This is a genomic window from Afipia sp. 1NLS2 (genome assembly GCF_000178995.1).
Lineage (GTDB): Bacteria > Pseudomonadota > Alphaproteobacteria > Rhizobiales > Xanthobacteraceae > Afipia.
The window spans coordinates 1,364,942-1,422,612 of the sequence record NZ_ADVZ01000001.1; the positions used below are offsets into that span (position 1 = coordinate 1,364,942).

The window sequence follows — 57,671 nt, forward strand, 5'->3', positions numbered from 1 at the left end:
TGGCGGAGAGTTCAGGCGTTAGGGGTGGACGAAGATTTTCGAGTAGGTGTGTCCCCCCTCGGTCGCGCCGCTGCGCATGTGAGCGCAGCGCGTGGTGTGCGTAGCGCGGGCGGGCGTAGGACTAGGGTGTGTTCTGGAGGGATCGGTGCGTGTGTTAGCCGCCGCGCAGAAGTTTGAGGTAGCCGCGCTCGACCAGCGCAATCGAGTCGTGAATGAGACGGTTGGCGGTGCGTCGGGCGTGTGAATCCTTCCACTCGACTGATGGAAATCGTGCGTGCTCGGAGCGGAGGATTATTTCGGCGACCTCGCGTGGGCCGCCCCCAAGTTCGCGGACGTCGAAGGCGTGTAGAAGCTGGACGAGCCGGCGCTTCTGCTGAGGCGTCAGGCGAAGGGCGGCGGGAAGAAGTTTGACGCGCTGGCCACGAAGACGGCGCACGAAGCGCAGTGCGACATCAAGCCGGAGTTCAAAAGAGATGTCGGGCGGCAGCAGAATGGCAGGCCGCGTGCTGATCTGATCGCCGTGCAAACGAACGTGGAGTTCGCCCGAGCCGTCGACAACAACAAGCTCACGGCCTTCGTCGTCCGCGTCATCAGCAACGACTGATCCCAGCTGCGCGGGATCAAGCGACGTGAGTTGGTCGAATCCGCCCGGCGCTGTTTCAAGGATCAGCGTACCGGGCGATAGTTCGGGCAGCCAGGTGACCGGGGCGGGCCCAACGGGAAGGCTTGGGTCATGGGCGAAAACGCAACCCCCATCGCCGAGCGAGACCGACACGGGCGGTTTCGGCATCGACGGAGGCGCGTGTGATCTGGCGCTGTGTGCGGACGAAGTCGCGGCGGTAATCGTGGTTGCGGCGCAGGAATTCGACGGCGAAGCCGGGGCGTTCGAGGCGGTTCAGGCGATCAATCGTCTCCGGCGAGCGCCAATATTCCGTGGGCATGGCGTTTCCTCTCATTTTGTCCTCTCTCAAGGGAGGGACACCACGATCCGGAAAAATCGCCGGCAAAGTAGTCCTTAAGGTTGCATCGCGTGTGGCTGCGAGCCGTGGGAGTATGGTGTTGTTCACTGCATCCGCGGCTCAAGCAGATGCCGATAACCCGTCTCCGTCATCCAGCGCGCCCGCGCCAGATGGCTGTCATGAACCGTTTTGGCACGGGCGGGCTCCCGGGTGGGGTTGAGGCCGAAGATTACCTGGACGACTTCGTGCCAGTCGGCGCCTTCTTCGTCGGCCATCAGCAACCGAAGATAGATCGCGAGATGTTGCTCGTCATAGGCGCTCAAGCGGTCGGTGTGCGGCGGCCGGTCCTGAAAGGGCACCTGAGTCATTGCGATCTACCCCATAGAGATCAAAGCGATGTGTTAGGCATTCATTTACCGCGAATTTTTGCAAGATTTGGGCCGCGTGACACTTACTCCGTGATGCCTGGGACGCATCGCGTTGCTCGGGAAATTGGCAAACTGGGACCTCCGCAGCCCGATGAATAGCACCGGCATGTACGAATCGGAACGATCATTCCTGGAACGATAGTTCCTATATCGGCTCCATCATCGCCATGGATCTCAAGGAGGTCATGGCGGTCAATCTGCGTCGGTTGCGTCATGCGAAAGGGATGACGCAGGAGGAATTGGCCGAAAGGGCTGGGTTGAGTGCCCGGTACGTCGGAGGGATCGAACGCGCCGACGTTTCGGCCAGCGTCACCGTTCTCGGCCGGATCGCGGAGGCGCTCGACGTGGAAGCGACTGAACTTGTGCGAGCGGTGTCTTCGAAGGCTCGGAGAAAAGCGCCGATCGAGCCTCAGGCCCCTTGATAACGGCGGTTCACGTCTCGCGTCGGAAGAATTCGACAGGGTCCGCTTCAAGAACCTCGGCGAGCTTCTCCAGCATGTCGACGGTCGCGGAGTGCTGTTCGCGCTCCAGCATGCCAACATAGTTGCGATTGGTGCCCGCACGGTCGGCAAGCTCCTCCTGCGACATGCTTTTGGCATGTCTCAGTCTTCGCAGATTCGTGGCGACGATCTCCCGCAAGCTCATGCGGTGAGATCGCCGTGCCACCTAATATACTGCCACCTAGTAAACTAGGTATTCCGCCCATTCAAGGTCGGCGGTCGCCCTTGGATCATAAGGCGATGCCCCGCCCGGACCAGCCGGACGGGGCATTTGTAGCGGGGTTTAGTCGCTCCGACGGCCGTTGGGGCGGGACCAGATCAGGCTGTAGCCCTCACCGTCCTCGTCGTCGAAGAGGTTTGCGAAGATCGGGGCGGTGAAGCTCGGATCGTCGAGCTTGAGGCCCAGATAGTCGCGGCCCTCGTTGGAGCGCTTGGCCCAGGCGGCGCCGATCTCGACCCGGCCGACATAGACGCGGTGGGTGGGGCTGTTCTCGCCGGAACGGTTGGTTTCGGGAACGATCCGGACGTTCTTGGCCTGGACCGAGAGGGTGACGATTGCGCCGGTGAATTCGTTCGAGCCGGTCTTCTTGAAGGTGCCGATGGTCGCCATGGTAGTTCTCCTTGATCTCTGTTTCCGAGCCCGCACCATTGCGGCCTCGATGGTGATCGAGGGGCCGGAGGCGATCGACGGCGCACCCCGAAGGGGCTCGACAGCAAAGGAGGGACTTTCTTGTCTCGCGAGGAATGACGGCGCAGCCGGCAGGGGAAGAAAGTTTTGACGCCGCTGTTGCGCCATAGGCGGTCGAGGCTTCAGCCGGCCTTCGGCCAGATCAATCCATCGAAGAGGCCGTTCGGTGCGCTCGGCCTGACAGAGCTGACATCAAGGGGAACGTGGCGACTTTCGAGTCACCGCGGAGGCTGGCCAGTGAATTCGACGGTAATCCGGGCCCCGTCCTGGCCACCAACGGATATCCTGCTTCGGAGGCCAAGCTCCGGCTGCACGCCCCGTCACGCGCTTCGTTGGCCATATCCGTAAGACGTCGCCACCTCGGCCATGTCGCCTCAACAACCCGCCACGACGCCCGGTACTCTGCGATGATCGGGTGAGCTTCGACGCCAGTCGGCCCTCACTCCGTGTTCGACGACGAGGATCGCGAGCATACGGAATGCGTGATCTGGCCCCGCCCCAACGGTCGTCGACGTGATGACGTCAGCCCCGCGCTAAGCCCTGTCCGGCTGGTCCGGGCGCGGCCATTCCGGTGAAGCGGACAAACGCCGTGACGGCGACCGCGCCGATGACGGCGAAGATCGTCTGCCAGGTGGGTGAAGGCATCGCCATCTGGGCGATTCCATGCGTGGCGCTGTAGCCAGCGACGGTGGCGGGCGCGACATAGAGAAGGATGATCAGGAGCCGAGCCCACGCCCATGGCACAACGGCGAGCGCAAGCTGGCCAAGGCCAAAGGTGACGCCGCCGGCTACAAGACCCACGGCAATGCCGCCGAGCACGCCGGGCCCCGTGTGAAAGGCCCAGATGCCGATCGTCAGACCGGCGAAAAACGGCAGCGCAAAGATAGCGAGGGTGAACAGCAGCCAGCAGATAAAGCCGATGCCGACTATGACGAGGAGTGGTCCGAAGAGGATCATGGCGGTGTACTCCGTGAGATAAAGGTCTGACGGTCGCGCCTTCCACCACCACCACGGCGCGACCGTGAGTATAACCGCAAACAGGCGCCCGCGGGAGGGGAAATCCCACTGGTCTTCCTCGGTCGAGCTTGTGTGCCGATGCGTCCCTTCATGGCTGGAATGAGTCGAATTCGTGCTTATGCTCTCCAGCGCATAATCGTGGGAAGCTGGATAGAGATGGCCGTGAGCTGATTCGACGCGATGTCGCGTCTGCGTGAGAACGCTCGGATGAAGCCAGCTGGGCGCACGCTCGTTCGTGGCGAGGCAACTATTCCTGAATCGCATTAAAGGATGCGAGTGGTCATGGCCGCATGCGCTGACGAGAAAGTGAACAAGCCGGCGCTTCTCTTGCGGTGCACTATGTGAGATGCATGACCCGTGAAGCCTTGGTCGCTTGTCCCCCGCCTGCTCTCGATCTTTGCGGTCTTGAGCCTTTTGATTGCGCCGATGGTTGGTCCGTCGTCTGCGAGGGCGATGGGGGCTGCCCAGATGGCGGCGACATCCGAAATGGCGTCTATGTCGGACAGCATGCCTTGTTGTTCGGGTGAGAAACCTGCGCAGCCGGATTGTTCGAAATCCTGCCCGCTGGCCGTTCTATGCACGGCCAATTGTCTTCCCGGTTCTCTTCCGGCATCGGCTTTCATTCCCGCTCGGTTCGCCGTGACGAGCGTGAAGGAGCCGAGTGATCATCTGTGGCGCGACGGCCTGATCGACCCGCCACCACCCCGACCTCCCCGAGCCTGAATTCATCGGCGGCTCCTTGTGAGCCGTATCATGCCGCATGACCGAGTTCATGCGGCGAAGCCACGTGATCCGGCCATAGGCCTGATCACGAGCCGGCCGCGCGTCCGCGTGGCTGAACGAGATGAATTTGGGAATCTTTGACGATGAACTTTCTGAATGTGAAATCCGCTGCGGTCGCGGCGACGGTCGGTGCTGCTTGCATCGGAACCCTCTCGCAGGCCTGGGCCGGGATCGGCGACTATGAGTTCCAGCTCGTCCAGAGCGAAGTGAAGAAGGGTGACGGTGCCGTCGTGACCGTTCGCCTGGTCGACAAGCGTTCCGGCAAGCCCGTGCCGGACGCGGTGATCATCGCCAAACGTGTCGATATGGCGCCAGACAGCATGGCCGAGATGGCCGAGCCGATCGAGCAACTGCCGTCAACGGAGCCCGGCGTCTATCGCTTTAAAGCGGCTCTCGTGATGGCCGGGGGCTGGCGGCTCTCGCTCGGCGCCAAGCTGCAGGGCGAGACCGGCACGGTCGAGAACAAGCTCGAGTTCAAGGCGGTACCATGACGCGCATCGGCCGTACGGGCCTCACCCTCGCCGCCATACTGGCGGCGGGGGCTGGAGGCTACTGGGCTGGGCATCGCGATCTTGCGCTGCCACCCATGAACCCAACCGTGGTAGCGTGGCTCCTCCGGGCGGTCCCCTGGCTGGAGGGCGCCACGACACCTCGGGCGAGCGCCAGGCCGACGCCCTCGGGACCGGTGATCTATTATCGGGATCCTGACAGCCGTCCGGCCTATTCGGCGCTGCCGAAGACGACCGCGGATGGGCGGGACTTCCTGCCGGTTCACGCGAGCGAGGACATCAGCTTCGACGACAAGCCGGCCAGCGTTGCCGAAGCTCCTGCCGCCGGCGACCCGAAGAAGATCCTCTACTATCGCAACCCCATGGGCCTGCCCGACACCTCGCCGGTGCAAAAAAAGGATTCGATGGGGATGGATTATCTCCCCGTCTACGCCGGCGACGACGAGGACGGTTCGACCATCAAGGTCGCGCCGGGCAAGCTGCAGCGAACGGGCGTTCGTTCTGAGATTGCCGCCGATCGTGTCATCGTCCAAGCGGTGCGGGTTCCGGGCGCCATCCAGCCGGACGAGCGGAATGTCTCGGTCGTGACCGTCGCGGCTGACTCCTATGTCGGCAAGGTCGAGAACGTCACGACCGGAGACCGGGTGCGGAAGGGACAGCCTCTCCTGCAACTACGCTCGCAGGAGATCGCGACTGCTGCCGTACAAGTCCAGATCAATCCAGGGCTCAATGTAGCGCGTCGGCGTCTCGAGAACTACGCGGTGCCGAAGGAAGTCATCGACGAGATCGACCGGACTCATCAGGTTCCGCCGGCCTTTACCTGGTACGCCCCTCGCGACGGCATCGTCCTCGTGCGTAATGCGACCGAGGGAATGAAAATGACGGCCGGCGAGGTTCTGTTCCGTATCGCCGATCTATCGACTGTCTGGGTACTTGCCGACGTGCCTGAATATGCACTCGCGAGCGTCGAACTTGGTCAACTCGCTAAGGTTCGCGTGCGCAGCTTGCCCGGTAGGACTTTTGAGGGTCGCGTCGCGCTGATCTATCCGCAGGTCAACGAGGCGACGCGCACGACGAAGGTGCGGATCGAGATCCCAAACCCGGACGGCGTTCTTCGCCCTGACATGTATGCTGATGTCGAGATCGAAGTGGGTGGCGGAAGATCGGTGGTCGCGGTGCCCGATAGCGCGGTGATCGACACTGGCACGCGTCAGGTGGTGATCCTCGACAAAGGCGATGGCCGTTTCGAACCGCGTCAGGTCAAGCTCGGCACCCAGGGCGGCGGCTTCACCGAAATCCGTAGCGGCGTCGCATCCGGCGATCGGGTTGTCGTCTCGGCAAACTTCCTCATCGACGCCGAGAGCAATCTGAAGGCTGCACTCAGCGGCATGACAGCGACAGGAGATACGCCATGATCGCCCGCCTCATCGCGTGGTCCGCACGCAACCTCGTTCTGATCCTGGTCGGCACCGCGTTCGCTGTCGCGGCCGGTGTCTATGCCGTCAAGACCTTACCGCTGGACGCCATTCCCGATCTCTCGGATGTGCAGGTCATCGTCTACACCGATTATCCCGGCCAGGCGCCGCAGGTGGTTGAGGATCAGGTCACCTATCCTCTGACAACAGCCATGCTGACCGTACCAAGGTCCAAAGTCGTGCGCGGCTTCTCCTTTTTCGGCGTCTCCTTCGTCTACGTGATCTTCGAGGACGGCACGGATCCCTATTGGGCGCGTAGCCGCGTGCTCGAATATCTGAACGCCGCGGCCAAGCGCCTGCCGGCCGGCGTCACGCCGGGGCTCGGGCCGGACGCGACCGGTGTCGGATGGGTTTACCAATATGCCGTTATCGCCAAGGACATGACACTGGCTGAGTTACGCTCGCTGCAGGACTGGGTCATCCGTTTTGCTGCCTCGAAGGCCGAGGGGGTCTCGGAGGTCGCGAGCGTCGGTGGCTTCGTCAAGCAATATAACATCGTCGTCGATCCGCTGCGGCTGCGCGCCCAGGGAATATCACTCGCTGCCGTGCGTGACGCCGTGCGCAACAGCAACCAGGATGTCGGCGGTCGTACGCTTGAGCTGTCAGAGTTCGAGTTTATGGTGCGCGGCCGGGGCTACATCAAATCGCCCGCCGATATCGAGAACATCGTGCTGAAGACCGATCGGGGCGTGCCGCTGCGTCTCAAGGACGTGGCGCGCGTGGAGATCGGTCCGGACGAGCGACGCGGCATCACCGAGCTCAACGGCGAAGGGGAAGTGGCAAGTGGCATCGTGCTACAGCGCTTCGGCGCCAACGCGCTCAGCGTGATCGAGAACGTCAAACAGAAGCTTGCCGACATCGCGGGCAGCCTGCCCAAAGGCGCTGAAATCGTGCCGGTCTATGATCGCTCGCATCTCATCGAGGCCGCGATCGAAACGTTGCGGCACACACTGACAGAGGAGAGCATCATTGTCGCCTTTGTCTGCGTGGTGTTCCTGCTGCATCTCAGAAGCGCACTCGTCGCCATCCTTATGCTGCCGGTTGGCATCCTGATCGCCTTCACCGGGATGAAGCTGATCGGGCTCGGCTCCAACATCATGAGTCTCGGCGGCATCGCCATCGCGGTCGGCGCCATGATCGACGCCGCCATCGTCATGATCGAGAACGCCCATAAGCATCTGGAGCGCGCGCCGCCGGATAAGCCCCGCGTGCAAATCCTGATCGATGCGGCGAGCGAGGTCGGTCCGGCACTGTTCTTCAGCCTGCTCGTCATCACCGTGTCCTTTCTGCCGATCTTCACGCTGGAATCGCAGGAGGGACGGCTGTTCGGCCCGCTCGCCTTCACCAAGACCTTCTCGATGGCGGCGGCCGCGATTCTGTCGGTGACATTGGTGCCGGCGCTGATGGTGATCTTCGTGCGCGGCAAGATCATTCCGGAGCATAAGAACCCGATCAACAAATTTCTGATCTGGACTTATCGACCGATCATTCGCGCGGTCCTGAAGGCGAAGACCTTTACCATCATCGTTGCTCTTGTTGCACTTGCCGTCAGCATCTGGCCCGCGCGCCAGCTCGGCTCGGAGTTCATGCCAAATCTCGATGAAGGCACGCTGCTCTATATGCCGACCACCCTGCCGGGAATTTCCGTGACGAAGGCGGCTGAGTTACTACAAGTGCAGGACCGCATCATCAAATCGTTCCCGGAGGTGGATTCCGTGTACGGCAAGGCCGGCCGTGCAGCGACGGCGACCGACCCGGCGCCGACCGAAATGTTCGAGACCATCATCAATCTGAAGCCGAAGGAGCAGTGGCGGCCCGGCGTGAATATCGACAGCCTCAAGGCCGAGATGGACAAGGCGCTACAGTTCCCCGGCGTCTCGAATGCCTGGACCATGCCGATTCGTGCTCGCATCGACATGCTCTCGACCGGCATCCGCACGCCAGTCGGCGTCAAAGTGTTCGGCGCGGACCTTGGTGAGATGGAGAAGGTCGCCCGTCAGATCGAAACAGTCCTCAGGGCGGTGCCCGGCACGTCGAGCGCCTATGCCGAACGAGTCATCGGCGGTTACTATCTCGACATCATCCCCGACCGGGAGGCGCTAGGCCGCTACGGTCTTAAGATCGGCGATGCGCAGGACGTTATCGCAACCGCACTCGGCGGCGAGACGGTGACGACAACAGTCGAGGGTCGCGAGCGCTACGGCGTGAATATCCGCTACCCCCGCGACCTACGTTCGAATCCACGGGCGATCGCGACCGATGTCGAAGTGCCGCTGTCCGGTGGCGGCGCCATTCCCCTTGGCGAGGTGGCGAAGGTTCAGCTCACACGGGGCGCGACCTCAATCCGCACCGAGAACGGGCAGCTCGCGACCTATATTTATGTCGACATCAACGGCCGCGATCTTGGCGGCTATGTTGCCGAGGCGCAGAAGGCGGTCGCCGCATCGGTGAAGCTGCCGCCGGGCTATTCGGTCGGCTGGAGCGGACAGTACGAATATCTGGAGCGGGCCGAAGCGCGGATGAAGATCGTGGTGCCGGTGACGCTCCTGATCATCTTCCTGCTGCTCTACCTCAACTTCCGGGCGCTCACGGAGACGCTGATCGTCATGCTGTCGCTGCCCTTCGCTCTGGTCGGCGGGGTGTGGCTGATGTGGTGGCTCGGCTTCAACATGTCGGTCGCGGTGGCGGTAGGGTTCATCGCGCTCGCCGGCGTCGCTGCCGAGACAGGGGTCGTTATGCTGATCTATCTCGATCAGGCGATGGCCGAGGTGAAGACGGCGCGAGCCGGACAAGGCCGGAGCTTCACCCGTGCCGATCTCTACGAGGCGATCATGCTCGGCGCGGTCGAGCGGGTACGGCCGAAGATGATGACGGTCGTGGCCATCATGGCGGGCCTAGTGCCGATCCTGTGGAGCACCGGCGCTGGTTCGGAGGTCATGCAGCGCATCGCTGTCCCGATGATCGGCGGCATGATCTCATCGACGATCCTGACGCTCGTTGTGATCCCGGCGATCTATGGGCTGATCAAAGGATGGGGGCTTCCGGCGAAGGCCGTCCCGGCCTCCGTCGAGGAACTCGAACCCTTACCGCTACGCGAGGCGGCCGAATGACAGGAGAGCGCCAAGATGCACAATATGATGGGCGAAGGAATGATGTGGGGCATGGGCCTTTTCGGCGTCATCGGCATCGTCGTGCTGGTGCTGGTGATTGCCGCGCTCGTAAAATACGTCTTCTTCCGGTGAGACGAGAGCCGAGCCGACTTGTTTTTGGCGCAGTTCGGCGCGACGCTGGTGGCACCATGAAACGCTGGTCGGCCACACAGCTCGTCGCCCTGTTCCTCGCGGTCTTCGTGACCGTGGGGATGAGCCTGTCGGCAGTCCAGGCCAGCGACATGACTGCGAAGATGGCGATGGCGTCCGATATGGGCGCTCCCGGCCACAATGGCTGCGATTGTTGCCCGAGCGGCGGGAATGATAACGACATGAAGGCTATGCCGTGCGCGGCCTTCTGCGTTGCGCCGGTCTTGGCCGTGCTCCCGCAAGTCACCGGAATGGCCCTGGTCCAGAGGCCCGGGTCACCGATTGCAGCACGCGTGGCGCTGCTCAACGGCAGGGCTTCGCCGCCTGGCCCCCACCCGCCCAGACCCGCCAGCATCGGCTGACACCGCGGCCATCGCTTTAAGCGACTAAGGCCGAGGCCAACGAATGCGTGCGCGTGCTGTGCCTATCGCGGGCACCAGTCTGATCCCGCCAACGGGCGATCAAGACCGGCGCGTTCCCGTCATCTACGATGATTCGGAAGGGTCCAACGTGAATATAAGAACTGGTTCTGCCATCTCGCGCCGCGGCCTGTTGCTGGCTGGCACCGGACTGGCTTTGACAACATCGTCGCTCCCATGGCGGGCACGAGCGGCCGCCCCGGGCGACATCCGCATCACGGCTGGGCCGAGCCGTGCTTCACTCGCAGGAGCAGGCCATCCTCGGGCGGAGGTCTGGGCCTACAACGGCGCCGTGCCGGGGCCGGTCGTGCGCCTCCGGCAAGGCGAGCCGGCACGTATCCTCGTCGAGAACCGGCTCGATCAGGGCACGACCGTGCATTGGCACGGCATCCGGCTGCCGAACGCGATGGACGGCGTGCCAGGCCTGACGCAGCCACTGATCAAGCCTGGCGAGACCTTCACCTACACGTTCACGCCGCCGGATGCCGGCACCTTCTGGTATCACTCGCACGCCAACAGCCTCGAACAGCTTGGCCGTGGCCTCGCGGGCGCCGTGATCGTGAAAGAGCGCGAGCCCATCGCGGTCGACCGCGATCTCCTTTGGGTGCTCTCGGACTGGCGCCTCACCTCAGAGGCCCAGATTGCTGGCGGGTTCGGCAATGGCATGGAAGCGGCCATGTCTGGCCGGGTCGGAAACACGGTAACGCTCAACGGCGCGATATCGGACGAGCAGCCGGTCCGGGCCGGTGAGCGGCTCCGGCTCCGGCTCGTCAACGGAGCACTCGCCCGGATCATGGCTTTGCGTTTCGAGGGCCATCGGCCGGTGATCGTCGCGACCGACGGCCAACCCTGCGATCCGCATGAGCCGGACGGAGGTCGCGTCGTTGTCGGCCCGGCGATGCGAATCGATGTCGTTCTCGACATGCAGGGTGAGCCAGGCCGCCGCTACCGCGTGGTCGACGACTTCTATGACGACCTATCCTACACGCTCACCCAGCTTGCCTATGGCGAGAGGCCGCCGCTTCGCCCGCATCCCCTCGATGCCACGCTCAAGTTGCCGCGCAACCCCCTACCGGAGCCGGATCTCACCACCGCCGAGCGACACGAACTGGCGCTCCAGGGCGGCATGATGGGGGGCGGCGGCATGATGAGCGGCATGAGTGGGATGATGGGCGGCATGAAGGGCATGGGAATGATGGGTTTGGGTCGGGGCGCCGCCTGGGCCATCAATGGTATGTCGATGACCGGCGATGGCGACGCCGGTATGAAGCCCGTTCTTACATTCCAGCGGGGCCGCAGCGTCCTGCTAGCTCTCAAGAACGAAACCGCATGGTGGCATCCGATGCACCTGCATGGTCACAGCTTTCATGTGCTGACACGCAACGGAAAGCCTGTGCCGCACAATCTCTGGGGCGACACCGTCCTGGTCTCACCGAGAGAGACGGTGGAGGTCGCCTTCGTCGCCGACAATCCCGGCGAGTGGATGCTGCATTGCCACGTCATGGACCACCAGGTGGCCGGTCTGATGACCGTACTGCGCGTCGCTTGAACTCAACCCTATTCGAAACGGAGAACGGACATGCAAAGACGACACTTCCTCCTCGCCAGCGCCGCCCTTCTGTTCCTGTCGGCGCCCGTGGTCGCCGCGCCCATCCACGCGGTCCTCTACAAGAACCCGAACTGTAGTTGCTGCGAAGGCTATGCCGCCTATCTGCGCAACAACGGCTTCGACGTCGACGTCAAGCCGACCAATGATCTTGCCCACATCAGCAGCAAGGCCGGCGTACCCGAAGAGCTGGAAGGCTGTCACACCATGTTCGTTGGTGGCTATGTGATCGACGGGCACGTGCCTGTCGACATCATCCGCAAGCTCCTTGCGGAGAAGCCTGCCATCGCTGGCATTACCCTGCCAGGCATGCCGATGGGCTCGCCCGGCATGGTCGGCACGAAGACCGAGAAGTTCACGATCTATGCCGTCACGAAGGACGGCAAGGCGCCGTTTATCTACGCGACGGAATGATCGACCGCCGCATTTTGCATGGATGCCGCTCACGAGAAGGTGCGGCTCCGATACGAGCCCGCAAGAGATCGGCGGCTCCATAGCCGAGGAAAAACACTCATGGTCGATTTGAAATTCCTTATTCCAGCGCCGCCTCCCTGCCCTGACAATGCCTTCCAGATGATCGGCCGCTATTTTGGTAGCCGCCGCGGCCTTTTCGTGCTCGGCGCGGTGATCATCATCCTCGGCGTCGCGTTCAATTGGAGCTGGCTGCTTGCGCTCGGGATAGCACCGCTTCTCCTCAGCGCATTGCCATGCCTTGCGATGTGCGCGCTTGGCCTGTGCATGCACAAGATGACGGGCCGCTCGGACAATGGCGACTGAAAGGAAGTATGATGGGCTTCTATAGCGACACATCATCTTCCCAAGGTTGTGTCATCTCGCGATGCGCAACAAGCATTTGGTACTTTACTGTGGACGGGTCGTCGGGCTCGGCCGAGGGCCGGTTGTAGACAAAGCGTAAGGGAGTAGGCATGGGCGAGATCAACATCCCCCGCGATCAACAGAATGCCCTTCAGGCGATCGACACTAACGAGCTGGACAGGCTGGTCGATCAGGCTATCCGGGAAGAACGATCTGGCGATCTGCATCGTCTCCCTCTCACAAGTTGCGGTCCCTACATCTCGACAAAACTCCATCACTTCGAACAGGCGCTGGCGAAACACCACTTGGCCAAGGCGCCACGAAAGCGCGCAGAGACTGAAAGCACTCTTCGACGCGCGGGTAGTGATTTGTCCTTCGCCGTGGGAGCCATGAAGCGCCGGATGGAAACGGAGGAGAAGGAAGGGCAGCTCTTCTACGTCGATGACCAGATCATGCCGCCTCATCGCTTCGACGAACGCCTAAGTGTCAGAGTGAGCTATCGGTGGCGCCGGGCCGTCGATGGCGAGTGGACGTTCGGCAGCATCACGTTCGTCCATAACGCAGATATACGTCCCGATTATACGATCCCGGTCCCCAGTCGAAAGCCGAGCGCCGCCAAGCAGGAGCAGGATCGGCAGACTAAGCTGTATCAAACGTGGGAGCACCTGATGAGAGGAGCGCTCTACTCGATTAGGGACTATTTCAAAGAAGGCGGCGACGGAGACAAGATTCCGGAAACCTTCCAGGTGACAGTCGACGCGCATACCCGCGGACTGAACAATTACAGCACGCAGTTCTGGCGCCAGCAGCCTTGAACTCTTTCTCCTATCCGGAAGAATGATGTGGAAGATGGCGGCGCTCACGCGCCGCCGAACTTCCAGACCGGGATACCGAGCTTCTTCGCCTTGTCGGCGAGATTGTCCTGGATGCCGGTGCCCGGGAAATGAAGGAGACCAATCGGCAGCACGTCCAGCATGGCATCGTTGCGTCTAAAGGGAGCGGCCTTGGCGTGCTTCGTCCAGTCGGGTTTGAAGGCGATCTGCGGAACCTTGCGGTTGTCGGCCCATTTGGCGGCGATCAGTTCGGCGCCCTTCGGCGATCCGCCGTGCAGCAGCACCATGTCGGGGTGCTTGACGTGGACCTGGTCGAGCTTGGCCCAGATCAGCCGGTGATCGTTGAAATCGAGCCCGCCGGTGAGCGCCACCTTCGGCCCCGCCGGCAGGAGCACCTGGTTGTCGGCGCGCTTCTTCGCCGCCAGGAAGTCGCGGCTGTCGATCATCGCCGAGGTGAGGTTGCGATGGTTGACCTTCGACCCGTTGCGCGGCCGCCAGGCTGAATAGGCGTGGTGCTCGAACTGGTCGGCGGCCTGGTCGCGCATCAGCTCGAAGGCGTTGCGGCGTTCGATGAGCGTCTGACCTTCCGCCGTCAGTCGTTCCAGCTCGACGGATTTGACCTCGCTGCCATCCTGTTCACGTTGCGAACGCTGCTGGGCCAGTTCGTTGTCGTCGAGTTCGCGCTCGATCCGTTCGATGGCCCGATGGAAGACATTCACCGTCGACCACAGCAGGTCCTCGAGGTCGGGTTCGAGGCGAGTGTCAGCAAGCGCCACCACGAGGGCGTCAAAGATGTCGGAGATGCTGCCCGCGAGGATGTTCGCTTCTGGAAGCGGCCTGGGATCGGGCTCGTCGTTGAAGGGGCGGTAGCCATAGAGCTGGAGTTCGTGGAGGACCTGGTCGGTCGGGGATGAGCTGTGGTGCGGCTCGAATTCGTCGTCATGGTCGGTGGTCATCGCGGCTTTCCTCGTCGGATCGGCCGCGCCCATCGCGGCCTTCATGGCGACGAAGGCGGCGGGCGGAACGGACTTGCATCCGCAGCGCAGTGGAGGGCCGAAGCCTTGGCGGAGGACCGAAGGGGGCCGGCCATTTTGTTTCGCGATGTAAAGGCGGCTCCGCCGCCGACGGAAAATAGTCGGCCCACGAGGTTGCCGGTCCGGGCCGCTTGCTGCCCGATCGCCCTCTCAGAAGGCCGTGGGTGCGGTCCCCTCCGGCGCTGGGGAACGCATGATCGCCGGCCCTACGGTGACGGCGCTGCCGATCCGCCCCTCATCCCGGTTCCGACTATGCCGCCAGCTCCATGAAGCGGGCGACGTCCTGCGCCGCGATCTGCACCCGGCTCGCCGCCCGAAGCGCGTCGATCCCAAGCAGGCGGAGATCCTCGTTGAAGTCGCCGAGCCGTGGCGAGATCACGATCGCCTCGATCCCGGCCTCCCGCGCCCGGTCGATCAATGTCGCCATTGCGCCGTCGCCGGCCGGATCATCGTCGCGAGCAATGTAGAGTCGCCGCAGCGTGTCCGGGAACAGGATGGCGGAGAGATGCGCCGCCGAGAGGGCTGCAACCAGCGGCATGGTCGGCAAGACGCATCGGAGCGACAGCATCGTCTCGATGCCCTCGCCGGCCGCCATGACCTCGCCCGCCACGCCAAATCGAACGGCGTGACCGAGAAGGTCACCCATCGCCCGTCTCGGCGTGTCGATTGGCGCCTTGCCGAGTGTCGCCTCGGTGAAGTCGCCGGGATCGAGCCAGGTGCGGTGCGCCCCGGTCAAATGTCCTTCGAGATCGGTGACGGAAGCGATCATCGCCGGCCAGGTCTCGGTCGGGCTGTGTTCGTCCGGTCGATAGTAGCAGCGCGGGTGGAAACGCAGGCTTCCGGTTCCGTGCAAAAACGTAATGCCGCGATTACTGAGATACGTTTCTACGAGTGTACGGGAAATCGGCTGCGACATGGCGAACAGTCGTCGTGCCGCCTCCGGCGATCCGGTTGGAGCGGCGGGCGCTCGCGATCGATGCCGATCTGGCTCCGGCTCGGGATGCGGCAGGCTGAGGAACGAACGCGCCTCATCGGCGACGTCCTTGAAGTCGATCAGGCCGCAGCTTTCCTGGATTACGTCGAGCAGATCGCCATGCTCGCCGGTCGCGGCGTCGGTCCATTTGCCGGCCGGCCCTTTCACGGACTCCTTGAGCCGCACGAACATCGAGCGGCCCGGCGTGTTGCGCACATCGCCCACCAGCCAATAGCGGCCCTCCCGCCGTCCGGCCGAGAGGTAGTGGCGGCACACCGCCTCGGCGTCGCGCGCGAGTCGGTGTGCCAGTTCGGAGGCGTCGTGGCGACTCATCACGCGGCCTCCCGTTCGCTGATGCGCAGGGCCGGATAGTGGTCGAGGACTTTCGCCAGCACGCCGGCTCCGGCGGCGTCGGTCGGCACGAACATGCGCAGCTTCCACGAGATGATCTCGCTGAAGAGGCCGTAGGCGCGCAGGCGGTCCCGCATCGTGTCGGTGAAGCCCGACAGCTCGATGCGGTGGACGCCCATGACGCGCGCGCGGTGGAGCTGAAGGCCTTCGGCGAGGTCGAGAACGGTGCGGCCCTCGGTCAGCGCCGCGAAGGCCGCATCCGGCGTCAGGATGGTGGTCCCGGTCACTGACGCGTTCGCCGCCCAGGCCGGCGAGACCCTGCGGCCGATGATGCGCTCGCCCGCATCGGTCTGGAGCCGATAGACGCGGGTCGACTCGTTCGGCAGGCGCTTCCAGATCGGCAGCAGCAAGCCGGCGACGATATGGATCGTGTTGTCGGCGAACTCGGGGACCTCGGACACTTCACGATCCCACGCGGCCGCAAAGGCCTCCCGCTCCGCCGCCTGCCAGTGGCTGTCGTCCATCATCTTCAGCGACGCGTGATGGTGCTCCATCGGCCGGATCAGCCGAACGCGGCGTTCGATCTCGCCATCGTCGAGCATCAGGCTTGGCGCCGGAATCTGTACGGCGGCGCGGCCCGAGCGCTCGTTGAGCAGCAACGCGGCGCGGTGGTCGGCGAGATGGTCCAGCGCCTCATCGAGCGTGACGGGGCGATTGCGCCGGCGCTCGGTGATGGTCAGCAGCCGGGTTTCCGCGGTCGTCGCGGGATGGGTGTAGATCGTCCGGCGATCGATGACGACGAAGCTTTCGGCCCGCAGCGTCTCCAGGCCGACGTCATAGACACCGCTGGCGATGGCGCCTTCGATCTTGGCGTTCAGCAACTGCTCGAACGCCGTGAACAGCACGCCCTGCAGCTCGATGGTGAGCGCCAGTAGGCGGTTGAGGAAAGTCGTGATCGGCGGCAACTCGTCCTTGATGCCGTTGGCGTCCATCAGGTTGAGGCCGGTGGCGGCCTCGAACATCTGGAGCGAACAGCCTTCGATCTTGCCACGCACGAGCAGCATGTAGAGCTGGCGCAGCGCGTCACGGGCGTAGTGCGATTCCAGATTGTCCTCTGGCCTGAAGAGTCCCTGGCCCCCGGTCTGGCGCTGGCCTCGCGTGATGGCGCCTAGCGTGTCGAGGCGGCGTGCGATGGTCGAGAGGAAGCGCTTCTCGGCCTTCACGTCGGTGGCGATCGGCCGGAACAGCGGCGGCTGCGCCTGGTTGGTGCGGTTGGTCCGCCCCAGGCCCTGAATCGCGGCGTCGGCCTTCCAGCCGGGTTCGAGCAGATAGTGGACGCGCAGCCGGCGGTTCCGCGCCGACAGTTCGGCGTGGTAACTGCGGCCCGTCCCGCCCGCTTCCGAGAACACTAGGATGCGCTTCAGGTCATCCATGAAGGCGGCGGTCTCTGCGAGGTTGGCGGAGGCGGCGCGGTTCTCGACGACGAGGCGGTCGCCCTTGCGCACGACGCGGCGCGAGCGTCCGGTCACTTCGGCGACGAGGTCCGTGCCGAAGCGCTGGACGATCTGGTCGAGCGCGCCGGGGACGGGCGGCAGCGAAGCCAGCCGCTCGATCAGCTCATTGCGGCGCGCGACGGCCTCGCGGCTCTCGACGGGCTGGCCGTCCCGGAAGACGGGCCGCGACGAGAGGTTGCCCTCGCGGTCGGTGAACGGCTCGTAGAGCTGCACCGGGAAGGAATGAGCGAGGTAGTCGAGAACATACTCGCGCGGCGTGATGTCGACGCGGATGTCGTTCCATTCCTCGGTCGGAATCTCGGCGAGCCGGCGCTCCATCAGCGCTTCGCCGGTTGAGACGATCTGGATCACGGCGGCATGGCCGTCGGCCAGGTCCTGATCGATCCGGCGGATCAGGGTCGGCGTCTTCATCGAGGTCAGCAGATGGCCGAAGAAGCGCTGCTTGGCGCTCTCGAAGGCCGAGCGGGCCGCCGACTTCGCCTGCCGGTTCAACGTGCCGGTCTCGCCGGTGACGTTCGCCGCCTGCATCGCGGCATCGAGATGGTTGTGGATGATCGCGAACGCCCCGGCATAGGCGTCGTAGATGCGCCGCTGCTCGTCGGTGAGCGCGTGTTCGACCAGCTCGTATTCGACGCCGTCATAGGAGAGCGAACGGGCGGTGTAGAGCCCGAGCGACCGGAGATCGCGGGCCAACACCTCCATGGCGGCGACACCGCCATCCTCGATCGCCTCGACGAACTCGGCGCGTGTGGCGAAGGGGAAATCCTCGCCGCCCCAGAGGCCGAGCCGCTGGGCATAGGCGAGGTTGTGGACCGTAGTGGCGCCGGTCGCCGAGACATAGACGACGCGCGCGTCCGGCAGGGCGTGCTGCAGACGCAAGCCCGCACGGCCCTGCTGCGAGGCCGCAATATCGCCCCGCTCTCCTTTGCCGCCACCGGCGTTCTGCATGGCGTGGCTCTCGTCGAAAATGATCACTCCGTCGAAGTCGGAGCCCAACCATTCAACGATCTGCCGGACGCGGGAAAGCTTCTCGCCGCGGTCGTCGGACCGCAGCGTAGCGTAGGTTAAAAATAGGACGCCTTCGGACAGCCGGATCGGCTTGCCCTGCGCGAAGCGCGACAGCGGCGTGATGAGCAGGCGCTCCATGCCGAGGGCAGACCAATCGCGCTGGGCGTCCTCGAGCAGCTTGTCGGACTTCGAGATCCAGACCGCCTTGCGCCGGCCCTTCAGCCAGTTGTCCAGGATGATGCCGGCCGACTGGCGGCCCTTGCCGGCGCCGGTGCCGTCGCCGAGCATGAAGCCCCGGCGAAAGCGAACGGCGCTCGGCGCATCGTCATGGGCGGCGGTGACGAGATCGAAGGTCTCGTCCACGGTCCACGCGCCGGCGAGATAATCGCCATGCGCCTCGCCGGCATAGATCACCGTCTCGAGCTGGGCGTCGGACAGGAGCGCACCGCCGACGAGCTTGATCGGCAGGCATGGCCGATAGCTCGGCTTCGGCGGCGCCACCGAGGCCATCGCCGCCGATTGCACCAGTTTGGTGGGATGGACCTGGGCGCCTGGAATGCGGATCGATTGGAGGCGGTATTCCTCGTAGATCGCATCGCTGAGACGCGCGCCCTCGGGCGGCGCCCAGTCGATCGTCTCATAGCCGAGATCGACCGCCTCCGGGTCGGCGACAGAGGGCCTAGCGGTTTGCGCGGCAGCCGCGCGGGCAAGATAGCCGCGCACCGTCCGCGGTGCGGCGACAGCCGACATGGGAATTGCGAGGCTTGGCGCGAGAGCCAGACGCGCCGGAACATGCTCCGCAATCCAACCCAGCAAGGTCGTGACGTCGGGCGCAATGCCCCGCGATTCCGGCAGCGCGGCCGGGTTCTCGGTGGGCGCTTTGTCGATGACGATCAGCCGCGTGTCGATCGTGGTGCCGTGCTTGGCGTAGACTGCACCGTCGATCGCGGCCGTGAACACGATGCGGCCGCGCGCCTGCAGCCGGACGAAGGCGTCACGCCAGGCTGGGGTGTCCGGCCCGAAGTTCGCGCCGGTGATCGCCACCAGCCGCCCGCCGTCGGCGAGGCGCGCGAGCGCCGAAGCGATGTGGCGATAGGTGGTGTCGGCCATGCGGCCGGCGACGTTCGCCATCGCCGAGAAGGGCGGGTTCATCAACACGACGCTCGGAACGGCGGCCGGATCGAGATGGTCGTCGATCCGCGCGGCATCGAAGCGCGTGACGGGAATGGCCGGAAAGAGGGAAGTGAGCAGCGCCGACCGGGTCTCGGCCAGCTCGTTCAGCACGAGCGCGCCGCCGGCGATCTCGGCCAGGATGGCGAGGAGGCCGGTTCCTGCCGAAGGCTCCAACACGCGGTCCGCAGCCCCGACGGCGGCCGCGGTTAGGGCCGCGAAGCCGAGCGGGGTCGGCGTAGAGAATTGCTGGAAGGCCTCGCTCTCGGCGGAGCGGCGGGTGTGGGTCGGGAGAAGGCTAGCAATCTTGATCAAGGCGGAAAGCCGGGAAGCCTGAGAGTCGGCTTTGCGGAACAGCGCCTTTCCGTATTTGTGGAGGAAGAGGACGGTCGCCGCCTCGCAGGCGTCATAGGCCGTCTTCCAGTCCCATGCGCCGGAGGCGTCGGAGGCGCCGAAAGCCGCTTCCATGGCGGTGCGCAGGATCGCGGCATCGACGCGCTGGCCGCGCTCGAGATGTGGGAGGAGGTGCTGGGCGGCGGCGATGATCGCGCCGGGGGCATCGAGGCGATGGCCGGGCGACGGCTGCGCGGCCTGGTCGGCCGCGATCTGAGAAAGGTCGTTCATGAAGGGAGCCTCGGGAGAGCGGGAATGGGCGAGCCGGCCGGCGCTCTCTCTTGGACCGCACCGGCTCAAACCCGTTCCGGCCGCCCTCTTCCTCTCAGCGTCGCGGCCGTGGCCGGCATAAGAAAAGGCGCCCCACCGGGTGGCGGGGCGCCGAGCTATGGCGATCATCAGTAGCCGAAGGCCCAGGACGGCCAGGCCTGGCCGTCGTCCGCGGCGGCGATCGCTTCGGCGAGGTAGCCAGCGTCGCCTTCAACGACAGTAGGATCGGAGATCGGCGTTTCATCGATGACGGTGACGCGCGAGACCAGCCCGTCCTCGACCTCGACGTGGACTGGAACGCGGTAGGCGAAGACGACGCGGCGGGGGTGCATCTCCTTATCGGCGCGAGAGGGCGCGTCGTCCGGATGGATGTGATCGTTGTCGAACGCGATATCCTCGACCACAGGTTCGCGGCCGTCCGGGTTGACCCGGTCGATAAAGGCGATGACGCCCTCGCGTCGCTCGTCAAACTCGACATGTTCGGGGTGTGTGGTCAACGTCATGGCCGTCGTTGCAGCGATCTTGGCTTTCTCGATCGCTTCGGCGTCGGCATCCGCCTCGACCGTAACGCTGTCGTAGGCGCGCAGCCAGAAGCCGATCTTCACGACATACTCGGTCATGATGCGCCTCCTGCCGCTTGGGGATCAGATTCGTCCGCAAGAATTGCCTCGCCTTTGGCGATTGCCGCGTCCAGGCGCTGACGCCAGAACGGACCGTCGGCCGGTTCCGCGTCCGGCGCGTGCGCGAAGACGTTGAGCAGGCCGAGCAGCACCTCGAAGTGGTCGGCTTTGCGCTGGACCTGTTCGCCGAACTGCGACGGGATGATGAGCGCCCTGCCGCGATAGGCTGCGTCGCGCCCGTCCCAGACGCCGGTGACATAGGTGGCGCCGGAGGTCTCGACGTCGGATTTCTCGTCGTCCCAGCCCTTGTCGGCGATAGCGAGCGCACAGGCGGCGTCGAGGGTTTCCGCCTCATAGCTACGCTGCCGGTAGACCGGCAGGCGGTAGGTCGTTTCAATGGTGAATATGGACATGCGGCCCTCCTGAAATGCAACGAGCCCGGCGCGAAGGCCGGGCTGTCGGGTCGGTTGAAAGGGGAAAAGGGCGCGGGACGGCCGAAGCCGCCCCGCACGCAGGCTATTCGGCCGCGATCACCTGCGGCGCCTCCGCCTCCTCATCGTCGCCGGCGAGGAATTCGGGCAGCGCCTCGCCGCCGTCCTCGGCTGCGGTGGCTTCGACGGGCGCGTCGTCCGCGGCGGCGATCCGCAGCGGCTCCGGCAGCCAGCCGGTGTCGGCCAGGAGTCGTTCGGCCTCCTTGGCCATGTCGTCCTTCTTCAGGTGGTCGATGAGCTGCGCTGCCCGTTCGCCGGCGCCCTCCTGCACCGCCTCGAGGATGCGGCGCTTGGGCACCCGGCCGAGATAGTTCTCGACGGTCGGACGCCAGCCGGCCTGCACCATGTCGAGATCGACGGCCTGGGCTAGGCGATCGGCCTCGGCGATCCGCTGTTCGACGGTGTGGGACGAAACCCCGGCGCCATAGCGGTCGCCCTTCTCGTAAAGCGCATTGATGCCGAAGGAGGCGCAATGGGCGAAGAGCGTCGCCTGCTCGTCGCCGGTGAGGGTCGTGAGCCAGTCCCAGAGATCGGCCTTGTCCTTGGGCATGCGCTCTTCCCAAGCCTTGTGGCGCACGTCGATCGCCTTGGCTGCGGGCGTGTCCTTCAGCCCCGGGGCCTGCACCGGGAAGCTGGCGCTGCGCACCGACACCTCCATCGCCGTCCCGTAGGAGAAGTAACGGGAGAAGACGTCGAGGCAGAACTTGTGCAGCACGGCTTGGAACGCGACGGCGGGCGTGGACGCCAGCTTGTCGCGCAGCGCGAGCGTCCGCTCCGCGGTCAGCTCGGTCACGAGGCGGTCGGGGAGCGGCTTCAGGTCCTCGTCGTCCTCATCCTCCGGTCCGGCGATCTGTCCGCCGATGGTGATGACGGCGCGCTGAACCACGGGCGCGTCGGGATCGACGCCGTGCGCCCGAGCCGTTGCGGGATCGGTCTCGCCATCCTGCTCCGGGTCGCCAGCGGGAGCCTCGTCCTGCGGCCGGACGTAGCCACGGTCGACCGACAGCGCACCTTCGGCATCGATGCTGACGAAGACGCCGGCGCGGGCGATGTCGGCCGGATCATAGGTGACGGGCCGATCGTCGAAGGCGGCGAGTGCCGCCTCGATCTCGCCGAGGCGTTCGTCCACTTCGTCCGGCAGCTCGTCGGCGCCGTCATACTCCTCCTCCAGTTTGGTGTATTCGGCTTTCAGCGCGTCGATCGTCGCCTGCTCCTCGCTGGTGAGATCGATGGTGACGCCCTCCAGTTCGCGCAGGCCGTGGGTGTGCCCGTAGGGAAAGTCGATGGCGACCTCGATCCACTTCCAGCCCTCGGCGGCGATCGTCTCCGCCTCGGTCTTCTGCTTCTCGGCGACCAGGCCGTCCAGCAGCGCGATGTCTTCGAGCCAGCCGCCGTCATCGGACTGGAACAGGTCGCGCAGCACCACGCCGCCCGCGGCCTCATAGGCGTCGAGACCGACGAACACCGCTCGCCGGTCGGAGGCGCGCACCGTCTTCTCCGTCAGCATGCGGCGGATCTGATAGGGCTCCTTCTGCCAGGAGCCGGAGACCGCCTGCCAGACCTGTTCCTGGCGGGCATGGTCGGCCGTGACGGTGAAGGCGATGAGCTGCTCGAGCGACATGCCGTCCTCGGCATAGATGTCGAGCAGGGTCGGCGCGACCGACGCCAGGCGCAGGCGCTGCTTCACGACGTTCACACCGACAAAGAACGTCGCGGCGATGTCCTCCTCGGAACGCCCCTTCTCGCGCAGAGTAAGGAAGGCGCGGAACTGGTCGAGCGGATGCAGCGGCGCACGCTGGATGTTCTCGGCCAGCGAGTCGTCCTCGCCAAGAATGTCGGTCGCGGGATCGCGGACCACGCACGGAACCGGCGCGGTCTTGGCGAGACGCTTCTGCTTCACCAGCAACTCGAGCGCGCGGTAGCGCCGGCCGCCGGCCGGGATCTCGAACATGCCGGTCTCGGCGCCCTCGGCGTCGAGGACCGGCCGGACGTTCAAGCTCTGGAGCAGCGTGCGCCGGCCGATGTCTTGGGCCAGCTCCTCGATCGAGACGCCAGCCTTCACGCGTCTGACGTTCGACTGGGACAAAACGAGCTTGTTGAAGGGGATGTCGCGCGAGGACGATAGGGTGATCTTCTGAACTGCAGTAGCCATGGGAGTAGTCTCCGCGGCGGGCGGCCAAGAGACTCTCTCTCGACCTCCAACCCGCCGCGAAAACCGGCGCAGCCCTCTTCCTCTCGGAGGACTGCGCCGCAAAGCCGACGAACCAGAAAGACACGAAGCCGGAAGTCCGCATTGCCGCTTTTCCGGGTTTCAGGTCGAGCATCAAGCCGCCTCCTCCGCCGGTGCAGCGGCTAGGCCGCCCGACTTTCAGCGTCGGGCAAGAAGCCGAGAAGCCAGTCGGCGGCTTTGCTGGCCTGGGAGGCGGCGCGGACGACAGCGCGGTTGTCCTCCCGCAGCACTTCGAGCCAGGAGCCAATGTAATCGGCGTGCCGGACGGTTGGAACGATGCCGAGCGAAGCACAGCAGAAGGCGGCGTTCATCTCCGCCACCAGCTCCTCGAACGCATACTTCCTGCTGCCGAACGCGCCGCCGAGATCGCGGCCGAGACGGGAGGGATGGCCGCTGGCGTGCCCCCAGCTCGTGCAGGGCCGTGCGGTGCCAGTTGATCGGCTCGAAATAGGCCTGCGGCGGCGGGACCATGACGTAGTCCGGGCCCGGCGCGTAGAAGGCGCGGTTGCCGCCGATGCGGAGATCAACGCCGGTCGCCCGGATCAGCGCCTCGACCCTGGGCTCTATCAGGCCCGGTGGCGGCGGTGGCGCAACGGCCGCAACCTCGGCTGGGAGATTCTCGCACTGGGCGGCGTTGAAGACGGTGAACCGCTTCAGGAACGGGATCGCGGCGGCTTCTTCGCCGGTCTCTCGGGCGCGTCGCTTCTCGTCGTCCGGCACGAAGCGGTCGGCATAAACGACGGTGGTGCCGTGCTCGCCCTTGCGCACATTGCCGCCAAGCGAGAGCGCTTGGCGAAAGGTAAGCCAGCTCTGGGCGGGGAAACCGTGCTCGATCACGGCGCCCCAGAGGATCAGGACGTTGATCCCCGAATACTGCCGGCCGGTCGCGGCGTTCTTCGGCATGGCGAGCGGCGCCTTCGCCGCGGCCGTCCCCCAGGGCTGGACCCAGGGCACGCGGCCGGCCTCCAGCTCGGCGATGATCTTGCCGGTGATTTCGTCATAGAGGCTCGCCCGGTCGTGGCCGGGGCGAGCCGAAGCGGTCTTGCTGGACATCGCGGGTCTCCGCGACGGGCGCCGGAGGCCTCTCCTCCAGCCCTCAACCCGTCACGGCGAATCCGGTCCGCGCTCTCACTCTAGGGGGCGTTGCGGGGATCTCCCCGCAGAAGGGGGTGCGTCGGCGACCGCGGCGCCGACCAGGGGGAAGGCTTTCCCCTCTAGAGCTTCCAGATCGCGGTTCCGAAACTTCCAATCAGCGGACCATTGACTCCCAATCAGCCGGAACCGATAGTTCCAATCTTCCGGATTCGGAGATGGCATGTTCGAGCGGTTTGTGGAGCGACGGGCGGAGGAAGCCCTTTCTGATACGCCGGTGGTCCTGATCGTGGGCCCGCGTCGTGCCGGCAAGACCACGCTCGTCCGAAAAATGGGAGAAGCCGGGCGGACCTATATCACGCTCGATGATCAAACGGTCCTTGAGGCCGCCCAGTCCGATCCCGCCGGCTTCATCCGCGGCCTCGATCGGGCCATTATCGACGAAATCCAGCGCGCGCCCGACCTGCTGTTGGCCATCAAGAAGACGATTGATGAGGACTATCGGCCGGGTCGCTTCCTGCTCACCGGCTCGGCGAATGTCCTGACTTTGCCGCGAGTCGCCGACAGCCTGGCCGGCCGGATGGAGACCATACAGATGCTGCCGCTCGCAAGGGCGGAGATCGAAGGCCGGACGCCGACTTTCCTGGAGCATCTCTTCGCAGGGAAGCTCCGGAGCCAGCGCGATGCAATCCTCGGCGACGATCTCGTCCAACTTGTCTTGCTCGGCGGTTTTCCCGAAGCGATCAGCCGCGACAGCGAGCGGCGGCGGCAGGACTGGTCGAGGTCCTATCTCACCTCGATCCTCACGCGCGATCTGCGGGATATCGCTGACGTCGAGAAGCTGACGGAACTTCCGAAATTCGTAAGGCTGCTGGCCGAGCACTCCGGCCAGTTGGTCAACTATTCGCAGTTCGGCGCCGGCATCAACGTCAGCCATAAGACGGGGCAGCGCTATGTCGGGCTGCTTGAGCAGGTGTTCCTGATCGCGACGGTGCAACCTTGGTTCACCAATGCCCTCAAGCGCATCGTGAAGACGCCGAAGCTGCACTTCCTCGATTCTGGGCTGCTAGCGACTGTGCGCGGTCTTTCCTTCGACAGGGTCAAGGCAGATCGCAGCACGTTCGGCGCGCTGCTCGAAAGCTTCGTGTTCGCGGAGATTCTGAAGCTGATGACGGCCTCGGACCTGCGGCTGACGCCTCACCATTTTCGGGATCGGGACGGGCGCGAGGTCGACATCGTACTGGAACGCGATGACGGGATGATCGCAGGCATCGAAGTCAAGGCGAGCGCGACGGTTAAAGCCGGTGATTTCGGGGGCCTGCGGGCCTTGGCCGAGGCGTGCGGGGACCGCTTTGCTTTTGGCGTCGTCCTTTATGACAGCACGGACGTCGTGCCGTTCGGCGACAGGCTGGCGGCAGCGCCATTGTCAAGTCTTTGGAATGGAGCGCCGCGGACGAACAAGGCGGACAAATCAAGATAGCCGCCGAGAAAGGGGAAACGATGCTTAGCAGAGGGTCAGAATGGCGAAGATGGGAACCGCATATCCACGCGCCCGGCACGGTCATGAACAATCAGTTCAGCGGCCCGAACGCTTGGGGTGACTATCTGACCGCGCTTGAGCAGGCCGCGCCGGTCATCGAGGCGATCGCGGTCACGGACTACTACGTGACCGATACTTACGAGGAGGTGCTGCGGCACAGGGCGGCTGGCCGCCTGCCCAGCACCAAGCTGGTCTTCCCCAACGTGGAACTCCGGCTCGACGTTGCGACGGCGAAAGGCGGCTTCGTCAATCTCCACCTCTTCGTCAGCCCGGAGGATCCGCAACATCTCGACGAGCTGCGGCGTCTGCTATCGCGCCTGCAGTTCAACGTCATGCAGGATCGTTTCGATTGCACGCGGGCCGATCTCATCCGGCTCGGCAAGAAAGCCGATCCCAGCATTACGGACGAGTGGGCCGCGCTGGCCTATGGGGCCAACCAGTTCAAGGTCAGTTTCCAGAAGCTCCGCGAAGTGTTCTCCGAAAGCGGATGGGCGAAGACAAACATCCTGATCGCAGTGGCCGGCGGCGCGACGGACGGTACGTCGGGCGTGCGGGAAGCTGCGGATCAGACGATCCGGCGCGAAATCGAAGGCTTCGCCCATGTGATCTTCGCGGGTAGCCCGGCGCAGCGTGAGTTCTGGTTGGGCCAGAGAGATCTCGGCCCCGACGAAATCCGCACCCGCTACGGCGGCCTGAAGCCCTGTCTGCACGGGAGCGATGCGCACAAGCTCGACGACGTGGCGTCCCCATTTGGAAATCGCTTCTCGTGGATCAAGGGCGGGCTCGAATTCGATGCGCTCCGCCAAGCGTGCATCGATCCCGAGGGGCGCGCCTATGTCGGTGAGCAACCGCCGGGCTCGGCGATGCCGTCGCAAGTCATCTCCCACGTCCAGATCGGCGATGCAGATTGGGCCACCACGCCCGACATCCCCCTCAATCACGGCCTTGTCGCTATCATCGGCGCGCGCGGATCGGGAAAGACGGCCCTGGCCGACGTGATCGCGGCCGGCTGCGACGCGATTTCGCCGTCGGGCTGGAACGCCGATGAGAATATCAGCCCGTCGTTCCTGGCCCGGGCGCGCAGGTTGATCGGCAACGCATCGACGACGCTGACCTGGGGCGGGGGCGCGACGGTCACGCGCGCCTTGGATGGCAGCGACGCCAACGGCCATATGACCTTTCCGCGCGCCCGGTATCTCTCCCAGCAATTCGTCGAGGAGCTTTGCTCGGCCAAGGGCGTCTCCGACGGCCTGGTTGACGAAATTGAGCGCGTGATCTTCGAGTCGCATTCGCAGGACGATCGTGAATGGGCGCTCGATTTCGCCGAGCTGCGCGACCAGCAGACTTCGCGGTTCCAGCAGGCACGCGAGCGCGAGGCCGAGGCGATCGCCGACATCTCGGACCGCATCGCCACGGAGTTTGAGAAAGAAAGCCTTGTCGCGACGCTGACCACCCAGGTCGGGCAAAAGAAGAAGTTAATCGCGGATTACACAGCTGATCGTGCCAAGCTGGTCGTCAAGGGCACCGAGGCGCAGGTCACCCGCCACACGCGGCTCAGCGAGGCGGCCCAGACACTTCGCAACAAAATCCAATCCTTCGGGAATCAGCGCCGCACCTTCGTCGCCCTGCAGGACGAGGTCCGCAGCGTCCGCGCCACCGGCGCGCCGGAAATGTTGCGCCAAGCTCGGGCGCGACATGGCGCCAGCGGCATGAGCGACCAGCAATGGGACGATTTCCTGCTGATCTATAAGGGCGACGTCGACAAGAGCCTCACGGCCTATATCGCATGGGCCGATGGCGAGGTCCGCAAGCTCAACGGCGTTCCACCACCGCCCGGCGCCCCGAACGTCGCCCTGATCCCGGACACAGCCGATCTTTCGGCGCTTCCGCTCGCGCCGATCGCCGCCGAAATGACGCGCCTCGAGGCGCTGTTCAGCGCCGATAAGGTCGTCCGCGACCAATACGCGGCGCTGACCGGCCGCATCGCGCAGGAGAACTCCGCGCTCCAGACCCTCGAAATCCGGCTCACGGATGCGCAAGGCGCGGCGGTCCGTCGGAAAGACCTTCAGACCGTGCGCGACAACACCTACGGCCGGGTGTTCGAGGCGATCATCAACGAACAGAGTGCGCTGGCTAGTCTTTATGCCCCGCTGATGGCGCGGCTGGCGGCATCGTCGGGCACGCTGAAGAAGCTCAGCTTCGCGGTTCGCAGGATCGCCGACGTTCAAGCGTGGGGCTCGGTTGCGGAAGAGGAACTCCTCGATAGGCGCAAGACCGGCCCATTTTACGGACGGGGCTCCCTAATCGCGGCCGCCACTGAAGCGCTCAAGCCGGCCTGGGAGACGGGTTCGGCGGTCGAGGTTCAGGCGGCTATGACCGCGTTCATGGCAAGATACCTCAGAGATCTGCTGTCTCACGCACCTTTTGCGCCCACGCAGCAGGCCGAATTCCGGGCCTGGTCGAAACGGTTCGCGCATTGGCTTTTCGGCACCGATCACATCACGGTCCGGTACGAGATTTCCTACGACGGCGTCGACATCCGGAAGCTGTCGCCTGGCACGCGCGGCATTGTGCTGCTGCTGCTGTATCTGGCGTTGGACGATTCAGACGATCGACCATTGATCATCGATCAGCCTGAGGAAAACCTCGATCCCAAATCGGTTTTCGACGAGTTGGTGGCGCTGTTTGTCGCGGCCAAGGCGAAGCGCCAAGTGATCATGGTCACGCACAACGCCAACCTCGTCATCAACACCGATGCGGACCAGATCATCGTCGCATCGGCGGGTCCGCATCCTTCGGGCGGTCTTCCGCCGATCACCTATGTGTCGGGCGGTCTTGAGAGCGCGGAAATCCGCAAGGCGGTGTGTGACATCTTGGAAGGCGGCGAGGCCGCCTTCCGCGAGCGGGCCCGTAGACTGCGCGTGAGGCTGGAGCGATGAGCGCGGCCAACCTCATCAGTAAGCGTGCCAGGAAGACGCAGCAAATGGACGCCGAGATTTGACCGCGCTGCCTCCAGAATCTGTGGCAGGCGGCGCCAAGGCCGCACTGGACGGCTACGAGTATCAGCTCGGCGTCTCGGTGTTGGCCGCTCTGCGGTTGATGCTGATCACCAAGTCGGCGAGCCGGATCACGCTCGAACCCGCCAACGAGGAAGATCTGGAGTCGGACCTCGAACCTGCGACGCCTGGCCGTGTCCAACCTAGCGCGAACGTGGCAGACGGCTACAAGCTCGTTGTGCAGGTGAAGCTCCGCAACAGCGGCCCCTGGTCAATCACCGACTTCGAAGCGTTGCTCAAACGCGGCACGACCCGTCGACCGGCCAAACATCATCTCGACGATCCTGGCACGCGCTATCTTCTGATCACGAACGCCGACGCCAGCGGCGTGGCGCGCGACCTCTTGGTACAGGGCTTGGAGGAGTGGCCGGAAGAGCAAACTTTCCCGGCCAGCCTATCGGGGACGTTACCCCATGGGCCGGAAGGCCGGATAGCTATCTGGGGCGTTCTCACCGAGCGTCTCTTGGACTTGGAGATCAACGACATCCTCGGCTCTCTTTTGCGGGTGCCGCAAAGCCGACAAGCCGAGTGTCGCGCGCGGCTGCGCGACGAGGCTCGGCAACGAATGCGCGGGACGAGCCCAGGTGTGTGGACGCGCGAGGACTTGCTGAGCATCATCCGCGGCTGTGGCGGTTATCTGGCGAGCGCTCCCCAACTCGAGGCGTTCGTGCCGCCGGGAAACTACCAAGCCCTAAGCGATCTGCTCGAACGGCGGAACGCCCTTGTCATCACCGGACCTTCGGGTACGGGCAAGACTTGGACGGCGCTGGCGCTGGTTGATCAGGCGCGGCAGCGGCCTTCCGCGCCTGAAATCATCCAGGTCAACGTCAACAACGGTCCCTCAAGCATGCGGACGCTGACCGACACCGGCCCAAAGCTCTTCTATGTCGAGGATCCGTGGGGGCAGTATAGCTTGCGGGGTGGCACCGACGTCTGGACCGAACAACTGCCGAGGCTGCTGCGCGAGGCGCACGCTGGGCATCAGTACGTCATCACCTCGCGTACCGACATGCTCGGTCAGGCCAAGGCCGACGAGGGTCTCAAGCGTTGGACCGTGGTGCTAGACGCCGACCAATACCGGGATGGCGAACTCGCGGATATCTACGACAAACGCTTGGAACTCCTGGCGACGGAGCTGCAGGCCAAGGCCTTGGATTTCCGGACGGACGCCTTGGAAGCGCTTGAAACACCGTTCGAAATCGATCTGTTCTTTACTTACATGGCCGACGGCCCTGAGCCGGATGAAGTCGATCCTGCCTTCTTTCGGCGAATCCTCGCGCTGGCCCATCGCGATGCTGTGGAAGGCGTGGTCGTTTCTTATCTGAATGCCAGCGATCAGACCGGCTGGTCGGCAATCATCTGGGCGCTGCTGACGGCCAGATCGCAATTTGACCGCGGCCAGTTGATTGGGCTTAGCCGACAACTGCGGATCACCGTCCCGACTTTTTCCGATGGGCTGGAGAAGCTGGTGAATCGGCTCGTCGCGACGCGCCATCTGCGCCAGCCCGGCCTGACCGTCAGCTTCTCGCACCCGAGCGTCCGCGCTGGTTTCGAGATCTTCATCAAGGAGAATTGGGCGCGTAGCCAAACGGCATTGACGTCGATGATCTCCGCCTTAACCCAGCTCGGTGGTTCGCAGCGAGACTGGGCGTTCGAGACCGCGGCGCGTTCGCTCAAGGCGATCGCCGATCTCGTTGGCGCCGCTGACAATCTTGACATGGAGTTTGAGGCCGATAGCGCCAGTCGGGCTAGGATCGACGCTTGGCTGGAGGAGAGCTTGGTCGATCCGCGAGCCGATTTCCGGCCCGTGCTGCAACTGGCTTCTGACGTCGGCACGCAGAAGTCGATCCCGTCAGAACTCGCGCGCTGGTTCATCCAGGGTATACGGCGCGGCGGCCAGTTCTTCCTCGACAGATGGCAGCCGCCGAGCTTCGACGACGCTTGGTATGAGCGCGTCTCGGCCGATACTCGGTCGTTCGCGATCGCTGATCGCTTTGTCCGTGAGCAATTGCCTGAGGACCGGGACGGCTTCGGCGATACCTTTCCTAATAAGCTTGATCGGATCGCGACCGGCCTAACACCAGCCTTTCTTGCGGCAGCGCGCAAATTGGTCGCTTCCGGCTTCGACAGAAATGTCGGCGCGGTGGCCGCTGGCGCCGTGCGAGACCTTGACCGCTATGAAGAGGTGCTCGAGGCGGCGCTCGAAGAACTAGCGAGGCTTCGCCGCTCATATGAGCGCGAAGGTAAAGAACAATGGCGCGCGATCGAAGACGGTGAATGCGATGCGGCCGTCGAGGAAGGCTACCAATCCCAGCATGAGGAAGATGGCTATGCCGCCGGCACTCTCGTTGATGCCTATGTGAAGCAAGTCAGGGCACTCGGCCGCTGGCGGGCCTTGGCTGAACATCCCCGGATCGCTGAGCTGTGTCGCGCGTGGGCCGACGACGTCGCACGGGCGAGCGGACCGGTTCCGCTGGAGGAACTTCGGACCCTCATCGCTGTCGCGCGGTCCAGCAATGACGAAGACCGTGTCTGGGAGGCAGCGCGCGAGCATTGGCAAGCCTCGCTTTCCTCCGACCTTGAAGAGCGGATTCTCTCGAATCCGAGTGACGAGAGTTTGCGCGGTGCGCTCGCCTATTGCGCCTTGATCAAATCGCCGACCGCGCTCGCGCGGTGCTTCGAACGATTGGCCCACACACCCGCATCTTTCGTGCATCTGCTGGTGGACGCGCACGCGGCGCAGCGCCGCATTTCGAGCAAGACGCGGGCGCGGCGGATCCGATCTCTCATGGCGATGCTTCCGGGTGTGGCCGTCGAGATATTTCAGGCCCTATCCCTGAAAGATAAAGCCGCATCAGTTGTCGGCCGAGAGGCCCTGCACTTGCTGGACCAAGCGGCAGAAGCAGCGACGCCCTCGGTACTTGACGAGATTGTGCAGGTACTGATCGCCAGCGGCGGTGCCCCGTCAGCGGCCATCCGACGTTGGCTTATTGAGACCGCGGACCATCGACTGGCAAAGGCCGCTGCCCAAGCCGCAATTCTTATCGAGGACGATACGCTGGTGTGGCTCGCGCTTGATCACGGTCGAGCGGACGCCCGTGAGGTTGCCCTTCCGTATCTTGCAGCGCGATTGCCAGATCCGCTGCCGCCGCGCCTACTGAACTTCTCGTCCGATCCGGGTAGCCGGGTCCGGCGAGCCCTAGTCCGCATCCTTGCCACGCGGCGGTGCGCCGAGCATCAGGGCGTGCTCCGCAGACTGGTCGATGATGATTGGTCGGATGCTGAAGCGTTTCACAACGAAGAACCATCGTACCCCATCGCACGCGAGGCGGTTGTCGGGCTCGCCGCCTATGGCAGCCTTTCGGATGACATTGGTGAGGCCCTGTTGTTTAGGGCTGAACGCACAGACGACCGCTCGCTTGGCATGGTGGCGCTAGAGACCGCTGCGCAATGCTGCAGTCCGGCCATACGCCGGAAGATCTGGGCTCTGTCTTTCATCGACCAAGCTCGCTGGGTCCGGGTCGACGCCATAGATGCCCTGAGTCAGGCCGATGTTGTCGAAAGCGAGATTCTCGACGCGATCACCGCCAAGCTTCTCCTGCGATTAGCGCCGCCCTTGGCCGCCTCCGCCTGCGTTTTGCTCGCGACTCATGGTCGGGTCGAGGCCGTGGTCGCGGCGATGGAGCGAGTTGCATATTCGACCAAGCGGCGCGCGCTGTTGCTGCTTGGCGTCTGTGGCCTCGCGGATCGCGACCGCTCGGCGGCGCTCGGGCTGTTGGCGTTGCTCGGATCAGATCACCCCGCGCAGCAGCTGCTCGATCTGGGCGAGGGCGAACGGTTGCCGAAAACAGTGCTCGACGATCTTGGCCATATTCGTGTTCGTAAGGCCGTGCAGGGCTGGCTCGACGACAAAATCGCAAGGGACTGAAGCCAAGCGGTCGAGCTCTGGGGGAGTGCGCCCCGCCGCGTTTCCATGACGCGGACCTTGCGCGGCCGTAGGTGCTGGCTGCCAGGGACCGCAGTAAGGGTTCGTCGGTCGTGACCCGTTCAATCTATGCCGAGTTTATTGAAAAATATCTTGTTCCGCATTTCCGCGTCACGGAGCAGCTTCGTCCAGCTAACCACTTCCATATAGAGGCTGATGTTGCCGAACCAGTTGAACCATCCCAGGCCATCGGGCATAGGGGTAAAGTTCTTCTCCTTTTGGAGCCAGCCCTTGACCTTCTTGGTCAGATCACAGACGACATAGCCGTAGAAGGGCGTTGTGTCGTTGACCAGGATGTCACGGCCGGTCGGGGTCTTGAACTTGCCCTCCCTGATTTGATTGACGTAACGGATGATCTGCTGAACCGGATCTTCCTTGGAGGATGGATCGGCAAAATCGTCTCGTTGGGGCTTCTTGAATTCGAAAATCGTAATGGGGTTACTGGACTCATTGTCCCCCCGATACGCCACGCGGCGATTATAGATAGTTAGGTCCGTGCGGTCCCCCTTCGCTGATTTAAGGGGTTTGTCAGACGAAACGTAGGACGTAAAATTCAGTCGCTCATCCAGAATCCAAAGATTGTGCGCATCATAGTTCAGTTCCTCAGAGTCTTTTTTGCGCGGCATGATGACGTCATGCACCTCGCCTTCGGATTTGTGTTTTCCGTCGGCTCCGATTTCTAGTGACTTGGAAAACAGGTCCAGAACGCACTTTCGCATGGAGACGTAGTGAATCAGGTCGTTCTTGCTACTATCGGAAATACTCTCGATCAACTGCGAGATCTTCTCACCAAGCTCATCCGGGTTCTTCGAGTTCAGTAGCGCCGTGACCTGCGTTCGTGTCGCCACCTCCTTCTCATATTTCTTCTTTTGTAGATGAAGCTCGATGTCTTGATTTGACGGCCTCATGGGTAGGACGCTGAAATCCACCTCTTTTGCAAGGATGCGATGCCAGGGCGCGTCATTGGTTACGTACTCGGAGATGCGCACTTCCTTGCGCCTCTTCCTTGCGGCGATCTCCGCGCCCACCACCGACTGCACGAGCTCGGCGGCTTTTTGTTCGATGTCATTCTGAGATATGCCGTTCAAAAGGTCGGTGTCGGTTTGAAAGCGAAACTCGCCCCGTTCGAGGGACACGTTGTCGTTCAGATAGTCGCCGAACACATAGGCTTTGATGACGAAGTTGCGCCCCTTAGCCAAATCCTGATCCGGCCCCGGCTCGAAAAACTCTTCCGCGAATTCGGGAATGTATGATTCGAGCGGATTGTCCGTCACTTCTCGCCGGTGCGCGACAAGACTCACCTTGCTCTTCGCCGTTCGTGGCGCGAAGAATTTGAACACGCGGACCTGAAAGGACTTTTCATCTTCATTCGCCGATAAAGAAAACGTGCCTTCGCCCACCTTCATTTCGACGATTTGGCTGTTTGCCTTGCCCAGATAGTCATTGAGGGAGATAGAATCGGTCGGCTTATTCGCGTCTCGGATCACGACGCGCGGGCAGACCCGCTCCTTATCTACGAAATAGGGCAGCAACCGCTCCACGATGACCCGGCTGATCGTTTCCAGTTTCTTGTCGGGAAATCTTACTGACTTGATGCCGGAAATCTCAACGGTTGCGCCCGTCGCGTGCGCATCGGACGCGCTTTCCTTTTCATCAACGATGATGTCCTTATCCAAACCCATCTTGAAGACGCGATCACGGAAGGCATCACCTTGGGCGAAGGTGCTGGATACTTTCACCTGGTCGAAGTATTTCAGACAGGTGAAGCGTCCAAATCCTTTGCCGCCGTCCGCAATCTTTTGTTCGGTGTAGAGGGTGTCGAAGGCGTCACGGTTGCTCTTTGTGAAGCCTATGCCGTTGTCCTTGACAACGAAGCCATCAACGTCATCAAGGCGGTCGAGTACGTCGGCCTGCCCGTTTCGAAGGACTTCGATTTCTACCAGTCCATTCGGTATGCCCTTCGCGTCGATAGCCTGAATCGCATTTACGACGATTTCGACAAGCGGCGTATAGATATTGGTGCCGGAACGGATGTTCTCGACCAACCGCCTGACGTTGACATTGCTCATGTCAATTTTCCCAGCGGTGGTTGCGCGCCGTGTTCTACGAGCCGGGCGGTATTCGGGTTATAGACGTAATCGGTGATCGTGCCGTCCTTGATCCGGTTTACCGCCTCATCGATGGCGAACAAGGGCACTAGAAACCATTCCTTCGGCACGATCGGTCGACCGAGGCGATCCATGATCTCGACGTCAAGGCGCGCCCCGCCAAAGACCCTGTGAATCAAGAATTCGAGCTTGGCCCGGTTGATATTGTAGAGTTCGTAAGTCGCAACGATCTCGACATCCGCCATGAGGTAGGTTGGATCGAGCCGAGCGTTAGCGATGCGCCGTTCGACGCTACCACCCGTCACGCCGATCTTGTGCAGGATTTCGCGGTTCGCTGCGACCAGAGGGTGGTCGGACTTGCTCCGCAACACGTAGATCGTGCCGCTGGCCTGATCACCATCGCCAGTCTGCTCGTCGAATAGCGGGCCGGCGCTTGGCTCGGTAATACGTCGACCAGCGTCATCCTTGTAGAGGGCGCGCTGCAGCGATCGCAGCAGCAGGTCGCTCTCGGTGCTATTGGAATAGATCACCCGGAGCCGCGCGTCGGTTTCGCCATTTGGCGCCTTTATCAGTTCTCCAACCTCCGCCACATAAGCGGTCTGGCCGCCAAGGATGAAGAATTGCCCGGCCTGAATGTCGGCTTTCAGGAAACCCGCATCCTTGACGAAGGGTCTTGTGGTCCGGCGCCCGCTCTCAAGATCGGCCTGCACCTGTAGGAATAGGGGCTTGAATCTCTCGAAATCCGCGCATTTCTCGCGACTCGCGATTTCTTCGGCCTCGCGCTTCTCAGCACTGGTGCGCACATGGCGCAGCTTGGTGATGTCGGATGAACCGGCCGCGCCCTTCAGTTCGGCGAGCAGCTCTTCCTCATCCATCGAGTCAGCAGGCGGGCCAGACGACGCTATGGGCGCACATGTAATCAGTCCCTGGTGATCAAACTGTGTGAGAAGGGACCGGCATTCTTCGAGCGCGCGCAGTCGGTCGAGCCGCACAGCATAAAGCCGTTCGAATATATCGCCATCCTCGCCGTGGCGCGGAGCGTGGCCGTTTTTCTCGACAAAGCGCTGAATCTCCTCAAAGCCCGCGATGATGCGCTCCTCGCGAGGCGAACGACCGCCCTTCTTTTCCGGTTGCGCGAAATCGTCGAGCTCCGAACGCAGCTCATCAAGGTCGAGATCAATCATAGCGGCCCTCATCCTTGAAACGGACAAACGCGGCAGCGCCTTCTGCCAGGTGCTTTTCCCAGGCGTCGGCCGAGCTGATCGACGGCAGACGCCCGCGCTCCCGCTTGAACTCAACGGCACGTTTCGCGATCACCTTCGCCTCCTCGGGCGTCAGGCTGGTGCGCTTGGCGGCAATCGCCGCGGCAACCTGTTTCAGGCTTTCCTCGCTCATCGTCTTGGCGAGGATGGCATAGGCTTCGCCGAATGGATTGACCCGGTCGATCAAGTCGATGTCCAACTCCCGCACGTCCATCGCGAACTTGCGCACGCCATCGACAAAGGCGGTATTCGCGCTCTCCTCGCCGAGCGAGCTGCCCGCCGCGACTTCCTTCGCCTTCTGGGTCAGATTCAACGCCGCCACAGCATGCTGACGCACGGCTTCTTGATCCTCTGCGTCGAGGTGTGGGAACTTGTCCTTGATGATCTTACCCATGCGGACCTGGGTCAGTTCCTCGGGGACGAGTTCCTCGTCGAAGAGACCACGTTCGATCGCCGTCTTGTCTTGCACGAAGGCCGCGATCACTTCGTTCAGGTCCTCTTGGCAGATTTGCGTCGCCTCCTCGCTCTTTGGCGTCGCGAGGCCTTTGATCTCGATCTGGAACTTGCCGGATTCCTCGTTGAAGCCGACGTTGCACTTACTCGGATCGTAGCCACCCTGGCCATAGTCAAAGCCCGGCGTCGGCTCGTTTTGCGGATTCTTCGGCTTGAACTCGAAGCGAGGGGCCAAAACCTGCTCCATCAGCAGACTCGCCGCGATCGCTTTCAGCGTGTCGTTCACCGCTTCGGTCACGATGTCGTCGGCGGCGGCAGGCTCGGCAATCAGGTTTGAGAAGCGCGCGCGGGTTTTGCCCGGTGCATCACGGGTGGCGCGACCGATGATCTGCACGATCTCGGTCAGGCTGGAGCGGTAGCCAACCGTCAGCGCATGTTCGCACCAGATCCAGTCGAAGCCCTCCTTCGCCATGCCCAGCGCGATGATGATGTCGACGTGATCGCGGTTGTTCTTCTGCGTAGGATCTTTCAGCGCGGCGGATACGTGATCCCGCTTGGCTGGATCGTCATCGACCAGATCGGCAATACGCAGGATCTGGCCTTCCGGAGTCTTGACAAGTTGGAATCCGGTGGCCGGATCGGTCCCTTGCCAGGCGCCCAGCTCCTCGATGATGTGCTCCACCTCCTTGATCTTGTCCTTCGTGCTCTCGCGCGAATTGACGTTAGGGATGTGGATGATCGTCTTCTCGGCTGGGTTCAGAACCTTCAGAATGTCGTCGGCGTAGGAATTCGAATAGAAGAAATAGCCGATGTCGAGCTGCTTCAGATATTGATAGCCATTGAGCTGCTCGTAATATGTGTAGGTGACACTCTCGAACTTGCCTTCGTCCTGCGGCGCCAGCACCGCCTCGGCGTCGCCCCGGAAATAGGAGCCGGTCATCGCGACGATATGGACGCGGTCGCGGGTGATGAAATCGCCCAGATGCAGGCCGAGCTTGTTGTCGGGATTGGCCGAGACGTGGTGGAACTCGTCCACCGCGATCAACCGGTCGTCGAAAGCTTCAACCCCGAATTTGTCGACGGCGAACCGGAAGGTCGCATGAGTGCAGACCAGCACCTTATCGTCGCTTTCAAAGAACGCGCCGAGCGAATTGACCTTGCCACCATTGTCGTTTCCGGGCGCGTCACAGAGATTCCACATCGGCTCAACGTGCCAGTCCGCCCAGAAGCCGTGCTTGCTCAGCGGCTCGTCATGAAAGCTAGAGCCGATGGACCTTTCCGGCACGACGATGATGGCCTGCTTGACGCTCTGATTGGTCAGCTTGTCGAGCGCGATAAACATCAACGCGCGGCTCTTGCCCGAGGCTGGCGGCGACTTAATTAGCAGATATTGCTCGCCACGCTTCTCGAATGCGCGCTCCTGCATCGGCCGCATGCCGAACTCGTTGGCCTTGGTTGAACTGCCGTTGCTGGCATATTTAACCGAAACGGAGGGGACTGACTTTGGCGTGTTGTCGATCATTGTTTGCTCGCCTGGTTGTGGCCGGTGCGGTCTTTCAGGATGGCCTTGCCAAACCAATCGGGCACGTCATTGACCTTTGACTCGAATATGTTCTCTGGCACCGCTTGCCAGAACGCGACGATCGCATCTGAAAATGCCTGAAATTGCTCGTCACTTACCTTTAGATGCGTGTGGTCGCGATGCTCCACGCTTGAGAATGCAGCGCCACGAAACGGGTCATCGAGGTAGTCAGGATACTTTTGCTTGAGATCCTCAAGTGACTTTCCCTTACCGTGCTTATAGACGTTAACAACGAGACGGGCCGCATCAAGCATTTGGAAGTAGTCCGTGCAACGGATCTCCCAACCAACGCTCGCCAACAATTCCGCGATCTGCACGAAATCAGCCGACCATACTTTCTGCGCCGCGACGTTCCCTTGGTGCCAATGCTGCACTTCTCGAACTAGCCAATCGCGCAGTTGCTTGTCCCATTCATGGAACATGCCCGCGACGACGCTCAGGCGGGTCTGGTCACGCATATCACTTAAAAGGGTATAGAACTCGATGCCGGCGTCGTTGGCAGCTTCGTAGAAGTCTCCGGCGTCATGCCGATCAGGATCAAAACGTCCGCTGCTCCGCTGAAGCCATTCTTCGGCAGCCTTGTCGGCTTCGGCCTCGATGTCTTCAAACTGCGAAAGTAAGCGCCTTTTCGCCTGTTCGACATAGAAGAGGTGGCTGGCAATCAGAGACTGCCGAAATGGACCCCACATCTGAAACAACACATAGTCGTTCATGATGTTGCCGCCACAGGGGTTCTGGTTGCCTTGCTCGATCCTGTCGTCATTTTGATGTAAAGGTCGAACAACCTTTCGAGTCGTTCGGTGTCGTTCTTAAATCGACGACCGATATAGATGCGCTCGAGTACCTCGTCGTTACGGTCGTGAGCTGCACGGAGGTCGTCCGGCATGGTCGCTGGATCATAAAGCTCGGCGATCGTCGCTGGGAAATATGCCTCTCGGGCCAAAAGGATATTTTCGGCGCAGCGAGTGAGATCAACTTTGTTCTTATCAGTCAATATCGGTAGCGGAAACGTATTCCAACCCAGATTGCTAGCATAGCGCAGGCGCGTTTCCAGCTTGCCGCATATCGTCGAGACCCACGTCAAATGGAGCTTTGAACTCAGCACGGACAGATCGACTAGCGTGGGATCGTAAATTGCGTGACCGAGATGTGTTATTATGGCGTCACTGCTCAGATACCCAACTGGCAAGTACTCCCGGCGCTCCGATGATACCTGTGGTACAAGTATTTGGCAGTGCTTTGCTTCGTGCCGATACCTGAATTGGTGAGGACGAGAAATTAATGTCCTAGCGACATCGCCACCAGTCTCGCGATAGGAGCGCACAGATGCAATGCGAGGAGCCACGGCAGGATGCGAGGCCGCGAAGTCGAGTTCGTCGTCGTTAAACCAAAGGCAAAACCGCAAAATGCCGTCAATGAACTCCGACGTGCCCAAGACAGATCGGATATTACCGCTAATTTCTTGGAAGCTGCCTCGAAGTGCTTGGGCCTCGCGGCTATCAAGAAAAAGGTGGCCGCCGTCATATGCAGCGTTGCCAGTGATCATCTTGGAGAGACCAGAAATTGGCTTCGTTTCCGACTGCACGATCCGATCCGGTCCCTCGACGAGATAAGGACTGATATTGGACACTTCGCGCCGGGTATTTCCGTTGTATATGTATTTGGAGCCTGGCTTACGTACTCTCAGACCCAAAATTGTGCAGGAAACGCCGGCGTTATTCGCCGCGTTGTTCGCCCATTTGAATGGCGCGTATGCAAACTCCAGCTCGCAATTGGCTCGGAAAACCTCTGGCCAGAGCACGGGGACATGGGTGCCTTGATTGATCGAATTAGTAGTAACTAATGCAGCCTTGTCAAAAGAATCTATGAATCTGCAAGCTTTCACAAAGAACCCGCATACGTAATCTAAGTTTTTATGCTGCCCTCCGGAAAAAATGGCCGCGAGGTCGCTTTTCTGTTCAGCACTTTGTTTCTTTCCGCCGATGTACGGCGGATTTCCGCAAATGTAAGTCTCGCCGCCCTCATTCTCGAAATCGATCTGCGCCTGATTGAGCGGCGTGTGAAACAAATCGTCGGCGTGGTGCCTCACGCCCGTTCCTGTCGGCGGGCAGATGCTCAGCCAATCGAGCCGCAGGGCGTTGCCGCAGGTGATCCAGTTCTGCGCATCAAGCGGCAGGAAATCTCGCAAGGCCTCTTTCTGGCCGCGATAGAGCACATCGCACTGGTATTCGGCGATAATGAGCGCCAAGCGCGCGATCTCGGCCGGAAAATCGCGCAGTTCGATCCCGCGAAAGTTGGTCAGCGGAATTTCTGTGCGCCGATCGGCCTCATCGCGGCGGCGACTAATCTCCGCCTCGATAGCCCGCATCTCCTTGTAGGCGATGACAAGGAAATTGCCCGAACCGCAGGCCGGATCGAACACGCGGATCTTAGACATGCGCTTGCGCAAGTTGAGCAACATGCGCCCATTCTCGCCAGCTTCATCGAGCTTCTCACGGAGATCATCCAGAAAGAGCGGATTCAGCACCTTCAAAATGTTCGGAACACTGGTGTAGTGCATGCCGAGCGTGCCGCGCTCGTCATCATCGGCCACCGCCTGGATCATCGACCCGAAGATGTCCGGGTTGATCTTCTTCCAATCGAGGCTGCCGATGTGCAGCAGGTATGATCGCGCGATGCGGCTGAAGCGCGGCACATCGGTGCTGCCGGAAAACAGTCCGCCGTTCACATAGGGAAAGCCCTCGGCCCAGCGCGGAACGCCGGCGGCGGCGCGCTCCTCCATCTTGGTGTTCATCGCTCGAAATAGCGTGCTGATCACCTCATGCGTGTTGGCCGAATCCTTCGCGGTCATCGTCTCAACGGCCGACGTGAAGGCGCGAGTGCCGTTGAATATCTCAGTGTCCTCCGCGAAGAAGCAGAAGATCAACCGCGCCATGAAGTGGTTCATGTCGTGTCGGCGCTGCGCGGTGCCCCACTCGGGATTGTCCTTCAGCAACTCGACGTAGAGCCGGTTCAGACGGCTCGTTGCGCGAATGTCAAACGAGCTTTCGCGGACCTGCTTGACCGTGGTGATCCCCGCCAGCGGGAGGAAGAAGCCGAAGTGGTTCGGGAAATCGGCATAGGTGCAGGAGATCGGCGCGTCGTCGGTGGTGAGGTCTTCCGCCTCGAACAGGTCGCCGTCGGTCGCCAACACGAAACGCGCCTTCGCCCGCGCCGTGGCTGGGCTCGCTTTCAACGCTTCCAGCGTACGCGTCACGTCACCCGGCTTACAGGTCGCGATATGGATGTTGTTCGTCTGAAGTACACCGCCCAGATCGGACTTGTTGGACTCGCCCTTGCGCAGGCGCTTGAGCGTGGTCTCCTTATTTCCGAAGGCCTCCAGAAACGCGTAGGGAAACTCCTCGGCGTCGAAGGGTCGCTCCGCCAGTGCGGAAATGGCTTCTTCAATTTCGACCGCGTTCATGAGCGTCCCCGCATCTCGTCCGGGGTGCCAGGAAAGGGCTGCACCTCTATGCTGTCGGCCTTGTGAATCGCCTCGGCCAACTCGTGCTCGAGCTGCCGCATCAGCCACTCCCGGGCCGGTGTCCCGAACGCCTTCTCTAACCGGATGGCCATTTCAGGCGAGATGCCGGAACGCGCGTTGAGCAGGTTGCTCAGGGTCTGGCGACCAACGCCAAGGACGCGCGCGGCGTCGGTTACGCTGAGCCCGTGCCTATCAAGGCATTCCTGCCGAACCACTGATCCTGGATGCATCGGCCCCATCGATTGGCGTTTGCCTGAGCGGGCAACCGTATAGTGATAATCGACACTCGACAAGCCTGCATAGGATGTGTCCCGCGGATCAATATGGTCAGCTCTTCAGTGCGCTGCGCAACTAGGCAGCAAGCCGCTCACCTTCCGCAACTGTAATCTCCTCGCCGGCGGCCTTTTGTAGGAACCGCGTAAGCGCGGCCTTTCGCGAATCGCGATCGAGCGCGTATGCGGTCTGTTTGAATTCCTTCCCGTCGAGCAGGCCCTCAATGTAGCCAGCGATCGTGTCCGCAGCCATGATGAGGGCCGTGTCGAGCGTGTGGATGTATTTGCTGGTGACGGAACCTTTGGCGTGGCCGACCAGCGCCGCGATCGTCACCTCGGTGAAGCCGAGATCGTTGCCGATGCTCGCAAAACTATGTCGCAAGACGTGGGGCGTGACATCCGAGAGCGGCGAGCCCTTGAAGACCTGCTCCCAATGGTTCGGAAAACTGCCGAACGCATTGTCGTCGCCATAGCCGGGGAAGACATATGAACCGGAGGCTGTCTCCCGACGTGCCTCGAGGAACTCGACAACGGGCAAGCCGATAGGACGGACCGACGTTCCCTCCTTGCTGTCGACCAGCCGTAGGCAGCTTCGATCGGTATCCGCTTCGGTCCACATCAGCCCGATCATCTCGCTGCGGCGGCAGCCGGTCAGTGCGATCTGACGAATGATCTCCACCGTCGTCGCGTACTTCTCCTCCTTCTCGGCTGTGCGCAGCATCTCGCCCAGCGTCCGGTATTCCGCTTCGGTGAGCCGGCGGGTGCGGACGTTGTCCTTCGGCTTTCGCAGGCCATGGGCAGGATTGATCGCTATGATACCGGCCTCGACGGCGTAGGTGAGAATGCCCCCAAGGAGCCCGACCGTGCGTGTCGCCGTTCCGGCGCCGCCACGGACGATGGCCTTGCCACGCAGCTTCTTTGTCTTGACAGACACTCGCGTCTTGCCGGCCATGATGTCCTTCAGGACCTTGTTGATGTCGGCCTTGGTCAGGTCCTTCACGCGGCGCGTACCCAGGAGCGGGATGATGTGCCTCTCGATGCGTCCGGTATCCGTAACGATGGTTGTCGGCTTCTTGGGCCGCCCGCCTTTCCCAAGGATAAGGCCTGCGTTCAGGTCGTTGACGTAAAGCGTGCAGAGCTCCTTGACCGTGATCGCCTTGTGATCGAGTTGGCGTTCCTCGGCAGGGTTGTCGCCCTGGGCAACACGGCCCAACTGAACCTTCGCCTCCTGTCGCGCACTCTCGGCAGTCCAGACGCCATGCAAACCGATGGTGTAGCGGCGCGAGCGACCCAATGCCCGGTATTGAAGGACATAGCTGCGCTTGCCAGAAGCGAAGACGCGGAGCCCGAAACCTGGTAGCTCGTCATCCCAGATGACGTAGTCTTTCTCGCGGGACTCGGCAGCGTCGACGAGGCGCTTTGTGAGCTTAGCCATGGGAATTCTCCCGTCCAAACTCCCCTTCTCGCGTAAGCACCACGTAAGCAGCCGGACGCGAGTCGGAGCGTGTCCGAGAGTACGCCGGACGAGCCGGTTTTTCAATTTGCTTAGTTATTACAGTAACATAGCGCATCGGAGCGAAACCCATCGAAAAGCGTCGAAGGGCAGGTTAAATTGCTCCGAAGGCAAAGGTCACACGTTCGAATCGTGTCGGGTGCGCCAGCAAATTCAACAATTTAGCTAAATTGTCCCACGCGCTGTCCGGCTCGGGCGGCAGGCGCGGCATCGAGCCGCGCGCGCAGCGCGCGGGCGAAATGATGCACGTTCGGCTCGCGGTGGAAGTCGCCGTGGACGCCAGGCACCAGATCGACGGTGTAGGAATCGCCGTAAATCTGGTCGTAACGCTCCAGCTCGCTCTCGAACCGCCGCATCGGGTTGAGGAAGCCGTCTTCCGAATAGAAGAATGCGATAGGGCCGGGGTAGGCGAACAGCCGTGCCTGTTCGATCACGGCGAACAATTTCGGCGGCTGATGGAGCTCCGTCAGACGCAGCGTCATCTCGCGCATGATCAGGCTGCCCTGGCAAATGCCCGCCATCACAATCTCACCGCCGTCTAACAGGGGCAACATCTCCTGAAGATAATATTCGGCCAATGCGGTCACCTGCGCCTCGCTGTACTCCATCATGAGACTGCCCGAGCGCATGCCGTGCACGGAAAAATCCGGCCCCAAGGCATGCGCCAGCATCTCGATTTCTTCATCGAGTTGCACGCAAATGAATAATTGGTAGCGAGCGCGCGGCGAGACATGCGACATGATGAGGGAGCCGGGCGTTTTCCGCTCGCCGCCCCAGCCGAACGTCAACTGCTTCAGCCGCTTGTAGAGAAGCCCGCTTTCGAACGATCCATCCGCAGGCAGGTCGCCGGATTTGTCCTGCGCCAGGGTTTCGATGGCAGCCGCCATTTCCAGCGCGTTGAGGCCGGCGTGAAACGCACCGGGAGGCACCCGCACGCCAAACGTGCGCTCGACCTCCTCGATCATCAGCAGAAACTGCAGCGAATCGCCGCCAAGGCGGTGAAACGAATCGGACAAGCCCAGATCGAATTCCGACGCCAACACCGCTTTCCAGATCCCGAGCAGTTGCCTTTCAATCTCCTTTTCCGGCGGAGCATAGATCGGCCGGCTCACCGCGCGCCTGCCGAAATTCGTCAGCGCCCAGTTCCGGTCTTTCTTTCCGCTCGGCGTCAGGCGGATTTCAGGCACCTCGATGATCTGCTTCGGCAGCATCGCTTCCGGAAGCCATGACGATAGGCGTGCGCGGATCGATTGCAGGTCTGCGTCCGCCTCAAGCACGACGAAGCCGATCAAATCCTTCTGCTCGCGCGCGGTCTGAACACAGACGACGGCATCGCGCACGCCGGGGGCTTCCCTCAGGCGGGACTCGACCTCCTCAAGTTCAATCCGGTTGCCGTTGATCTTGATCTGATTGTCGGCGCGGCCAAGATAGAGAAGGCGGCCCCAACGATCTTTGCGAACCATGTCACCGGTGCGGTACAGAACGGTCTCGCGCCCTACTTCACCCCTCGCGACGAAATTGTTCGAGCTGCCCTCGGTGCCCGCGATATAGCCCCGTGCGACACCGGGCCCCTCAAGACACAGCTCGCCGATCTCGCCTCTCGCCACCGGCGAAAGGTTTTGATCGAGAACGAGGGCGCGCACATGCCCAAGCTGCCGTCCGATCGTCACCGGCCGCTTTCTGCGGCACAGAGCGGCGGTCGCATAGATCGTCGCCTCGGTCGGGCCATAGGCATTGATAAGGTGTTGGCCCCTCGCCCATCGCCTCACCAGAACTTCCGGCAATGCCTCACCCACCGAAACGATGCATTTCAGCGACTGCAGCGTCTGCACCGGGACACTCATCAGGATGCTCGGCGTGACCGACAGATGGGTTATCTTCTTGTCGTTGATGAAATCGGCCAGACGCTGGCCGACCAGCGGCTTGATCCAGTCGGTCGCGCAAGCCTGCGAGCCGCCTGTGAGCGACATCCAGATTTCGCCAAGCGAGATGTCGAAACTGATCGAGGTGTTGATCGACACCCGCGCGCCGGGCCGGACCTTGAATCGCCTCGTGATGTCCTTGCACAACAGAAACAGCGAGCGATGGGAGATCGCGATGCCTTTCGGTCTGCCGGTTGAGCCCGATGTGAAGCAGATATAGGCAGCATCACCGCCACGTGGCGCGAGGCTCTCCAGATCAGGATTTCCCACCGGGGTTTCACGTAGCCACTGCTCAATATAGCTTCGCCTCACTCCGAAGGCCGGCAGATCGTGTGCGGATTGCGCCCGCGTCAGCAGCAGCGACGCATGCGAAGCCTTGAGCATGTACTTCACCCGCTCGGGCGGCAGACTGGAATCGAGCGGAAGATAAACGCCGCCGATTTTCGCGATGGCGACGATCGCGATAATCAGTTCGACGGATGACGAAAGCGACACGCCTATGGCCGCACCGGGCTGAATGCCCTGTTCCAGCAGGATCACCGCAAGACGCGCCGCCGAACGATCCAGCTCGCGATAGGTCAGCGTTCCAGCCTCGCCGGACACGGCAGGCGCATCGGGGCGTCGCCTGACATGGCGATTGAAAAAATCGAGCACGGTCTTCGGGCGAGCATGGCCGAGCCAGCCCATCTTGCGCTCGCCAGCGTCGTCCTCCGGAACGGAAAAAGCCCGCACCTTCCCGGTCAGGGATGCAGTTTCGTTCGCAGCATCGGGCAGCGCGCCTGATTGCGGCACCGGCGCTAAGGCGAATCCGCCCTTTGCGAAATCCGTCGCCGCCTGCCGGATGTTGCCCGCACCGGCAAAGATCAGCGTGTCGCCCGTCGAGGCAAGGCTCGATATGTTCTGCAGCAGTTCTCCGGCATCCGGGAAGGCGCACACTGTCTTCCCGGCCTCGCGCAATGTATCCGCCAGATGATGGACGCTGACGCCGAACGTGTTCTTTTCACCGGCGCCGTCGATTTCAACGAGTCCGATGCGGTCGAACCCTTTCAGCACTTCGACATATTCGCCAAGCAGGCGCCGCGTGCGCGAATAAAGTTGCGGCTGAAACGCGATACAAAGGCTCCCGGAATGAGCGGCGATCAGCCTTGCGGTTTCCAGGCAGGCTCTCAGCTCCGTCGGGTGATGCGCATAATCGTCGATCAGGCGGACGCCATGGACCTCCCCGTGCATCTGCCATCGCCGCGACACGCCGGTGAATTGCTCGAAACCGCGCTGGATTCCTGCAAACGACACGTCGAGCGCGAGACATGCGGCAACGCACGCCAGCGCATTGCCGATCATATGCCGGCCAGGCACCTTCAGCCGCAGGGTTCCAAGTTCTGCGCCATAAGCGATCACGGAAAATGTCGAGCCGCCACCGTCCATTGCGATATGAGCGGCATGAACATCAAACCCGGCGGCAAAGCCGAACGTCGTGACCGGCGCGATTGCACTTGCCGCGATGTCCCGCGCCCGCGCATCCTCGCCATTGACGATCAGCGCGCCGCCATTGCGGATTCGCCCGGCGAAATCCCGGAACGCGCCGTGCAGTTTTTCCACCGAGCCATAATGCTCGATATGATCGTCGTCGATATTGAGGATCAGCGCGATGTCCGGCGACAACGGCGCGAGATTCTGAAATGCCTCGCAGGCCTCGGCCACGAAGATGTCCGATGCGCCGCACCGCCCCTGGATATTATCGAGACATTCCGAGGGCGCGCCGACGACATGGGAGACATCCTGTCCGCTCGCGCGCAGGATGTTCGCGATCATCGTCGTGGTGGATGATTTGCCATGCGAGCCGGACACCGCCACCGCGCGCGAATGTTCAAGCAGCAACCCCAGACATTGGGCACGCTTCGCGATCGGAATCTGCCGAAGCCGCGCTTCGGCAAGCTCGGGGTTCGAGAACGGGATGGCGTCGCTGTAAACCACCATTCCGGCGCCGTTGACGTGATCCGCATGATGGCCGTGAAAAACCGTGGCGCCCTTCTGCACGAGAGAACCATCATGCGGCGCATTGAGGTCGCTGCCCGTCACCGTCTTGCCAAGGCCGACCAGATATTCGGCAAGCCCGGTCATTCCGGAGCCGTTGATGCCAATCAAGTGAATGTGCTGGGGAAGATCACGCACCTAAAAGCCCTCGATGTCCCCTTTCATGGCATATGCGCCGATGGACTGCAGTTCCTTCATCACCCAGTAGCGACCCACTGGCGATGTCCACCAAACGTCCAGCGGCGGGTCGTCTTCGGCGTAAGACGGCCGCATCACATAGCGCAGATGCGCCGGCCAGACCTTGAGGGCAGTCATCAGCACGCGCCGCATATGATAGGGCTTCGCGGTCAAGGAAACCGTGCGGATATTGGTCCAGCCGAACGCGGCCTCGATCATCTCCGCAGAGAAGACAAAATTTTCCAGCGTGTTGCTGGAGCGATCCTCGACCCAGATCGCCTCCGCGGGAATGCCGCGCTCGATCGCGATGCGCTGATAGATCCTGCTTTCCGGCTCGGCCTTGTTTTTCTTGAAAGGCCGCCATCGCCGGGGTTTGGGGCCCTTCCCGGAAATCCATATCCGCTTCGTCAGCCCGGCCTTGAACAGATCAATCGCGGGATCGATGTTCGAAGGCGTGGCGCTGCCCAGAACGAAACTCAGATCGACCGGCTGAGGCTCATCCTCGAGATGCAGGAACCGCGCGACAGCCGCCCGGACCTCTGCAACGCGTATGTCGCGGCTGGACTCCATCGGAGCCTCTCCCGTTACCGCGTAACCGGCAGGGATCGGTACAGCGCAATCCTCTGTGTGTCCTTGCCACTATCGACGGTTCGTAACGCTTCAGGTTTAATGTGAGAGCGTATCATGTGCCTGATTGGGGATTGAGTGCCGCGTTTCAATTCACGGATAAGCCGCCGTGCCTTTATAGCATCTGCCGCTGGCGTTGCTACTTTTGCGGCAAAGGCGGCTCAGCCACCCGCTTCCCTCGCCTCCGACGTTGCATCCCTGTTGATGGTCGGCTTTGCCGGGTCGAACCCCCATTCGCCCTCCGCCATCCGGCTGGCCCGGCACATTCGTCATGGCCATGTGGGCTCGGTATTTTTCGTCCAGGATAATGTCGGGTCCAATCGGGATCTTCAGGACCTTGTCGCAGGCTTCAAGGCCGCGCGGCCCCGCCTGCGCCTCGCCATCGATCATGAAGGCGGCCTGGTCCAGCGGCTGATCCCGATTCACGGCTGCAGGCGCATTCCAAAAGCGTTCGATATTCCGGCACGCATGAGCCCGTCGGAGGCGCTCCATTTGTACACACAGGTCAGCGCCGAGTTTGCCGCGACCGGTTTCAACATCAACCTCGCGCCGGTGATCGACATTTATGCGCCCGGAAATCCGGCAATCGCAAAATTCGGACGCGCCTTTTCGTCTGACCCGAATATCATCGCCACCTATGCGCGCGCTTTCATCGACGGCTTCCATGCCTCGCACATCGTGTGCGCCCTGAAGCATTTTCCCGGTTATGGAAACGTCATGGAAGACAACCACGACGAGCTTCCCGACATCACCAAAACCTGGTCGGCCCGCGACCTGGAGCCATACACGGCCCTCATGAACAACGGCCGCGTCGACCTCATCATGGGCACGCATCTGAAACTGACCTCGCTCGACCCACGTCTACCCACAACACTGTCCCGCCGGATCACGACCGGGCTGCTGCGCGAGAAGCTGCGCTTTCAAGGCGTGATCATGACCGATGACATCGACATGGCCGCGCTTGCCAAAGACATGGACCGCAAATCGGCGTTCATCGCGGCCCTCGCCGCCGGCAACGATCTGATCATGGTGAAGAACGTCACCGATCACGACCCCAATTTCCCTCTGCATGCCGTGCAATGGGTGGAGGAGGCCGTCGCAAGGGGAACCCTGTCGCGCGAGGCCATCGCCGCCTCCGCCCGCCGGGTCGAGGCGCTGCCTGTTCCAGCCTGACATTTCCGTGAGCGCATAATTAAATCTGGCGTTCCAACAATATATAGTTTAATAGATTGTATATTGATGAATTCAGCGAGACCCCATGAGCGCCGTGAAGATCACCGACCGTCTGACGGTTGCAAGCCAGCCCGATATCGGCAGCTTCGCCGATATCGCAAGGGATTACGCCGCCCTGATCAACCTCCGTCCCGATGGCGAGGATGCGGCCCAGCCCGGCAACAGTGCGGAGCATGCGGCGGCAACCGATGCCAAGCTCGGCTACGCGTTCCTACCCGTCACAGGCTCGACGATCACCGAAGCTGATATCCGCGCCTTCCAGCACGCGATGAATTCAGCCGACGGCCCGGTTTACGCCCATTGCAAGGGCGGCACGCGCGTGCTGACGCTCTACGTTCTCGGCGAGGTTCTCGACGGACGGATGCGGCGCGAGGAGGTCGAGGCCTTCGGCAAGGCGCGCGGCTTCGATCTCTCCCGCGCGGCGCGCTGGCTCGCGCGCCAGTCGGCCTACAAGCCGGCGGTGAAGGGCTTCTATGACGTCCGCACCGGCAGCATCCAATACGTCGTCTCCGACCCCGCCACCAAACGCTGCGCCATCATCGATCCTATCTACGATTTCGATGAGAAGTCCGGCGCAACCGGCACCACGAATGCCGATGCGATCCTCGCTTATATCGGCAGCGAGGGATTGACGGTGGAATGGATTCTCGACACCCATCCCCACGCCGACCACTTCTCCGCCGCGCATTATCTCAAGGCAAAAACCGGCGCGCCCACCGCAATCGGCGCGCATGTCACCGACGTGCAGAAGTTATGGAAGGCCATCTACAACTGGCCCGACTTTCCCGCCGACGGATCGCAATGGGACCGGTTGTTCAATCATGGCGACACCTTCAGGATCGGCACGATCGAGGGGCGCATCCTGTTTTCGCCGGGCCATACACTCGCTTCGATCACCTACGTGATCGGCGATGCCGCCTTCGTGCACGATACGATCTTCATGCCGGACTCCGGTACGGCGCGGACCGACTTTCCCGGCGGCAGCGCGCAAACATTGTGGGCCTCGATCCAGCGGATTCTGGCGCTGCCGGACGACACGCGCCTGTTCACCGGCCACGACTACCAGCCCCATGGGCGTCATGCCCGCTGGGAAAGCACCGTCGGCGAACAGAAGCACGCCAATCCTCACATTGCCGGAATCGACGAGGCCGCGTTCATCCAGTTGCGCGAAGCACGCAACAAGATCCTGCCGATGCCAAAGCTCATTCTGCACGCGCTGCAGGTCAACATTCGCGGCGGGCGCCTGCCAGAACCCGAAGCCAACGGCAGGCGCTACCTCAAGTTTCCGCTCGATGCGCTGGAGGGATCGGCATGGTGAGCCGCGCGGGAGCAGCGGCGCGGGCTTTCCCGCCCCCGACAGATATCGAAGCCAACGCCAACGAGGCGGCGGCGCTTCTGAAAACCCTTAGTCATCCGGGCCGCCTCGCACTCGCCTGCGCGCTTGCCGAAGGCGAATATTCCGTCGGCGCGCTTGAAGAGCGGCTTGGCATTCATCAGCCAAGCCTGTCGCAACAGCTCGGCATCCTGCGCGACGCCGGCGTGGTGAAGACGCGGCGCGAGGCCAAGCAGATCTTCTACCGGTTGACGGAGGCCAAGGCCGCGCAACTGATCGAAGCCCTGCATGCGATCTACTGCCGGAAAGGAAAACGGCGATGATATCCTATTGGCCATCGCTGATCGGTGGCATGCTGATCGGCCTGTCCGCCATGCTTCTGCTGTTCGTCAACGGCAGGATCGCGGGCATCAGCGGCATCGTCGGCCGCCTGCTCGACGGCCAGCAGATCGGAACGAATGCCGCTTTCATTGCCGGGCTTCTGTGCGGGCCGTGGCTTTATGCAGCCGTGACCGGGCACCTGCCGCCGGTGACGATTGCCGCCTCCACTTCGATCCTCGTGCTCGCAGGCCTTCTCGTCGGCATCGGCACCCGCATGGGATCGGGCTGCACCTCCGGTCACGGCATTCTGGGGCTGGCACGATTCTCGAAACGCTCGCTTGTCGCGACATCGGTTTTTCTGGCAACGGGAATCATCGTCGCAACCACCATGGGCGCATGGCGATGAGTGCTCTACTCCGTCTTCTCGTCGCTTTCGCGGCAGGCACGATCTTCGGATTTGGATTGTCGCTATCCGGCATGGTCGATCCCGCGCGGGTGATCGGCTTTCTCAATGTCGCAAGCGGCCACTGGGACCCGAGCCTCGCCTTCGTGCTTGGCGGCGCATTGCTGGTGGCGCTCCCCGGCATGGCGATCCAGCGACGGCTGGCGCGGCCTGCGCTCGATGATTGCTTTCATCTCCCAACAGCCACCATCATCGATCCGCGGCTCGTTGTCGGCTCTGCCGTTTTCGGAGCGGGCTGGGGGCTCGCCGGGTTCTGCCCCGGCCCCGCCGTGACGGCACTTTCGATCGGCTTGACGACGCCCTTCGTCTTCGCAGCCGCGATGGCTGCGGGCATGGTGCTGCACGATCACATGCTCGCCCGGAAATAACCGAAAGTGGCCGGACAAGGCGTTTGGCGTTATGCTCGGCTGCCGATGAGGTTGCCGTCATGACCCCCGCTCCCGAACTTGCCGTCACGCAATGGTTCAATGTCGCCGCGCCGCTGACGCTCGAAGAACTGCGCGGCCGGGTCGTCGTTCTTCACGCCTTCCAGATGCTGTGTCCGGGCTGCGTTCAGGCCGGCATTCCGCAGGCCCAGCGCATTGCCAATATCTTCTCTCCCGACAAGGTTGTCGTGATCGGACTTCACACGGTGTTCGAGCATCACGCCGCCATGACGCCCGTCGCGCTGGAGGCATTTCTGCATGAATACCGCGTCGATTTTCCGGTCGCGGTCGACCGGCCCGGCGACGGCACGCCGATCCCCCACACCATGGCGGCCTATGGCATGACCGGAACGCCGAGCCTGGTGCTGATCGACCGGGCGGGCAACATCCGCAAGCACACGCTGGGGGCCGAAGACGACCTGCGGGTGGGCGCCGATATCGCCCTGTTGACCGCGGAACCCTGGCCAGCGGGTTGATTTTCCTTAGAAAGATGCATATAGGATGCATCATTAGATCAAGGGTAAATGATGTCGGAACCTGTCATGTCAGCGGCCGAACGGCGCGCCGAGATTACCAGCGCGATCCGCGCCGAGACGGGAATCGACGAAGCCCTGATCGATCGCATCGTCGACGAGTTCTACACCCGTGTCCGCAACGACGAGCTGATCGGCCCGATCTTCAACACGCGCATCGCCGACTGGGGTCCGCATCTGCGCCAGATGAAGGCGTTCTGGTCCTCGGTCGCGCTGATGAGCGGGGAATATCACGGCCAGCCGATGCGCAAGCATCTGCCGCTGCCGGTGGACGCGCAGCATTTCGACCGCTGGCTGCAATTGTTCCAGGAGACCGTGAACGATCTCTGCACGCCGAAGGCTGCCGAGCACTTCATGGAGCGCGCGCGGCGCATCGCCGAAAGCCTCGAACTGGGGATCGCGGGCGCCAATGGCGTGATGCTGGCCAGAGGCGCCCGCTTCAAGCGAGTCGAATCTTCCGTTTCCTGAGCGGCGTCAGTTCGTGACGTCGATCTTGGCTTTCATGTTGGGATGAAAGCGACAGTAGTACTCGACCTCTCCCGCCTTCTTGATCACCAGCGTCGCCGACTTCTTCGGCGGAATCAGCACATCCCAGTCACCCTTCACCGTCGCGGTGTGAGCGAGAATGTCGTTGTTGACCCATTCGATGGTGTCGCCGACCTTGGCCTTCACCACCCCCGGCGAAAACACCAGTTTGTCGATGGTCACGCGCACCGTCTCGGCATGCGCCGAAGCGCTGCCGAGTACAGTCGCGACAACCATGGGCACAAGCCAATAGCGCGCCGAAAGCATGCTATTTTCCTTTCGCTCGTGGCAGGGATGACGCGTTACTTCAAATCCGCGAGCGTGTGCTCGGCATGCTGCAGATGGCCTTCGAAAATTTTCAGGCCGGTTTCCAGCAGGCTCTTCAGTTCGGCGTTGCTCGACGAGGGAATGAGCTGCTTCTCGAGCGCGCCATCGACCGTCTTATGGAAGGCCACTTCGTTCGCGACATAAGCCTTGTCGTAGGCGGCGCCGCTCAGCTTGGCGAGTTCAGCCTGCTTGTCCGCCGCCTGCTTGGTGAGCGCGCGGCTGGTGTCGTTGTCTTCCGGCGTGACCTTCAGCTTGTTGACGAGATCGAGCGCCTGTTTGTTGACCGCCTCATGATCGCGAACCATGTCCTTGGCAAAGGCGATCACTTCCTTGTTCTTCGACTTCGACAGCGCCTGCTTGGCGGCCGTGACATCGATAACGCCCGCGGTATAGGCGATGTGGGCGATCTGCGGATCGGTGAGCTTCGCGCCCTGCGCGAAAGCGGGTGTGCCCAAAAGGCAAACAGCGGCGAGAGCCGCGCTGAATTTGGCGAACATGGTACTGCTCCTGTGGCCGCCGTGGAATAACGGCGGACGACGACACGAGGTCGTATGTCCATTGGATGCAGTCGCGCGGCAAAGGTTACGCAAATTTGAAAATTATTTTCAGCCCGGCGCCTCATACCGGCGCGCGGCCCTCCTCCATCGCGGCGGCCGCCTTCAGGCTGTCGGCATCACGGAAGATCGAGGCCACCGCCAGCGTCTTGCCGTTGAGTTTGTATTCGAGGAGGCAATCGTGCGCCATGATCTCACCATGCACGACGATCTCATCCCACTTTTCCGCATGGCCGACATAGTTGATCGGAATATCGTAGTGCTGGCTCCAGAAGAACGGCACGGCATCGAACACCTCGCGAGCACCGAGCATGTTGCGCGCGACCACCTGTCCCTGACGTTCCGCCACCACCCAATGTTCGACGCGAATGTTCTCACCTGAATGTGGGTCCGGCCAGCGCGCGATATCGCCCGCCGCATAGATTCCGGGCGCGCTGGTTTGCAGAGTGCGGTCGACGACAACGCCATGATCGATCGTGAGTCCGGCCTTCTCCGCAAGTGCAAGCCGCGGCTTGACACCGATGCCGGACACGATGAGATCCGCCGCAATTACCTCGCCGCTCTTGAGCACGACGCCGCGCTCGTTGATCGCGCTGACACCTTCTTCCAGATGGAAGATCACGCCATGCTCCTCGTGAAGGGCACGCACGCACCGGCCCATCTCGGGACCAAGCACCCGCTCCATCGGAATTTTCTCGGGGCCGACGACATGGACTTCGATGTCTCTGGCCCGGAGTGACGCCGCAGCCTCCAGCCCGATAAAACTCGCGCCGATCACCACCGCGCGGCGCGCATCCTTCGCACTGGCGATAATCGCATTGCTGTCGGCCAGCGTACGCAACACATGCACATTGGGACGATCCGCGCCGGGCACCGGAAGGCGATTCGGCTCCGCGCCCGTCGCCAGCAACAGCCTGTCATAGGCCAGCCGCGCGCCATCCTTCAGCACAACCGCCTGGCCCGCGACATCGATGCTGTCGGCTTCGACACCAAGCCGCAGATCGATTTTCAGATCACGGTAGAAGTCCCCGGAGCGCAGCGGAATCCAGTCCGCCTGCGCGCTGCCGGCAAGATAATCCTTCGACAGATTGGGGCGGTCGACCGGCGCTTCGGCCTCGCTCGACAGCATGACGATCTCGCCCGCGAACTGTTCACGGCGCAGCATCTCAGCCGCGGCAAACCCCGCCGCGCCGCCGCCGACGATGACGATTTTTTCCGGCGTTTCCTTCAGGCTTCGCGGCCTGATCGGACAGGGCGCAACCTTGTCGCCGACAAACACCTTGCCGTCGCGCTGCTCCACCTTGAACCGTGCGATCGGGTCAAAAGCCGGCGCCCGTGTCGCCTCGCCGGTGCGCAGATCGAAACAGGCATGATGCCACGGGCAGCGGATGCTGTTGCCGACGACCAGTCCGTCCGCAAGCGGCCCATGATAGTGCGTGCAGTGCGCGCCGACCGCGAAGATGTCGTCGCCGGACTGGACCAGCAGAACTTCCTCGTCGCCGACATGACCCAGCAACCTGCCGTCGGACAATTGCGCCAGCTCGACGCCGCCGGCGAGATCCGGGCCTTTGGGTGCATCATCCTGCTGCATGGCAACTACCTCCGCTGTTGAGCCTAGTGTGGTGGTTCAGAAGTTCGCTTCATTTTCTCCGCGAGTCTTTCAAGCGAACTTCCGAACCTAAACCACACTAGAATGATAGATTTGCTAGTGTCTTTTCGAATCCGAAGTTCGCTTCGAAAACTGCTTCACGATGAGGCGAACTTCGGATTCGGGACACTAGTCCCGCTCCGCGGTCATGCTCAAAAATTCCTGCCGCGTGGCCGGGTTGTCGCGGAAGCAGCCGAGCATCCGGCTGGTGACGAGATCGGTGCCGGGCTTGTGGATGCCACGCGTCGTCATGCAATGATGCTGCGCCTTGATCAGCACTGCAACACCTTGCGGCTTGAGCACGTCATTGATGGTGTTGGCGATCTGCGCGGTCATCTTCTCCTGAATCTGCAGGCGCTTGGCGTAGATCTCAACGACGCGGGCGAGCTTGCTGATGCCGACAACACGGCCGTTCGGGATATAGGCGACCCAGGCCTTGCCGACGATCGGCGCCATATGGTGTTCGCAATGGCTCTCGAAGCGAACGCCCCGCAGCGTAATCATTTCATCATAGCCTTCGATTTCCTCGAAGGTCTTTTGCAGCACCGTCACCGGGTTCTGGCTGTAGCCGATGAAAAATTCCTCGAAGGCGCGGGCGACGCGACTCGGCGTCTCGATCAGGCCATCGCGCTTCGGGTCGTCACCGGTCCAGCGGATGATGGTGCGGAACGCATCTTCCACCTCGGCGCGATCCGGCCGCTCCGAGACATCCGTCATACTACGCTCGCGTTCAAGCACCTTGACGTTGGAAATCATAACGACCGTCTCCTTCGGCGCCGTGCGCCGCGTTCATCTGATGATTGGACAAAAAGGGATGAATCAAACTAGGCCGAGCCGCTGCATGACATTCTGCGTCATGCGCTCACAGCGCTTGCCCGCGAAGGGAAACGCGTCGAGCATCACCGGGCCGATCTCTCGGTCGAGATGCTCGCGGACGAGCTTGCGTGCGCGATGCAGCCGCGTCTTCACCGTCTCGATGCGGATGCCGAGCAGTTCAGCCGTGTCTTCGACACTCATGCCCTCGATCACCCGCGTCACGAACACCGTGCGATAGACATCCGGCAACTCATCGGTCACCCGCTCGACAAGACGAAGAAGCTCGCGCTGGGCCATGGTGCGTTCCGGATCGGTTCTGGCGGTGTTTGGAAATTGAATGATCTCGGCCGCCTGATTGGGCGTCTCGACCTCGGCCAACTCGGCCATCGGGCGGCGGCTGCGCAGACGGCCAAGTGATTCGTTCATCACAATGCGCGACAGCCAGGTCGACAGACTGGACTCGCCGCGAAAGGTCGCGAGATGCGTGAAGGCGTTGACATAGGCTTCCTGCACCGCGTCTTCCGCCTCGGTGTCGTTGCGCAGGATACCCCGTGCAATCCGGTAAAGCCTGCGGTTGTACTTGGTGAGGATCGCACGAAAGGCTCGTGCGTCGCCGCCCTGCGCGGCGTGGACCAGCACCTCGTCGCTTGTGGTTTCATCCAGCGCCGGAAGCCGCGCCTGGCTATGAGAGTCGGTCATCCCTGTTCTCCATGCTGCCTGTTAGATGGAGCCACACGGAAAAGGTTACACACAAAGTTGTTTTTCTGCGCCCGAAACAGGAACCGGAATCCTCTTAACCAATGAAGTCCCCGCGAACGCTTAGGTATTCTCTCTTGCCGCATTCTGCGCCGCGGCAAGTTTTTTGCGCAGCGCCCGGTTTTCCTCGAATTTCTTGGTCACGTCGCGCAGCACCGCGGCCGTGCCGGCCGGTTTGCCGTCCGGGCCTGGCAGCACCACCATG

Annotated in this window: 47 protein-coding genes and 1 pseudogene (1 of these 48 cut by a window edge); 19 read left to right on the top strand and 29 right to left on the bottom strand. The window is 62.4% G+C overall.

The annotated features are described in order from the left end of the window. Positions 1-154 precede the first annotated feature (154 nt). The 3 genes from AFIDRAFT_RS06750 to AFIDRAFT_RS06760 form a co-directional block, all read right to left on the bottom strand. Positions 155-775 (bottom strand): DUF2285 domain-containing protein, encoded by a 621-nt coding sequence (locus AFIDRAFT_RS06750; RefSeq protein WP_245258129.1) that lies wholly within the window; start codon positions 773-775, stop codon positions 155-157. Continuing rightward, the gene (locus tag AFIDRAFT_RS06755; RefSeq protein WP_172583885.1) at positions 732-941 is read right to left on the bottom strand and encodes a transcriptional regulator domain-containing protein; all 210 of its coding nucleotides are present in this window, start codon (positions 939-941) and stop codon (positions 732-734) included. The genes AFIDRAFT_RS06750 and AFIDRAFT_RS06755 overlap by 44 nt, the downstream gene beginning before the upstream one ends. Before the next feature lie 122 nt (positions 942-1,063). Then, positions 1,064-1,327: a DNA -binding domain-containing protein gene (locus tag AFIDRAFT_RS06760; protein WP_002718033.1), complete on the bottom strand. Its 264-nt coding sequence runs from the start codon at positions 1,325-1,327 to the stop codon at positions 1,064-1,066. Between the two features lie 227 nt (positions 1,328-1,554). On the opposite strand from AFIDRAFT_RS06760, the gene AFIDRAFT_RS06765 reads away from it, so the two are divergent. Then, the gene (locus AFIDRAFT_RS06765; RefSeq protein ID WP_002718032.1) at positions 1,555-1,809 is read left to right on the top strand and encodes a helix-turn-helix domain-containing protein; all 255 of its coding nucleotides are present in this window, start codon (positions 1,555-1,557) and stop codon (positions 1,807-1,809) included. Positions 1,810-1,819: 10 nt separating this feature from the next. On the opposite strand, the gene AFIDRAFT_RS06770 is transcribed toward AFIDRAFT_RS06765, so the two are convergent. From AFIDRAFT_RS06770 to AFIDRAFT_RS06785, 4 genes are all read right to left on the bottom strand, one after another. After that, positions 1,820-2,032 carry a helix-turn-helix domain-containing protein gene (locus AFIDRAFT_RS06770; RefSeq protein WP_002718031.1) on the bottom strand — a complete coding sequence of 71 codons (213 nt, stop codon included), beginning with the start codon at positions 2,030-2,032 and terminating at the stop codon, positions 1,820-1,822. 138 nt (positions 2,033-2,170) lie between these two features. Next, positions 2,171-2,497: a DUF736 domain-containing protein gene (locus AFIDRAFT_RS06775; RefSeq protein ID WP_002718030.1), complete on the bottom strand. Its 327-nt coding sequence runs from the start codon at positions 2,495-2,497 to the stop codon at positions 2,171-2,173. Between the two features lie 600 nt (positions 2,498-3,097). Then, positions 3,098-3,532: a hypothetical protein gene (locus AFIDRAFT_RS06780; RefSeq protein ID WP_002718029.1), complete on the bottom strand. Its 435-nt coding sequence runs from the start codon at positions 3,530-3,532 to the stop codon at positions 3,098-3,100. A 323-nt stretch (positions 3,533-3,855) separates the two neighbouring features. Further along, a complete protein-coding gene (locus AFIDRAFT_RS06785) occupies positions 3,856-4,215 on the bottom strand; it encodes a hypothetical protein (RefSeq protein WP_147293864.1) in 360 nt (119 codons plus the stop codon). Between the two features lie 243 nt (positions 4,216-4,458). Between AFIDRAFT_RS06785 and AFIDRAFT_RS06790 the strand changes: the two genes are divergently transcribed. The 8 genes from AFIDRAFT_RS06790 (at position 4,459) to AFIDRAFT_RS06825 (ending at position 13,314) form a co-directional block, all read left to right on the top strand. Further along, entirely contained in the window at positions 4,459-4,866 is a 408-nt protein-coding gene (locus AFIDRAFT_RS06790) for a FixH family protein (protein WP_002718028.1), read from the top strand. After that, a complete protein-coding gene (locus AFIDRAFT_RS06795; RefSeq protein ID WP_002718027.1) occupies positions 4,863-6,299 on the top strand; it encodes an efflux RND transporter periplasmic adaptor subunit in 1,437 nt (478 codons plus the stop codon). The genes AFIDRAFT_RS06790 and AFIDRAFT_RS06795 overlap by 4 nt, the downstream gene beginning before the upstream one ends. Next, the gene (locus tag AFIDRAFT_RS06800) at positions 6,296-9,469 is read left to right on the top strand and encodes an efflux RND transporter permease subunit (RefSeq protein ID WP_002718026.1); all 3,174 of its coding nucleotides are present in this window, start codon (positions 6,296-6,298) and stop codon (positions 9,467-9,469) included. The genes AFIDRAFT_RS06795 and AFIDRAFT_RS06800 overlap by 4 nt, the downstream gene beginning before the upstream one ends. Before the next feature lie 188 nt (positions 9,470-9,657). Continuing rightward, positions 9,658-10,020, top strand: coding sequence for a hypothetical protein (locus AFIDRAFT_RS06805; RefSeq protein ID WP_002718024.1), 363 nt, complete (start codon positions 9,658-9,660; stop codon positions 10,018-10,020). 148 nt (positions 10,021-10,168) lie between these two features. Then, positions 10,169-11,626, top strand: coding sequence for a multicopper oxidase family protein (locus AFIDRAFT_RS06810; RefSeq protein WP_245258130.1), 1,458 nt, complete (start codon positions 10,169-10,171; stop codon positions 11,624-11,626). A 30-nt stretch (positions 11,627-11,656) separates the two neighbouring features. Further along, entirely contained in the window at positions 11,657-12,097 is a 441-nt protein-coding gene (locus AFIDRAFT_RS06815; RefSeq protein WP_002718022.1) for a DUF411 domain-containing protein, read from the top strand. A 99-nt stretch (positions 12,098-12,196) separates the two neighbouring features. Continuing rightward, the gene (locus tag AFIDRAFT_RS06820; RefSeq protein WP_002718021.1) at positions 12,197-12,460 is read left to right on the top strand and encodes a hypothetical protein; all 264 of its coding nucleotides are present in this window, start codon (positions 12,197-12,199) and stop codon (positions 12,458-12,460) included. Positions 12,461-12,609: 149 nt separating this feature from the next. After that, positions 12,610-13,314 carry a hypothetical protein gene (locus AFIDRAFT_RS06825; protein ID WP_002718020.1) on the top strand — a complete coding sequence of 235 codons (705 nt, stop codon included), beginning with the start codon at positions 12,610-12,612 and terminating at the stop codon, positions 13,312-13,314. 44 nt (positions 13,315-13,358) lie between these two features. On the opposite strand, the gene AFIDRAFT_RS06830 is transcribed toward AFIDRAFT_RS06825, so the two are convergent. From AFIDRAFT_RS06830 to AFIDRAFT_RS06860, 7 genes and pseudogenes are all read right to left on the bottom strand, one after another. Continuing rightward, positions 13,359-14,288, bottom strand: coding sequence for a DUF2493 domain-containing protein (locus tag AFIDRAFT_RS06830; protein WP_002718019.1), 930 nt, complete (start codon positions 14,286-14,288; stop codon positions 13,359-13,361). Positions 14,289-14,616: 328 nt separating this feature from the next. Continuing rightward, complete coding sequence (locus AFIDRAFT_RS06835) at positions 14,617-15,672, bottom strand: DUF7146 domain-containing protein (protein ID WP_002718018.1); 1,056 nt, start codon at positions 15,670-15,672, stop codon at positions 14,617-14,619. Then, positions 15,672-20,006: a strawberry notch family protein gene (locus AFIDRAFT_RS06840; protein WP_009338388.1), complete on the bottom strand. Its 4,335-nt coding sequence runs from the start codon at positions 20,004-20,006 to the stop codon at positions 15,672-15,674. The genes AFIDRAFT_RS06835 and AFIDRAFT_RS06840 overlap by 1 nt, the downstream gene beginning before the upstream one ends. A gap of 167 nt (positions 20,007-20,173) precedes the next feature. Then, positions 20,174-20,665, bottom strand: coding sequence for a hypothetical protein (locus AFIDRAFT_RS20515; protein WP_002718007.1), 492 nt, complete (start codon positions 20,663-20,665; stop codon positions 20,174-20,176). Further along, on the bottom strand, positions 20,662-21,078 hold the full coding sequence (locus AFIDRAFT_RS06850; RefSeq protein WP_002718006.1) for a hypothetical protein: 417 nt from the start codon (positions 21,076-21,078) through the stop codon (positions 20,662-20,664). Before AFIDRAFT_RS06850 ends, AFIDRAFT_RS20515 begins: the two co-directional genes overlap by 4 nt. A 103-nt stretch (positions 21,079-21,181) precedes the next feature. Continuing rightward, positions 21,182-23,308, bottom strand: coding sequence for a ParB/RepB/Spo0J family partition protein (locus AFIDRAFT_RS06855; RefSeq protein ID WP_002718005.1), 2,127 nt, complete (start codon positions 23,306-23,308; stop codon positions 21,182-21,184). A gap of 200 nt (positions 23,309-23,508) precedes the next feature. Then, positions 23,509-24,439, bottom strand: a pseudogene (locus AFIDRAFT_RS06860) (ArdC family protein). A gap of 262 nt (positions 24,440-24,701) precedes the next feature. Between AFIDRAFT_RS06860 and AFIDRAFT_RS06865 the strand changes: the two are divergent. The 3 genes from AFIDRAFT_RS06865 to AFIDRAFT_RS06875 are packed head-to-tail and all read left to right on the top strand — an operon-like array spanning position 24,702 to position 33,002. Continuing rightward, on the top strand, positions 24,702-25,958 hold the full coding sequence (locus AFIDRAFT_RS06865) for an ATP-binding protein (RefSeq protein ID WP_002718003.1): 1,257 nt from the start codon (positions 24,702-24,704) through the stop codon (positions 25,956-25,958). 20 nt (positions 25,959-25,978) lie between these two features. Next, the gene (locus tag AFIDRAFT_RS06870; RefSeq protein ID WP_002718002.1) at positions 25,979-28,957 is read left to right on the top strand and encodes a TrlF family AAA-like ATPase; all 2,979 of its coding nucleotides are present in this window, start codon (positions 25,979-25,981) and stop codon (positions 28,955-28,957) included. A gap of 58 nt (positions 28,958-29,015) precedes the next feature. Further along, positions 29,016-33,002: an nSTAND3 domain-containing NTPase gene (locus AFIDRAFT_RS06875; RefSeq protein ID WP_002718001.1), complete on the top strand. Its 3,987-nt coding sequence runs from the start codon at positions 29,016-29,018 to the stop codon at positions 33,000-33,002. A gap of 119 nt (positions 33,003-33,121) precedes the next feature. Here the strand turns inward: AFIDRAFT_RS06875 and AFIDRAFT_RS06880 are convergent, their stop codons facing one another. From AFIDRAFT_RS06880 to AFIDRAFT_RS19100, 9 genes are all read right to left on the bottom strand, one after another. Further along, positions 33,122-35,128, bottom strand: a complete 2,007-nt coding sequence (locus tag AFIDRAFT_RS06880) for an ATP-binding protein (protein ID WP_002718000.1) — start codon at positions 35,126-35,128, stop codon at positions 33,122-33,124. Next, a complete protein-coding gene (locus AFIDRAFT_RS06885) occupies positions 35,125-36,351 on the bottom strand; it encodes a GIY-YIG nuclease family protein (protein ID WP_002717999.1) in 1,227 nt (408 codons plus the stop codon). Before AFIDRAFT_RS06885 ends, AFIDRAFT_RS06880 begins: the two co-directional genes overlap by 4 nt. Then, entirely contained in the window at positions 36,344-38,404 is a 2,061-nt protein-coding gene (locus AFIDRAFT_RS06890; RefSeq protein ID WP_002717998.1) for a DEAD/DEAH box helicase, read from the bottom strand. Before AFIDRAFT_RS06890 ends, AFIDRAFT_RS06885 begins: the two co-directional genes overlap by 8 nt. After that, the gene (locus tag AFIDRAFT_RS06895; RefSeq protein ID WP_002717997.1) at positions 38,401-39,177 is read right to left on the bottom strand and encodes a hypothetical protein; all 777 of its coding nucleotides are present in this window, start codon (positions 39,175-39,177) and stop codon (positions 38,401-38,403) included. Before AFIDRAFT_RS06895 ends, AFIDRAFT_RS06890 begins: the two co-directional genes overlap by 4 nt. After that, complete coding sequence (locus AFIDRAFT_RS06900; RefSeq protein WP_002717996.1) at positions 39,174-41,927, bottom strand: class I SAM-dependent DNA methyltransferase; 2,754 nt, start codon at positions 41,925-41,927, stop codon at positions 39,174-39,176. The genes AFIDRAFT_RS06895 and AFIDRAFT_RS06900 overlap by 4 nt, the downstream gene beginning before the upstream one ends. Continuing rightward, a complete protein-coding gene (locus tag AFIDRAFT_RS06905; RefSeq protein WP_244597766.1) occupies positions 41,924-42,280 on the bottom strand; it encodes a HigA family addiction module antitoxin in 357 nt (118 codons plus the stop codon). The genes AFIDRAFT_RS06900 and AFIDRAFT_RS06905 overlap by 4 nt, the downstream gene beginning before the upstream one ends. 58 nt (positions 42,281-42,338) lie before the next feature. Continuing rightward, positions 42,339-43,694 (bottom strand): tyrosine-type recombinase/integrase, encoded by a 1,356-nt coding sequence (locus AFIDRAFT_RS06910; protein WP_002717994.1) that lies wholly within the window; start codon positions 43,692-43,694, stop codon positions 42,339-42,341. Positions 43,695-43,933: 239 nt separating this feature from the next. Continuing rightward, on the bottom strand, positions 43,934-47,866 hold the full coding sequence (gene murC / locus AFIDRAFT_RS06915; RefSeq protein WP_009338389.1) for a UDP-N-acetylmuramate--L-alanine ligase: 3,933 nt from the start codon (positions 47,864-47,866) through the stop codon (positions 43,934-43,936). After that, positions 47,867-48,475: a YdcF family protein gene (locus AFIDRAFT_RS19100; protein ID WP_009338390.1), complete on the bottom strand. Its 609-nt coding sequence runs from the start codon at positions 48,473-48,475 to the stop codon at positions 47,867-47,869. A 135-nt stretch (positions 48,476-48,610) separates the two neighbouring features. On the opposite strand from AFIDRAFT_RS19100, the gene AFIDRAFT_RS06925 reads away from it, so the two are divergent. The 7 genes from AFIDRAFT_RS06925 to AFIDRAFT_RS06955 all read left to right on the top strand — a co-directional run bounded on the left by AFIDRAFT_RS06925 (position 48,611) and on the right by AFIDRAFT_RS06955 (position 53,308). Continuing rightward, positions 48,611-49,705 (top strand): glycoside hydrolase family 3 N-terminal domain-containing protein, encoded by a 1,095-nt coding sequence (locus tag AFIDRAFT_RS06925; protein ID WP_283804985.1) that lies wholly within the window; start codon positions 48,611-48,613, stop codon positions 49,703-49,705. Between the two features lie 85 nt (positions 49,706-49,790). After that, on the top strand, positions 49,791-51,083 hold the full coding sequence (blh, locus tag AFIDRAFT_RS06930) for a bifunctional sulfur transferase/dioxygenase Blh (protein WP_009338392.1): 1,293 nt from the start codon (positions 49,791-49,793) through the stop codon (positions 51,081-51,083). Continuing rightward, positions 51,077-51,421 carry a sulfite-sensing transcriptional repressor BigR gene (bigR, locus tag AFIDRAFT_RS06935; RefSeq protein ID WP_009338393.1) on the top strand — a complete coding sequence of 115 codons (345 nt, stop codon included), beginning with the start codon at positions 51,077-51,079 and terminating at the stop codon, positions 51,419-51,421. Before blh ends, bigR begins: the two co-directional genes overlap by 7 nt. Further along, entirely contained in the window at positions 51,418-51,825 is a 408-nt protein-coding gene (locus tag AFIDRAFT_RS06940) for a YeeE/YedE family protein (protein WP_009338394.1), read from the top strand. The genes bigR and AFIDRAFT_RS06940 overlap by 4 nt, the downstream gene beginning before the upstream one ends. Further along, positions 51,816-52,250 (top strand): YeeE/YedE family protein, encoded by a 435-nt coding sequence (locus AFIDRAFT_RS06945; protein WP_040297874.1) that lies wholly within the window; start codon positions 51,816-51,818, stop codon positions 52,248-52,250. Before AFIDRAFT_RS06940 ends, AFIDRAFT_RS06945 begins: the two co-directional genes overlap by 10 nt. A gap of 59 nt (positions 52,251-52,309) precedes the next feature. Further along, the gene (locus AFIDRAFT_RS06950) at positions 52,310-52,783 is read left to right on the top strand and encodes a redoxin family protein (protein ID WP_009338396.1); all 474 of its coding nucleotides are present in this window, start codon (positions 52,310-52,312) and stop codon (positions 52,781-52,783) included. A 66-nt stretch (positions 52,784-52,849) separates the two neighbouring features. Then, positions 52,850-53,308, top strand: a complete 459-nt coding sequence (locus tag AFIDRAFT_RS06955; RefSeq protein WP_009338397.1) for a group III truncated hemoglobin — start codon at positions 52,850-52,852, stop codon at positions 53,306-53,308. A gap of 6 nt (positions 53,309-53,314) precedes the next feature. Here AFIDRAFT_RS06955 and AFIDRAFT_RS06960 read toward each other — a convergent pair whose 3' ends face one another. The 6 genes from AFIDRAFT_RS06960 to AFIDRAFT_RS06985 form a co-directional block, all read right to left on the bottom strand. Then, positions 53,315-53,632, bottom strand: a complete 318-nt coding sequence (locus AFIDRAFT_RS06960; RefSeq protein ID WP_009338398.1) for a cupredoxin domain-containing protein — start codon at positions 53,630-53,632, stop codon at positions 53,315-53,317. A 35-nt stretch (positions 53,633-53,667) separates the two neighbouring features. Next, positions 53,668-54,189, bottom strand: a complete 522-nt coding sequence (locus tag AFIDRAFT_RS06965; protein WP_009338399.1) for a DUF4142 domain-containing protein — start codon at positions 54,187-54,189, stop codon at positions 53,668-53,670. A gap of 121 nt (positions 54,190-54,310) precedes the next feature. Next, on the bottom strand, positions 54,311-55,837 hold the full coding sequence (locus tag AFIDRAFT_RS06970; RefSeq protein WP_009338400.1) for an FAD-dependent oxidoreductase: 1,527 nt from the start codon (positions 55,835-55,837) through the stop codon (positions 54,311-54,313). Positions 55,838-56,023: 186 nt separating this feature from the next. After that, positions 56,024-56,650: a GTP cyclohydrolase I FolE gene (folE, locus tag AFIDRAFT_RS06975; RefSeq protein WP_009338401.1), complete on the bottom strand. Its 627-nt coding sequence runs from the start codon at positions 56,648-56,650 to the stop codon at positions 56,024-56,026. A 63-nt stretch (positions 56,651-56,713) separates the two neighbouring features. Next, positions 56,714-57,409, bottom strand: a complete 696-nt coding sequence (locus tag AFIDRAFT_RS06980; protein WP_009338402.1) for an RNA polymerase sigma factor — start codon at positions 57,407-57,409, stop codon at positions 56,714-56,716. Positions 57,410-57,529: 120 nt separating this feature from the next. Beyond that, positions 57,530-57,671, bottom strand: the final stretch of a protein-coding gene (locus AFIDRAFT_RS06985) for a PAS domain S-box protein (RefSeq protein ID WP_009338403.1). Its footprint extends 302 nt past the window's final position; only the last 142 of its 444 coding nucleotides appear in the window; its start codon lies beyond the right edge, outside the window — the gene reads right to left on this strand; the stop codon is at positions 57,530-57,532.

What these genes read in the sequence shown, in the direction of transcription:
- folE (WP_009338401.1), bottom strand. Translation starts at nt 56,650, where the DNA reads ATGATTTCCAACGTCAAGGTGCTTGAACGCGAGCGTAGTATGACGGAT.
- AFIDRAFT_RS06840 (WP_009338388.1), bottom strand. Translation starts at nt 20,006, where the DNA reads ATGAACGACCTTTCTCAGATCGCGGCCGACCAGGCCGCGCAGCCGTCG.
- AFIDRAFT_RS06980 (WP_009338402.1), bottom strand. Translation starts at nt 57,409, where the DNA reads ATGACCGACTCTCATAGCCAGGCGCGGCTTCCGGCGCTGGATGAAACC.
- AFIDRAFT_RS06755 (WP_172583885.1), bottom strand. Translation starts at nt 941, where the DNA reads ATGCCCACGGAATATTGGCGCTCGCCGGAGACGATTGATCGCCTGAAC.
- AFIDRAFT_RS06965 (WP_009338399.1), bottom strand. Translation starts at nt 54,189, where the DNA reads ATGTTCGCCAAATTCAGCGCGGCTCTCGCCGCTGTTTGCCTTTTGGGC.
- blh (WP_009338392.1), top strand. Translation starts at nt 49,791, where the DNA reads ATGAGCGCCGTGAAGATCACCGACCGTCTGACGGTTGCAAGCCAGCCC.
- AFIDRAFT_RS06940 (WP_009338394.1), top strand. Translation starts at nt 51,418, where the DNA reads ATGATATCCTATTGGCCATCGCTGATCGGTGGCATGCTGATCGGCCTG.
- AFIDRAFT_RS06955 (WP_009338397.1), top strand. Translation starts at nt 52,850, where the DNA reads ATGTCAGCGGCCGAACGGCGCGCCGAGATTACCAGCGCGATCCGCGCC.
- AFIDRAFT_RS06830 (WP_002718019.1), bottom strand. Translation starts at nt 14,288, where the DNA reads ATGACCACCGACCATGACGACGAATTCGAGCCGCACCACAGCTCATCC.
- AFIDRAFT_RS06775 (WP_002718030.1), bottom strand. Translation starts at nt 2,497, where the DNA reads ATGGCGACCATCGGCACCTTCAAGAAGACCGGCTCGAACGAATTCACC.
- AFIDRAFT_RS06785 (WP_147293864.1), bottom strand. Translation starts at nt 4,215, where the DNA reads ATGAAAGCCGATGCCGGAAGAGAACCGGGAAGACAATTGGCCGTGCAT.
- AFIDRAFT_RS06800 (WP_002718026.1), top strand. Translation starts at nt 6,296, where the DNA reads ATGATCGCCCGCCTCATCGCGTGGTCCGCACGCAACCTCGTTCTGATC.
- AFIDRAFT_RS06880 (WP_002718000.1), bottom strand. Translation starts at nt 35,128, where the DNA reads ATGAGCAATGTCAACGTCAGGCGGTTGGTCGAGAACATCCGTTCCGGC.
- AFIDRAFT_RS06850 (WP_002718006.1), bottom strand. Translation starts at nt 21,078, where the DNA reads ATGTCCATATTCACCATTGAAACGACCTACCGCCTGCCGGTCTACCGG.
- AFIDRAFT_RS06835 (WP_002718018.1), bottom strand. Translation starts at nt 15,672, where the DNA reads ATGAGTCGCCACGACGCCTCCGAACTGGCACACCGACTCGCGCGCGAC.
- bigR (WP_009338393.1), top strand. Translation starts at nt 51,077, where the DNA reads ATGGTGAGCCGCGCGGGAGCAGCGGCGCGGGCTTTCCCGCCCCCGACA.
- AFIDRAFT_RS06945 (WP_040297874.1), top strand. Translation starts at nt 51,816, where the DNA reads ATGGCGATGAGTGCTCTACTCCGTCTTCTCGTCGCTTTCGCGGCAGGC.
- AFIDRAFT_RS06790 (WP_002718028.1), top strand. Translation starts at nt 4,459, where the DNA reads ATGAACTTTCTGAATGTGAAATCCGCTGCGGTCGCGGCGACGGTCGGT.
- AFIDRAFT_RS06770 (WP_002718031.1), bottom strand. Translation starts at nt 2,032, where the DNA reads ATGAGCTTGCGGGAGATCGTCGCCACGAATCTGCGAAGACTGAGACAT.
- AFIDRAFT_RS06900 (WP_002717996.1), bottom strand. Translation starts at nt 41,927, where the DNA reads ATGAACGCGGTCGAAATTGAAGAAGCCATTTCCGCACTGGCGGAGCGA.
- AFIDRAFT_RS19100 (WP_009338390.1), bottom strand. Translation starts at nt 48,475, where the DNA reads ATGGAGTCCAGCCGCGACATACGCGTTGCAGAGGTCCGGGCGGCTGTC.
- AFIDRAFT_RS06765 (WP_002718032.1), top strand. Translation starts at nt 1,555, where the DNA reads ATGGATCTCAAGGAGGTCATGGCGGTCAATCTGCGTCGGTTGCGTCAT.
- AFIDRAFT_RS06760 (WP_002718033.1), bottom strand. Translation starts at nt 1,327, where the DNA reads ATGACTCAGGTGCCCTTTCAGGACCGGCCGCCGCACACCGACCGCTTG.
- AFIDRAFT_RS06795 (WP_002718027.1), top strand. Translation starts at nt 4,863, where the DNA reads ATGACGCGCATCGGCCGTACGGGCCTCACCCTCGCCGCCATACTGGCG.
- AFIDRAFT_RS06865 (WP_002718003.1), top strand. Translation starts at nt 24,702, where the DNA reads ATGTTCGAGCGGTTTGTGGAGCGACGGGCGGAGGAAGCCCTTTCTGAT.
- AFIDRAFT_RS06950 (WP_009338396.1), top strand. Translation starts at nt 52,310, where the DNA reads ATGACCCCCGCTCCCGAACTTGCCGTCACGCAATGGTTCAATGTCGCC.
- AFIDRAFT_RS06855 (WP_002718005.1), bottom strand. Translation starts at nt 23,308, where the DNA reads ATGGCTACTGCAGTTCAGAAGATCACCCTATCGTCCTCGCGCGACATC.
- AFIDRAFT_RS06885 (WP_002717999.1), bottom strand. Translation starts at nt 36,351, where the DNA reads ATGATTGATCTCGACCTTGATGAGCTGCGTTCGGAGCTCGACGATTTC.
- AFIDRAFT_RS06960 (WP_009338398.1), bottom strand. Translation starts at nt 53,632, where the DNA reads ATGCTTTCGGCGCGCTATTGGCTTGTGCCCATGGTTGTCGCGACTGTA.
- AFIDRAFT_RS06890 (WP_002717998.1), bottom strand. Translation starts at nt 38,404, where the DNA reads ATGATCGACAACACGCCAAAGTCAGTCCCCTCCGTTTCGGTTAAATAT.
- AFIDRAFT_RS06820 (WP_002718021.1), top strand. Translation starts at nt 12,197, where the DNA reads ATGGTCGATTTGAAATTCCTTATTCCAGCGCCGCCTCCCTGCCCTGAC.
- AFIDRAFT_RS06825 (WP_002718020.1), top strand. Translation starts at nt 12,610, where the DNA reads ATGGGCGAGATCAACATCCCCCGCGATCAACAGAATGCCCTTCAGGCG.
- AFIDRAFT_RS06970 (WP_009338400.1), bottom strand. Translation starts at nt 55,837, where the DNA reads ATGCAGCAGGATGATGCACCCAAAGGCCCGGATCTCGCCGGCGGCGTC.
- AFIDRAFT_RS06895 (WP_002717997.1), bottom strand. Translation starts at nt 39,177, where the DNA reads ATGAACGACTATGTGTTGTTTCAGATGTGGGGTCCATTTCGGCAGTCT.
- AFIDRAFT_RS06870 (WP_002718002.1), top strand. Translation starts at nt 25,979, where the DNA reads ATGCTTAGCAGAGGGTCAGAATGGCGAAGATGGGAACCGCATATCCAC.
- AFIDRAFT_RS06815 (WP_002718022.1), top strand. Translation starts at nt 11,657, where the DNA reads ATGCAAAGACGACACTTCCTCCTCGCCAGCGCCGCCCTTCTGTTCCTG.
- AFIDRAFT_RS06805 (WP_002718024.1), top strand. Translation starts at nt 9,658, where the DNA reads ATGAAACGCTGGTCGGCCACACAGCTCGTCGCCCTGTTCCTCGCGGTC.
- AFIDRAFT_RS06780 (WP_002718029.1), bottom strand. Translation starts at nt 3,532, where the DNA reads ATGATCCTCTTCGGACCACTCCTCGTCATAGTCGGCATCGGCTTTATC.
- AFIDRAFT_RS06910 (WP_002717994.1), bottom strand. Translation starts at nt 43,694, where the DNA reads ATGGCTAAGCTCACAAAGCGCCTCGTCGACGCTGCCGAGTCCCGCGAG.
- AFIDRAFT_RS20515 (WP_002718007.1), bottom strand. Translation starts at nt 20,665, where the DNA reads ATGACCGAGTATGTCGTGAAGATCGGCTTCTGGCTGCGCGCCTACGAC.